Annotated in this window: 49 protein-coding genes, 1 tRNA gene and 1 riboswitch (1 of these 51 running past the window's edge); of the genes, 42 read left to right on the top strand and 8 right to left on the bottom strand. The window is 30.6% G+C overall.

Features of this window, described 5'->3' with window-relative positions:
* On the bottom strand, window positions 1–281 hold the 5' portion of the coding sequence (locus RSD37_RS00250; protein WP_346944685.1) for a CYTH domain-containing protein. Its footprint begins 268 nt before the window's first position; the window shows 281 of its 549 coding nt (coding positions 1–281); its start codon is at window positions 279–281; the stop codon falls past the left edge of the window.
* Between the two features lie 163 nt (window positions 282–444).
* Between RSD37_RS00250 and RSD37_RS00245 the strand changes: the two genes are divergently transcribed.
* A complete protein-coding gene (locus tag RSD37_RS00245; protein WP_346944684.1) occupies window positions 445–1,485 on the top strand; it encodes a nucleoid-associated protein in 1,041 nt (346 codons plus the stop codon).
* Window positions 1,486–1,563: 78 nt separating this feature from the next.
* Here RSD37_RS00245 and fba read toward each other — a convergent pair whose 3' ends face one another.
* From fba to RSD37_RS00230, 3 genes are all read right to left on the bottom strand, one after another.
* Window positions 1,564–2,511, bottom strand: a complete 948-nt coding sequence (fba, locus tag RSD37_RS00240) for a class II fructose-1,6-bisphosphate aldolase (RefSeq protein ID WP_346944683.1) — start codon at window positions 2,509–2,511, stop codon at window positions 1,564–1,566.
* A gap of 229 nt (window positions 2,512–2,740) precedes the next feature.
* Complete coding sequence (locus RSD37_RS00235) at window positions 2,741–3,121, bottom strand: DUF4363 family protein (protein ID WP_346944682.1); 381 nt, start codon at window positions 3,119–3,121, stop codon at window positions 2,741–2,743.
* A gap of 6 nt (window positions 3,122–3,127) precedes the next feature.
* Entirely contained in the window at window positions 3,128–3,841 is a 714-nt protein-coding gene (locus tag RSD37_RS00230; protein ID WP_346944681.1) for a DUF421 domain-containing protein, read from the bottom strand.
* Window positions 3,842–4,096: 255 nt separating this feature from the next.
* Between RSD37_RS00230 and RSD37_RS00225 the strand changes: the two genes are divergently transcribed.
* From RSD37_RS00225 to cax, 4 genes are all read left to right on the top strand, one after another.
* Window positions 4,097–5,752 (top strand): nucleoside kinase, encoded by a 1,656-nt coding sequence (locus tag RSD37_RS00225; protein ID WP_346944680.1) that lies wholly within the window; start codon window positions 4,097–4,099, stop codon window positions 5,750–5,752.
* Between the two features lie 328 nt (window positions 5,753–6,080).
* Window positions 6,081–6,761, top strand: a complete 681-nt coding sequence (sdaAB, locus tag RSD37_RS00220; protein ID WP_346944679.1) for an L-serine ammonia-lyase, iron-sulfur-dependent subunit beta — start codon at window positions 6,081–6,083, stop codon at window positions 6,759–6,761.
* A 6-nt stretch (window positions 6,762–6,767) separates the two neighbouring features.
* Window positions 6,768–7,649, top strand: coding sequence for an L-serine ammonia-lyase, iron-sulfur-dependent, subunit alpha (gene sdaAA, locus RSD37_RS00215; RefSeq protein WP_346944678.1), 882 nt, complete (start codon window positions 6,768–6,770; stop codon window positions 7,647–7,649).
* Between the two features lie 237 nt (window positions 7,650–7,886).
* Complete coding sequence (gene cax / locus RSD37_RS00210) at window positions 7,887–8,990, top strand: calcium/proton exchanger (protein WP_346944677.1); 1,104 nt, start codon at window positions 7,887–7,889, stop codon at window positions 8,988–8,990.
* 56 nt (window positions 8,991–9,046) lie between these two features.
* Here cax and pssA read toward each other — a convergent pair whose 3' ends face one another.
* A complete protein-coding gene (gene pssA / locus RSD37_RS00205) occupies window positions 9,047–9,559 on the bottom strand; it encodes a CDP-diacylglycerol--serine O-phosphatidyltransferase (RefSeq protein WP_346944676.1) in 513 nt (170 codons plus the stop codon).
* A gap of 264 nt (window positions 9,560–9,823) precedes the next feature.
* Here pssA and RSD37_RS00200 point away from each other — a divergent pair, with 264 nt between their 5' ends.
* From RSD37_RS00200 to RSD37_RS00190, 3 genes are all read left to right on the top strand, one after another.
* Complete coding sequence (locus tag RSD37_RS00200; protein ID WP_346944675.1) at window positions 9,824–10,711, top strand: YegS/Rv2252/BmrU family lipid kinase; 888 nt, start codon at window positions 9,824–9,826, stop codon at window positions 10,709–10,711.
* A 64-nt stretch (window positions 10,712–10,775) separates the two neighbouring features.
* Window positions 10,776–11,438 (top strand): hypothetical protein, encoded by a 663-nt coding sequence (locus RSD37_RS00195; protein ID WP_346944674.1) that lies wholly within the window; start codon window positions 10,776–10,778, stop codon window positions 11,436–11,438.
* A gap of 27 nt (window positions 11,439–11,465) precedes the next feature.
* Window positions 11,466–11,594, top strand: a complete 129-nt coding sequence (locus tag RSD37_RS00190) for a hypothetical protein (RefSeq protein ID WP_346944673.1) — start codon at window positions 11,466–11,468, stop codon at window positions 11,592–11,594.
* A 71-nt stretch (window positions 11,595–11,665) separates the two neighbouring features.
* Here RSD37_RS00190 and RSD37_RS00185 read toward each other — a convergent pair whose 3' ends face one another.
* A complete protein-coding gene (locus tag RSD37_RS00185) occupies window positions 11,666–13,666 on the bottom strand; it encodes a YgiQ family radical SAM protein (protein ID WP_346944672.1) in 2,001 nt (666 codons plus the stop codon).
* Between the two features lie 478 nt (window positions 13,667–14,144).
* Here RSD37_RS00185 and RSD37_RS00180 point away from each other — a divergent pair, with 478 nt between their 5' ends.
* The 31 genes from RSD37_RS00180 (at window position 14,145) to ligA (ending at window position 52,667) form a co-directional block, all read left to right on the top strand.
* Entirely contained in the window at window positions 14,145–15,407 is a 1,263-nt protein-coding gene (locus tag RSD37_RS00180; protein WP_346944671.1) for a CBS domain-containing protein, read from the top strand.
* A 220-nt stretch (window positions 15,408–15,627) separates the two neighbouring features.
* Window positions 15,628–16,977 carry a VanW family protein gene (locus RSD37_RS00175; protein WP_346944670.1) on the top strand — a complete coding sequence of 450 codons (1,350 nt, stop codon included), beginning with the start codon at window positions 15,628–15,630 and terminating at the stop codon, window positions 16,975–16,977.
* A 142-nt stretch (window positions 16,978–17,119) separates the two neighbouring features.
* A complete protein-coding gene (locus tag RSD37_RS00170; protein WP_346944669.1) occupies window positions 17,120–18,070 on the top strand; it encodes a MoxR family ATPase in 951 nt (316 codons plus the stop codon).
* The gene (locus RSD37_RS00165; RefSeq protein ID WP_346944668.1) at window positions 18,063–19,229 is read left to right on the top strand and encodes a DUF58 domain-containing protein; all 1,167 of its coding nucleotides are present in this window, start codon (window positions 18,063–18,065) and stop codon (window positions 19,227–19,229) included. The genes RSD37_RS00170 and RSD37_RS00165 overlap by 8 nt, the downstream gene beginning before the upstream one ends.
* Before the next feature lie 4 nt (window positions 19,230–19,233).
* On the top strand, window positions 19,234–21,639 hold the full coding sequence (locus RSD37_RS00160) for a transglutaminase-like domain-containing protein (RefSeq protein ID WP_346944667.1): 2,406 nt from the start codon (window positions 19,234–19,236) through the stop codon (window positions 21,637–21,639).
* Window positions 21,639–22,463, top strand: a complete 825-nt coding sequence (locus RSD37_RS00155) for a Cof-type HAD-IIB family hydrolase (RefSeq protein ID WP_346944666.1) — start codon at window positions 21,639–21,641, stop codon at window positions 22,461–22,463. The genes RSD37_RS00160 and RSD37_RS00155 overlap by 1 nt, the downstream gene beginning before the upstream one ends.
* 230 nt (window positions 22,464–22,693) lie before the next feature.
* Window positions 22,694–23,161, top strand: coding sequence for a tRNA (cytidine(34)-2'-O)-methyltransferase (locus RSD37_RS00150; RefSeq protein WP_346944665.1), 468 nt, complete (start codon window positions 22,694–22,696; stop codon window positions 23,159–23,161).
* Between the two features lie 13 nt (window positions 23,162–23,174).
* Window positions 23,175–24,026, top strand: a complete 852-nt coding sequence (locus RSD37_RS00145) for a DegV family protein (protein WP_346944664.1) — start codon at window positions 23,175–23,177, stop codon at window positions 24,024–24,026.
* A gap of 374 nt (window positions 24,027–24,400) precedes the next feature.
* A riboswitch (glycine riboswitch) is annotated at window positions 24,401–24,506 on the top strand.
* 126 nt (window positions 24,507–24,632) lie between these two features.
* On the top strand, window positions 24,633–25,010 hold the full coding sequence (locus tag RSD37_RS00140; RefSeq protein WP_346944663.1) for a GrdX family protein: 378 nt from the start codon (window positions 24,633–24,635) through the stop codon (window positions 25,008–25,010).
* A 15-nt stretch (window positions 25,011–25,025) separates the two neighbouring features.
* Window positions 25,026–25,949: a thioredoxin-disulfide reductase gene (trxB, locus tag RSD37_RS00135; protein ID WP_346944662.1), complete on the top strand. Its 924-nt coding sequence runs from the start codon at window positions 25,026–25,028 to the stop codon at window positions 25,947–25,949.
* 100 nt (window positions 25,950–26,049) lie between these two features.
* Window positions 26,050–26,379, top strand: coding sequence for a thioredoxin family protein (locus tag RSD37_RS00130; RefSeq protein WP_346944661.1), 330 nt, complete (start codon window positions 26,050–26,052; stop codon window positions 26,377–26,379).
* A 93-nt stretch (window positions 26,380–26,472) separates the two neighbouring features.
* Complete coding sequence (locus RSD37_RS00125; protein WP_346944660.1) at window positions 26,473–27,759, top strand: glycine/sarcosine/betaine reductase component B subunit; 1,287 nt, start codon at window positions 26,473–26,475, stop codon at window positions 27,757–27,759.
* Between the two features lie 64 nt (window positions 27,760–27,823).
* Window positions 27,824–28,291, top strand: coding sequence for a glycine/sarcosine/betaine reductase complex selenoprotein A (gene grdA / locus RSD37_RS00120; protein WP_346944659.1), 468 nt, complete (start codon window positions 27,824–27,826; stop codon window positions 28,289–28,291).
* Window positions 28,292–28,439: 148 nt separating this feature from the next.
* Window positions 28,440–29,744: a glycine reductase complex selenoprotein B gene (gene grdB, locus RSD37_RS00115; RefSeq protein ID WP_346944658.1), complete on the top strand. Its 1,305-nt coding sequence runs from the start codon at window positions 28,440–28,442 to the stop codon at window positions 29,742–29,744.
* Window positions 29,745–29,909: 165 nt separating this feature from the next.
* The gene (gene grdC / locus RSD37_RS00110) at window positions 29,910–31,448 is read left to right on the top strand and encodes a glycine/sarcosine/betaine reductase complex component C subunit beta (protein ID WP_346944657.1); all 1,539 of its coding nucleotides are present in this window, start codon (window positions 29,910–29,912) and stop codon (window positions 31,446–31,448) included.
* A gap of 81 nt (window positions 31,449–31,529) precedes the next feature.
* Window positions 31,530–32,690: a glycine/sarcosine/betaine reductase complex component C subunit alpha gene (grdD, locus tag RSD37_RS00105; RefSeq protein ID WP_346944656.1), complete on the top strand. Its 1,161-nt coding sequence runs from the start codon at window positions 31,530–31,532 to the stop codon at window positions 32,688–32,690.
* A gap of 224 nt (window positions 32,691–32,914) precedes the next feature.
* The gene (locus RSD37_RS00100; protein WP_346944655.1) at window positions 32,915–34,006 is read left to right on the top strand and encodes a BMP family ABC transporter substrate-binding protein; all 1,092 of its coding nucleotides are present in this window, start codon (window positions 32,915–32,917) and stop codon (window positions 34,004–34,006) included.
* Between the two features lie 245 nt (window positions 34,007–34,251).
* Window positions 34,252–35,781: an ABC transporter ATP-binding protein gene (locus RSD37_RS00095; protein ID WP_346944654.1), complete on the top strand. Its 1,530-nt coding sequence runs from the start codon at window positions 34,252–34,254 to the stop codon at window positions 35,779–35,781.
* A 1-nt stretch (window position 35,782) separates the two neighbouring features.
* On the top strand, window positions 35,783–36,859 hold the full coding sequence (locus tag RSD37_RS00090) for an ABC transporter permease (RefSeq protein ID WP_346944653.1): 1,077 nt from the start codon (window positions 35,783–35,785) through the stop codon (window positions 36,857–36,859).
* Window positions 36,852–37,793 (top strand): ABC transporter permease, encoded by a 942-nt coding sequence (locus RSD37_RS00085; protein WP_346944652.1) that lies wholly within the window; start codon window positions 36,852–36,854, stop codon window positions 37,791–37,793. The genes RSD37_RS00090 and RSD37_RS00085 overlap by 8 nt, the downstream gene beginning before the upstream one ends.
* A gap of 236 nt (window positions 37,794–38,029) precedes the next feature.
* Entirely contained in the window at window positions 38,030–39,415 is a 1,386-nt protein-coding gene (rpoN, locus tag RSD37_RS00080; RefSeq protein ID WP_346944651.1) for an RNA polymerase factor sigma-54, read from the top strand.
* A gap of 231 nt (window positions 39,416–39,646) precedes the next feature.
* Window positions 39,647–40,687 (top strand): sugar-binding domain-containing protein, encoded by a 1,041-nt coding sequence (locus tag RSD37_RS00075; RefSeq protein ID WP_346944650.1) that lies wholly within the window; start codon window positions 39,647–39,649, stop codon window positions 40,685–40,687.
* A 63-nt stretch (window positions 40,688–40,750) separates the two neighbouring features.
* Window positions 40,751–41,758, top strand: a complete 1,008-nt coding sequence (gene gap, locus RSD37_RS00070) for a type I glyceraldehyde-3-phosphate dehydrogenase (RefSeq protein WP_346944649.1) — start codon at window positions 40,751–40,753, stop codon at window positions 41,756–41,758.
* Window positions 41,759–41,871: 113 nt separating this feature from the next.
* The gene (locus RSD37_RS00065) at window positions 41,872–43,068 is read left to right on the top strand and encodes a phosphoglycerate kinase (RefSeq protein WP_346944648.1); all 1,197 of its coding nucleotides are present in this window, start codon (window positions 41,872–41,874) and stop codon (window positions 43,066–43,068) included.
* A 299-nt stretch (window positions 43,069–43,367) separates the two neighbouring features.
* A complete protein-coding gene (gene tpiA / locus RSD37_RS00060; RefSeq protein ID WP_346944647.1) occupies window positions 43,368–44,114 on the top strand; it encodes a triose-phosphate isomerase in 747 nt (248 codons plus the stop codon).
* Window positions 44,115–44,141: 27 nt separating this feature from the next.
* Window positions 44,142–45,668 (top strand): 2,3-bisphosphoglycerate-independent phosphoglycerate mutase, encoded by a 1,527-nt coding sequence (gpmI, locus tag RSD37_RS00055; protein ID WP_346944646.1) that lies wholly within the window; start codon window positions 44,142–44,144, stop codon window positions 45,666–45,668.
* Between the two features lie 110 nt (window positions 45,669–45,778).
* A complete protein-coding gene (eno, locus tag RSD37_RS00050; RefSeq protein ID WP_346944645.1) occupies window positions 45,779–47,074 on the top strand; it encodes a phosphopyruvate hydratase in 1,296 nt (431 codons plus the stop codon).
* Window positions 47,075–47,250: 176 nt separating this feature from the next.
* Entirely contained in the window at window positions 47,251–47,481 is a 231-nt protein-coding gene (secG, locus tag RSD37_RS00045) for a preprotein translocase subunit SecG (RefSeq protein ID WP_346944644.1), read from the top strand.
* Between the two features lie 161 nt (window positions 47,482–47,642).
* Window positions 47,643–47,960, top strand: coding sequence for a YerC/YecD family TrpR-related protein (locus RSD37_RS00040; protein ID WP_346944643.1), 318 nt, complete (start codon window positions 47,643–47,645; stop codon window positions 47,958–47,960).
* A gap of 358 nt (window positions 47,961–48,318) precedes the next feature.
* The gene (gene pcrA, locus RSD37_RS00035; RefSeq protein ID WP_346944642.1) at window positions 48,319–50,577 is read left to right on the top strand and encodes a DNA helicase PcrA; all 2,259 of its coding nucleotides are present in this window, start codon (window positions 48,319–48,321) and stop codon (window positions 50,575–50,577) included.
* Between the two features lie 92 nt (window positions 50,578–50,669).
* Window positions 50,670–52,667 carry an NAD-dependent DNA ligase LigA gene (gene ligA, locus RSD37_RS00030; protein ID WP_346944641.1) on the top strand — a complete coding sequence of 666 codons (1,998 nt, stop codon included), beginning with the start codon at window positions 50,670–50,672 and terminating at the stop codon, window positions 52,665–52,667.
* Between the two features lie 69 nt (window positions 52,668–52,736).
* Here the strand turns inward: ligA and RSD37_RS00025 are convergent, their stop codons facing one another.
* Window positions 52,737–53,057, bottom strand: coding sequence for a hypothetical protein (locus tag RSD37_RS00025; protein WP_346944640.1), 321 nt, complete (start codon window positions 53,055–53,057; stop codon window positions 52,737–52,739).
* A 145-nt stretch (window positions 53,058–53,202) separates the two neighbouring features.
* On the opposite strand from RSD37_RS00025, the gene RSD37_RS00020 reads away from it, so the two are divergent.
* A complete protein-coding gene (locus tag RSD37_RS00020) occupies window positions 53,203–54,783 on the top strand; it encodes an ABC transporter substrate-binding protein (RefSeq protein ID WP_346944639.1) in 1,581 nt (526 codons plus the stop codon).
* A gap of 19 nt (window positions 54,784–54,802) precedes the next feature.
* Here the strand turns inward: RSD37_RS00020 and RSD37_RS00015 are convergent, their stop codons facing one another.
* Window positions 54,803–56,206, bottom strand: coding sequence for a hypothetical protein (locus RSD37_RS00015; RefSeq protein ID WP_346944638.1), 1,404 nt, complete (start codon window positions 56,204–56,206; stop codon window positions 54,803–54,805).
* Between the two features lie 386 nt (window positions 56,207–56,592).
* Between RSD37_RS00015 and rdgB the strand changes: the two genes are divergently transcribed.
* Entirely contained in the window at window positions 56,593–57,189 is a 597-nt protein-coding gene (gene rdgB / locus RSD37_RS00010; protein WP_346944637.1) for an RdgB/HAM1 family non-canonical purine NTP pyrophosphatase, read from the top strand.
* Between the two features lie 339 nt (window positions 57,190–57,528).
* Window positions 57,529–57,604, top strand: a tRNA-Pro gene (locus RSD37_RS00005).
* Window positions 57,605–57,671: the final 67 nt, after the last annotated feature.

The following is a 57,671-nucleotide window of genomic DNA, read 5'->3' as shown; positions in this document are numbered from 1 at the left end:
ATGCTATTATCTATTATGACTTCATTTTCTTCCATGATTTTATATTTATCTTGGCTTAGAAGTTTCTTTGTAGTCATATAATTTACTATTATGTTTTTCAAGTTATCTTCTACAACTCTAATTCTGGCATAACCTTTTTTACTTAGAAGTCTTCTATCTGGAAAATCGTAAAGGTTGTTAACTTGATTTTCATCTTTAACCTTTTCACAACCAAGATTGATTAATTTGTTTTTTATTTCTTCAACATTTATTCTTAAGATTCTAGTTTCTATTTCCTTCAAGGATAACACTCCTTTTTATTTATTGATGTAATTATATCCTATGTTAAAGATTATAACAAATTTTATTGATATTGTTAAAAGAAAATATATAATTATTTGTATATGGATAGAAATCGAAATAGAATATATAATATATATTGGGGAATTTAAGGAGGAAATAATAATGGAGTATATAAATGAAATTAATATAAATCAAGCAATAATTCATATTCTGGATAATAATGCAGATGAACCACTTTTAAATGAATATCCGTTAGAGTTAACGGAAGAGGTTTATACCTTCGTTTTTAAACATATACAAAGATGTTTAAAGGATGAGGAACTTAAGTATGCTGTTTTTAATAAAGAAAGAAATATTGTAAAGGAAGTATCACAAGAGTATTTAAGTGGGGAGAACAATTTAATAGATATATCAAAGGAACTTGCAAGTCAAATGTTTATATTAATGAGGTCAAAGGGAAGCATTCCTTCTTGTGATTTACTTACAGTAGCATTTACAACAGAGTGTGGTGCGTTTTTAGGTATATTTAAGATGGACTATATTAAAAATTATATGCATAATGTAGAGTTCGTAGAGGGGAAAATTGGAATAGATATAATTCCTCAGTTTACAGGACTTCCTTCTAGTAGCTCAAGAATACAAAAATGTGCATTTATTAAAAATATAGCTAGTGACAATGAGTATGATCTATTGGTTATAGATAAACAAAGCAAAAACAATAAAGATAATAATGACTATGGTGCAAATTATTTTATAGATAATTATTTGGGATGTACTGTTATAGAAAATGAAAGAGATAAAACAAAGCAATTTTTAAAGGTAGCTGAAAAGTGGACTCAAACTGCTCTAAATGAAAATGCTGAAGGGCAAGAGATAGTTCGTAGAGAGGTTAAAAGAAGACTTAGAGAAGAAGATAGTATTGATTTAAATACCTTTACTGAAGAAGTATTTCAAAATGATAAAGAGATGAAAGAAAATTTTAAAACCTTTGCTAAAGAAAGCGGAGTAAGTGAAAAAATAGATTTAGATAAACAATGGGTGGAAAAGAAACTTAAAAGAGTACGTTTGAAAATTGATAAGGACATAGATATTTATATTTCTGAAGAAGCCTACAATGATATAAATAGATTTGAAATTGAGAGAGTTGGAGATGGAAGTATAAATATGTTAATTAAACATATTACTAATTACACAGAAAAATAGAAGTGTAAAAAAATCCTGAAAATTGAATGTATAATAAAAAAACATGGAAATTAATTTCCATGTTTTTTTATTAAGATATTATTTCATAGAGTCAGTTGATCCTAGAAGAGTTGTGATTTTTCCTTCAACCAATGCTTGAAGATTACTTCTTCCAACACCAAGATATTTTCTTGGGTCAAACTCGCTTGGTTTGTCAGCAAATACTTTTCTGCAAGAACCAGTCATACAAAGTCTGATATCAGTATCCATGTTAATTTTACAAACTGCCATATCAGAAGCTTTTCTTAACATTTCAACAGGAACACCTTTAGCTCCTTTAATCTCTCCACCGTTTTCATTACACATTTCAACGTATACTGGATCTACAGAAGAAGCTCCGTGAAGAACGATTGGATATTTTTCAAATCCAGCTTCTTCTAATTTTCTTGTAATAGTTTCAAGTCTAGCAAAGTCAAGCTTAGCTTCACCTTTAAATTTATATGCACCGTGGCTAGTTCCAATAGCGATTGCTAATGAATCAACTCCAGTTCTTTTAACAAAGTCAACAGCTTGATCTGGGTCAGTGTAAGTTGCATCTTTAGTATCAACCTTTACATCATCTTCAACGCCAGCAAGTTTACCAAGCTCAGCTTCAACTACTACTCCCTTAGAGTGAGCATAGTCAACAATTTCTTTAGTAAGTCTTACGTTTTCTTCATAGTCATAGTGAGAACCATCGAACATAACAGATGTAAATCCATTTTCTATACAAAGTTTGCAAGTTTCAAAAGAATCACCGTGATCAAGATGTAATGCTATATCAAGTCCACTTTCTTCTACTGCTGCAAGTACCATGTGTCTTAAATATTCAGGTCTCATATACTTAAGAGCGCCTGCAGAACATTGTAGGATTACTGCAGAGTTTTGAGCTTTTGCTCCGTCTACAATTCCTTGAATAATCTCCATATTATTAATGTTGAATGCTCCGATAGCATATTTGCCTTCAAAAGCTTTCTTAAACATTTCTTTAGTAGTTACTAATGCCATAATGTTATTCCACCCTTCATATTTTATGATTAAGTTTACAGTTCTATTATAATTGAAACTGTAAGTAAATGCTATATTGAAATCCACTTTTTGAAAGTTTAAACAAGTTAGTGGTAATTTTCAGATAAATCGTTAAATGTTAATGTAACAATAGTAATATTTGAATATTTAATGTGTGAATTTTCTGCAAATAATTCTTACATTAATTCAAGTATATGTATTTATGCTTTTAAAATACATTACCTATATTTACAGATTCCATTTCTTTAACCCGATTTATTAAGGTTTTTACTACATGAATTGTTGCTAAAGCTTCAGCTTTGTTTTCACATTTGGTATATTGACTAAGTTTTATAACCTCACTATATATATTATCAAAATCACTATGATTTAAAAAAAGAGTAAGATTTGTTACGTGACCTTCGTATATGTTCAGTAATTCAAAGGATAGCATGTAACCATCATCCCAATTATCATCCACTATATTCTCTTCAATTTTTGAAGAAACATCAAGAAGTTTATCACAGGTTAATACAATATATTTACTGGCAAAGAATAGAAAGAATACCATGAGAAAAAACATAATGTAAGTTGTAATCATACTTTTCATTGAAAATTACGACTCCTTTTTATATTTATTATTAGTATGAGTTTTAGTATCTTTTAGTTGATAATAGAATTTAAACTCATTTGAATAGACAATAGCTATAAACACATCCTTTGGATTTTTAATATTATTGTGTATTAGCTCTTTTTCAAGCCAATATTTATCTTTTTCAAGTGATTTTAAGTTTTCAAAATTTATAATTCCATCTAAAATTACCGGCATTGGAAGAGGTTCATTATCAACTTCCACATTTAAGTCATTTCGTGTAGGTGGTTCGTAAGGTTTGTATGGAAGAACTGATATATCACCATCGGTCTCAAGAATGGCAAAATGTATTTCATTTAAGTTGAAATATCCCTTTAGTCGAAGCTCTGAAAGTAAATCATCAAGGTTATACCTAAGATGTTTCAACTCCTGAATGTTTACTACACCATCTTTAATTATTATGCTAGGCTTACCACTTAAAAGAGATCTAAATCTTTCACTTTTCAACTCTAAAAATGAGGTGACCATTTGCAAAAATACTAATGTAGTTATAGGAACTAAAGCATATATTAAGGGGATTCGGTTATCACCCATAGGAAGAGCAGCAAGCTCAGAAATCATTAGTGCTACGACTAAGTCTACAGGTTCAAGTTCTCCAATTTGGCGTTTGCCCATAAGTCTCATGATAAAAACTAAATAAATGTATAAAATTATTGTTCTGATAATTAAAATAAACATAAATATCACCTATATTTCTAAACATAATAATGATAAGTATATTATGTGCAAAATAAATTAAATTATTTGTTTTTTTCTAGTTTCATATTTACAATTATGTAATATAATAAATAATACCACTATGTAATTAGTTATCATAAGTATGAAAGTTGAAGTCATTGAAAGGTATATAGCTTTAACTTTATTACATATACATATAATAAAAAGTAGATAATTGGGGTATGTGGTAAAAAGAAAGATGATAGAGGTGAAATTATGGGTAAAATTAATGTTAGAATTAATGATAATATCATTGAAGTAAAAAGAGGTATAAGTTGTTATAATTTAATAAAAGAATATGGCTATAATACTGAGGTGCCTATAGTTTTAGTAAAGATAGATGGAAAATTGCATGAATTATCAAGTTCTATTGAAAGAGAGTGTACATTGGAGTTTATTGATATAACTAATAAATTAGGCATGATGTGTTATATAAGAAGTCTTCAATTTGTATTAATAAAGGCAATAAAAGATTTGTTTCCTAATGCTAGAATTACTATTGAACATTCTTTAAGTAAAGGACTTTTTGGTGAGATTTATAAGGATTCACCTTTAAATATAGACGATGTTTATGCAATAAAGAACAGGATGAAGGAGATAATAGAAGAAGATCTTTTTATCCATAAAAATAAGTATAACAAGAATGATGCTATAGAGCTATTTAGAAAAGAAGGTATGGAGGACAAGGTTAGTTTACTAAGCTCGGTAAATCAAAATAGTTTGACTATATATAGATTAGAAGATGAGATTGAGTACTTTTACGGACCTATGATTTCCTCTACATCTTTATTAAAATATTTTGATTTAATATACTATGATCCAGGATTTATTTTGAGATTTCCTACTATTGAAAATCCAAAGTCAATTCCAAGATTTGTGACCCATAAGAAGCTTGCAAAGATATTTTATGAGGCAGAAAGATGGGGAGACATTTTGAATGTTTCTAATGTGGGAGCTTTAAATAACGAAATTGAACATGGTGATGTAGTAACCTTAGTGAGAGTTGCAGAAGCATTACATGAAAAGAAAATAGCTAATATTTCTGATAAGATTAATAAAAATAGAAGTATAAAACTTATATCAATAGCTGGCCCTTCATCTTCAGGTAAGACTACATTTTGTAAAAGGTTAGGCATACAGTTAAGAGTAAATGGGCTAATACCTGTTCCTATATCCTTGGATGACTACTTTATAAATAGGGAGGATACACCAAGGGATGAGTCTGGTGAATATAATTTTGAAACTATACATGCTTTAGATTTAGGACTTTTTAATGAACACTTAGAAATGTTGCTATCTGGTGAAGAGATTGAAGTTCCATCCTACAATTTTAAACTGGGGAAAAGAGAATGGGTTGGAAATAGAGTAAAATTGCCTGAGGATGGAATAATTGTAATTGAGGGAATTCATGGTTTAAATGAGATACTTACAGCGTCTATTCCACAAGAAAATAAATTTAAAATATATATTAGTCCATTAACTCAGATAAATATGGATGATCATAATAGAATTGCGACTACGGATGTAAGAATGATAAGAAGAATAGTTAGAGACTATTTATCAAGGGGATATGATGTTGAATACACTTTGAGAATGTGGACATCTATTAGACGTGGAGAGGATCAGTACATTTTCCCTTATCAAGAAGAGGCTGATGTTATGTTTAATTCGGCATTGATTTATGAACTTGCAGTGCTTAAGAAATATGCACTTGCAGAACTTTATAAAGTTAAACCAGATAGTGTAGTATATGATGAGGCTAGAAGACTTATAGAATTCTTACATTTTTTCAAGGAAGTTGATAAGGATATGGTACCAACTAATTCATTAATGAGAGAATTTATTGGTGGAAGTTGCTTTTATCAATATTAGAATTACATTAAAAAATAAAAGTCATGCTTTTAAACTTTAATTATAAGGATAGCTAGATAAATTTTGAGTGTCATTTAAAGTTGTAAAATAATAAAAAACAGAAAAATTTTAGTTAGATTAAATATTTTTGGGATTATGTGTTAAGTACATAAATTTTAATTTATGTACTTAATTTTTTTTTCAATATAAATATTTTTAATCTTTAAATAATGATATTATATATATGGGTATACTAAGTTATAATTAAGACTTAGTATATACATGATAATCGAATTTTTTACATATTAAGAAGTATGTTTCTAAAAGAATGGTATTTTAGGAGGAATTTATGAAGAGTTACAGCGCGTTTGATATTTTGGGACCCATAATGATTGGACCATCAAGTTCACATACAGCAGGTGCAGCAAGACTTGCTAAAATAGCGGCGAAAATTGCTGAGGATAATGTTAAAGAAGTGAGGTTTTTACTTCATGGGTCTTTTTCAAAAACATATAGAGGACATGGTACAGATAGAGCTCTTGTAGCTGGTATTTTAGGAATGGACCCTTGGGATTATAAACTAAAAGATTCTTTCGAAATAGCAAAAACTACAGGGTTAAAGTTTAGCTTTGAAGAAGCAGATTTAGGTGATGTACATCCGAATACAGTTAAATTTATAATGGAGGATCCTAGTGGGGTTGAAACTACGGTTACAGGATCTTCCATAGGCGGCGGAAATATTGTTATTTTTGAATTGGATGGACAAAGTATCCAATTTACAGGAGAATATCCTACTTTAATAATTACTCATTTAGATGTTCCAGGTATGATATATAAAGTTAGTAATCTTTTATTTAATGAAAATATAAATATAGCTTCAATGAATGTATATAGAAAGTCAAAAGGATCAGAAGCATCAACAGTAGTAGAAACTGATGGTGTGGTTAATCATTATATCATAGAAAAAATTAGAGAAATTGACAATGTTAAAAATGTAGAGGAAATTCTTCCACCAACAAAAGGAGAGTAGATTATAATGTTCTTATCGAAGGCAAGTGAAATAATAGAAGTATGTAATAAAGAAAGCATAACCATTGCTGAGTATACAATGAGAGAAGAATCTCAGATGTCAGAGGTATCAAGAGCAGTTTTAATAGAAAAAATGAGACAAAACTTAGAAGTAATGAAGTCATCTTCTCAGGAAGCTATGGATAAGGAAGTTATATCCATAAGTGGGCTTATAGGTGGAGATGCAATAAGAATTAGAAAATATTTCGAGGAAAAGGAGACCCTGTGTGGAGATTTTATAGTAAAAGCAATGGCTAGAGCCCTATCTTGCTCAGAGGTGAATGCTGCCATGGGAAGAATAGTAGCAGCACCTACAGCTGGTAGTTGTGGTATTATACCAGCAGCCATTATAACAGCAGGAGAAAAGCTTAATAAGAGTGATGATGAAATGATAACAGCATTATTTACAGCTTCGGGAGTTGGAATATTAATTGCGAAAAATGCTACTTTAGCAGGAGCAGAAGGTGGTTGTCAAGCTGAATGCGGAAGTGCTGCAGCAATGGCAGCGGCAGCAGTGGTAGAAATGATGGGAGGTACTCCTAAAATGGCTTTCGATGCAGGGGCAATGGTAATAAAGAATGTTGAAGGACTAGTTTGTGATCCAATTGCTGGTCTTGTTGAGATACCATGTGCTAAAAGAAATGTAGCTGGTGTTGTAAGCGCACTTACCATGGCAGACGTAGCAATGGCTGGAGTCGAAAGTAAAATTCCATTTGATGACACTATAATATCTATGTATAAAATAGGCAAAGGACTTCCTAGTGAATTAAGAGAAACAGCTCAAGGTGGTCTTGCAGTAACACCTTGTGGATTAAGACTAAAGGAAAAAGCTTTATCAGGAGATAAGTAAAAATTATTTAATTACATACAATCAAGGATATCTTACGAAAGTTTATTGAGTAAGATATCCTTTTTATATTAGTTTTGTTTATTAAAGTTCTATTCTTTAAAATTAATAAAAAATATGGTGTTATTGATAGTAAAGGAAATATTAAATTATAGGCTTATCTAAGTTTTAACATATAGGCGGAACTGTTTTCTTATAACATGAATAAAGTAATATATAACTAATGTTATGGAGGAAAACATGAAAGACTTAAGGGTGAAAGAAAAAAATAATTCAAAAGACAATATGCAGGTGGAAGAAATAGCTACTTTAAGTATACTTTTAATATCTATGGGATTACTATTTATAAAAACAAACTCAAACATAGTAAATGCTGTAATATATTCTTTAGCAATGATTCCTTTAGCTATATTATTAGGAAGAAGTACTTCTAAAATATCTGACTACATTGGAGAAAAAAGGGGAGGATTAATCTCCGCTACAGCAGGAAATATTCCAGAGCTTATGATGGGGCTTTGGTCTATAAAGTATGGGATGGTATCAATGGCAAAGGCTGGATTATTAGGGGCAGTAGTAACAAATATGTTACTTGGTCTTGGAATTGCCGTGTTTTGTGGTGGAATAAAATTTAGAGAACAAAAATTTAATAAGATAATTGCAAGAACAAATTTGAATATGTTATTTCTTGTAATGTTTACCATAATAATAATTTCTGCATTAAATAAATATTCCTTCGTTGATAATGGTAAGTTTCAGCATTTAAGTATAATAATATCAGGGGTATTATTATGTGTGTATGTACTTGGATTGATATTTTCATTATATACTCATAGTAATTTATTTATATTAGGTGATAAAAGGATTTACACACAGCAGGATAGTAAAAAAGAAACTAGGAAGATTTTTATAATTATAGTAATTATAACTGTATTGTTATATTTTATAAGTGAAAGACTTGTGGAGAATATAAGTAGTATTGTAGAGCAATACAATATATCTCAAGAGTTCCTAGGAATAATTTTAATTCCTTTGTTAGGATCATTTGGAGAAAATGCTTCAAGCATAGTTTGTGCTATGGAGAATAAAATAGATGCAAGTTTAGAAACGGCTATTGGGTCAAGTATTCAAATTACCATGTTTGTCCTTCCTATTCTCATTATTTGTTCTTCATTTATGGGGATTTCAATTAATTTATTATTTTCTAGCTTTCAAATTATAATAATGTCCATTGCAATGGGAATGTCTTATTTTGTATTCCAAGATGGTAAAACATATTGGTTTGAAGGTGCATTATTAGTATCGGTATATGTGGTGGTAACCCTATCTTATTATTATATAGCATAAATATTAAAGCCAACTACGATTTTGTAGTTGGCTTTAATGTTTTTAAAATAATTTTTTTATTTTTTCTTAATTTGAAAACGGCTAACCATAAGATATGAAAGTAATATTATAAGTACCATAGGTATTATTGATGGAATTGGTCTCACTGTGGAGAATATTTCAAGTACAGCCAAGAGACTTCCTGCAACTGTAATTGGAATACCGGTAAAAACATTATTAAATTCAGTACAGTTGTATCTGGCTAATCTATACGCACCTGCTACTGGAAAAAGAATTAAAATTACATATCCTAAGATTCCTAAATTACTAAAGTTATATAATGAAAAAGCAAGTAGTGATGGTGCCACACCAAAAGAAACTAAGTCGGCTAAAGAATCAAGCTCTTTACCTAGGTCACTATGAGTGTTCAAAAATCTCGCTACAGTACCATCGTATCTATCAAGAATTCCTCCAAGAAGAATTAAAATTCCAGCTGTAGTAAAATCATTATTTATCGTAAGTTGTATAGATAAAACTCCACAGATTAAATTACCCAAAGTCATAGCGTTTGGAATGAAAGACTTATTCACATTATCACCTCTATTCTATTATATACATTATAATGCCCATTGTAAAACCTATATAATAGAAAATACTAGATATTTTAATATACCTAAATATGTACAAAATTAAAATAATTGAAAAAAAATTTTTTAAATGGTAATATGAGTAGTACTAGAATATATACAATGAAATAAGAGCAAATTATATAAACAAGAAAAATATCAAACGACTTAACTATGTAAGTAAGCATAAATTGGATACACATATTACTAATGTATATGGAGGAAATTATGAAAAGAGTTAAATTTATCTACAATCCCTATTCAGGAGAAAATTCAATAATAAATGATATAGATAAAGTTATAAAACTTCATCAACAGTATGGCTATACAATAGAACCATTTAGGATTAGCAATGATGCGGATATAAAAGATGCTTTTACTGGTATGGATGAAAATTATAAATATATATTAATTGCTGGAGGGGATGGAACTATTGATTCAGTAATTAATAAAATGAAGCAAAATAGTATAGATTTACCAGTGGCATTTTTACCAGTAGGAACTGCTAATGATTTTGCAAAATATTTAGGGGTGCCTAATGATATTACCACAGCTTGCAAACAAATTTTAGATGGAAAAGTAAAACGATTCGACTTAGGAAAAATAAATAATAAGTATTTTGTTAACGTAGCAAGTACAGGGATATTTACAGATATATCACAAAAAACTGATAGCAATTTAAAAAATACTGTGGGTAAATTAGCTTACTATATTAAGGCTATAGAAGAATTTACAAATTTAAAGAAAATAAATGTTAAAATTACATCCCCAGTAATGAATTTTGAAGGAAAAATATATACACTTCTTGTATTTAATGGTCAAACAGCAGGTAATATTAAGTTTACAGATTTATCAGAAGCTGATGATGGATTATTAGATGTAGTAGTAATAAAAAAAGAAGTTTTAAAGAGTGCTCTTAACAATATGCTAATTATGATGAGAAAAGGTCAAGTAGCAGATATGGATGGTGTATTGTGCTTTAAGTGTAAGAATCTAACAGTAGAGTGTGATGATGATGTTGTAACGGATATAGACGGAGAAAAAGGTCCGGATTTTCCACTTGAAATTAGTTGTGATAGAAGATCAATTAAAATAATTGGGTATAAAGAGGAATAATACTTTCATAAAGTCTTAAAAAAATAATATATATAAATATAATTACTTTTATGGAGTGTGAATATTGAATATTTATATATACTTGTTTTTAATATTAGCTATGATATTTTTATCTTATGAATCTATAACCCTAAGTATAAAGTACTGTCCTATCAAAATAAAAGAAATACTTACAATTTCTTTTATTTTAGTTGTATTTAGAATTGTTGCTCTATTAATACTTTTGTTACTTGACGATATGAAGTATGTTTATCTTATGAAAAATTTAATTTTCTTAAATATTATATACATACCAATAATAATATTTACTTGTTTGTATATTTTTTATAGGAATACAGATCTTGATATAAAATGGTTTTATGGAATTTTTATTGTTGACATAGTAATTTACTTAATATGTATATTCAAAATTCCTATGGAGTATTATATTTCTTTATCTTATGGATACAATGTTGTATTAAAGAATACAATACCATATAAAATTTTGTTGTGCACTAATGGACTAGGGTTTTTTATGGGAATAAAGAGTTTTAGATATAAGCATAGTATAAAATGGGGTACATTGCTAGTTGTAATTGCTTCATTAGTGTTTATAGGAACTACTGCCATGGGATTAAGAAGTACTGAAAATATAGGATACCTGTTATTAGGTGATTTAGGCTGGATGGTAGCTTTATATGGAGCTATAGTATCATTCAAGAAGAAATTAGCAAAACACAGTAAATGAAAATAATGGATACTTAAGAGAGGTAATATGGATAAATTTATTAATTTGATGCTTATATATCTTGTAGCGGTAATGCCATTTCTATATCTTTTATACTTTGTAATAAAGAAAGCAGTAAAAGATGGAATGAACGAGCATGAAAAAGAACATAGATAATAGCAATAGGTGAAAGCTAATAAAAGTATAATTAAAGGCTCTAGGTGAGAATACCTAGAGCCTTTAAATTACTATTGACGCTGTCTTTTAGGACGACTTTTTAGTTTGTGCTTGCTACCAGATTTTTCATTTGCTGGTTTACTGTATGAAGATTTTTTGTTTTTATCCTTTAAGGATGTAGTGTCACCAGCTTCAGTTTTTTTAGATGAGTCCTTTTGCACCAGCGGTTTAGACTGTGATCCAGTAGACTTCTTTTTTTTCTTTCCGTGATAAGGTGTTGGCCCTATTAAGCATTTCTTGCCAGTTCCCATTAAATCTTCCCTCTCACAACTAATTAAAGCTGATTTTACTAGGGCATGATTATCTGGATTTCCAAACTGTAATAGAGCTCTTTGCATATTTTTTTCCTTTTGAGTTTTTGCAACATAGACCTTCTTTTTAGTCATAGGATTAATTCCAGTATAGTATATTGTGGTTGACAAGCTTCCAGGGGTTGGATAAAAATCTTGAACCTGTTCAGGCATATGCCCCATAGATTTTATATATTCACCTAATTCAATAGCTGTAGTTAAGTCACTACCAGGGTGACTTGACATAAGATAAGGAACTACAAATTGATTTTTACCCAGCTTTTCGTTTATAGCATTATATTTATTTGTAAACCTCTCATAAACCTCTTTGGAAGGTTTACCCATTTCACAAAGAACCTTATCGCTGATATGTTCAGGAGCTACCTTTAATTGACCACTTATATGATGTTCACATAGTTCATTTAAAAATTTTGGATTTTTATCATAAATTAAATAATCATATCTAATACCTGAACGTATAAAAACCTTCTTTACCTTTGGAAGAGTTCTAACCTTCTTTAAAAGGCTTAAATATTCCGTGTGGTCTACAATTAGATTCTTACATGGTGTTGGAAACATACATTGTCTATCCTTACAAACTCCATGTTCTACTTGCTTTTTACAAGCTCTTTGCCTAAAGTTTGCTGTAGGACCACCTACATCGTGTATATATCCTTTGAAGTCTTTATCTTCAGTTAGTAATACTGCTTCTGATACTATTGAGTCTTGACTTCTATTTTGAATAACTCTTCCTTGATGATAGGTTAGTGCACAGAAGGAGCAACTTCCAAAGCAGCCTCTATGACTTGTTATTGAAAATTTAACTTCATTAAGGGCAGGAATTCCACCAGCCGCTTCATAGAGAGGGTGATAGGTTCTAGTGTAAGGAAGATTGTATACTCTATCCATTTCCTTTGTGGATAGTGGATGCTGTGGTGGATTCTGCACCACAAACTTATCTCCATAAGGTTCTATAATGGTTTTACCCCATACAGAGTCTTGCTCTCTAGAAGCTAAATAATAGCTTTTAGCGTAAGCCTCTTTACTTGAATTTATTTCTTCAAAGGAAGGGAGAGTGATATGTTCTTTTACTTTATCAATATCCTTTGTAACATAACAAGTGCCACGTACAGAGGTAATGTTATTAATTGGTTTTCCATAGCTTAAGATTTTTGCTATTTCGATAATAGGTTTTTCACCCATACCGTATATTAGTAGATCAGCTGTTGAATCAATAAGTATACTTTTTCTAATTTTATCTTCCCAATAGTCGTAGTGTGCAAATCTTCTTAGACTAGCCTCGATGCCTCCTATTATAATGGGAACATTTTTATAGGCTTCTCTAGCCCTATTTGAATATACAATTACAGCTCTATTTGGTCTAAAGCCATTTTTCCCACCAGGAGAATAAAAATCATCATGTCTCTTCTTTTTAGCAACTGTATAGTGATTTACCATAGAGTCTATATTTCCAGAGTTGATAAGAAATCCATATTTAGGTTCTCCAAGTTTTTTAAAGTCCTCACAGGAATCCCATTTTGGTTGGGCAATAATTCCAACAGTATAGCCTTCGCTTTGAAGAAGTCGTCCAATTATTGCAGTACCAAAGGATGGATGATCGATATAAGCATCACCTGTTATTATTATAAAATCAAGCTGAGAAATACCTTCAGCCTTCATATCTTCTCTACAAATAGGTAAAAATTTAGTATTATTTTTCATAAGTTTTCTTATTAATAATTCTTACTTTGATTAATTAAATTCGGAAGGAGAATACTAATTAAATAAGTAAGTTAATAATAAGATACCTCCTTTCTTTTGAGGAATCTGTGCTATTAAACTATATTAACATAATAACCAATAAATATGAATAGCAACTATTATGGTAAAACATGAGATTGCAAATTTGAATTACATAGCATGGCAAAGATAACTGGAATAATAATGAGAAAAGTCATGTTATTTAATTCATATCAATAAATTTAACCATATTCGAATAAAATAGTTACAAATTAGGAACTGTATACTATAATAAATATAGGAGTAAAAAAATTTAATTAGGTGGTGAAGATTTAATGGACAGTGGGCCTTTGTGTAAGGACTATGTAGATAATAATATATTAGGTGTAACTAGAGGAGTACTGTTTATTAAGTTATAGAGTACTTATATACAGTTTCCTCTAGGTTAGGAGGAAATAACATGGAAAAATTATCAGAATTTTATTTGAGTAGTATCTTGAATAAATATGTTTATGATGAACTAAATTATTGTATAGGAAGACTAGAGGACATTTATGTAACAACAAATTATGGATATCCAAGAGCTATTGGATATAAGATAAAGAATGGGCGAGAAATCGAAAATTTTGAGTTTAGAACTATTGATGTTTATAGAGAAAATGGAAGATGTATTATCAAGGTAGTACAAGTAAAGGACATTATTCCAAGAAAATATTCATATCTTTTATCTAAAAATTTATTAGATAAGGATATAGTAGATGTAGATGGAAAGAAAATCGTAAGGGTTAGAGATTTAAAAATGATAAAAACTAATGGATATTTAACAGTGGTGGGAGTAGAGTCAGGAACCCTTGCAATTGCAAGAAAGATGGGTATGGAGAATACCATAAAAAAAGCATATAATATATTAAATAAAAATCCTAAAAAAAATACACTTAGTTGGGAAAGTGTTCAGTCTCTAGAAATGGTAGATTCGTCATTACAGCTTACTACCCCATATAATAAATTAAGTAAGCTTCATCCAGCTGACATTGCAAAAATCATGGAGGATTTATCTCCAGAGGATAGAGTGAAGATTATAGAGGGACTTAACATTGATTTAGCATCAGATACCTTAGAAGAACTAGAGCATGATGTAACTCAAGAAATTTTAAGAAGTCTTAGCGAAGATAAGGCTAAAAAGATTTTAGATATTATGCCAAATGATGAGATAGCAAACATGTTAGATGATTTAGATGAAGAAACAACTAATAGGGTATTTGTGAATCTTGATGATGATGATGAAACTGAAATAAGAGATCTTATGAAGTATGAAGATGAGGTTGTTGGGAATATAATGAATAAGGATTTTATATCCTTTAATATTGATATAACCATAAGTGAAACTATAAATATTTTAAAGGAGCTTAAACCAGAAGAAGAGGTATGTCATTATATTTATATTATTGATAGTAATGAGAAGCTTCAAGGTACAGTATCCCTTAGAGATTTAATATTATCAGATCCGGAATGTAAATTAAAATCTGTAATGAATACTAAAGTATTTAAGGTTTCAGATAAAGATGAAATAGAGGTGGCTATAGCTATAGCAGTAAAATACGATTTATATTCGGTTCCAGTGGTAAATGAAGACGAAAAACTGTGCGGAATTGCAGTTATGACTGATATTATAGATGAAATTCTATCCCCAAGTTGGAAGAGAAGAATAAAAAAGATTACTTAGGAAAAAAGATATTCGTATATAGAATGTTTAGTAATCAACACCCTTTAGATTGGAACTTTAAAATACTTTCATTATATATAAATATATAATGAAAGTATTTTTTGTATAATGAATACCACCAGTTTTACGGGGGGCCTGATTATTTATATAATCAAAGATAGATAATATATTATAATATATTACCTTACTTCATATATTTTATATATGGAGGTGGGATAATTTGAAAAGTAAATTTACTGTTTTCATGTCATCTTTAGTAGTGATACTAATTGCAATAATAATATCTATAGTTGTGAAGATGTATTTGGTTGTTGAAGAACATGAAAATAGTATATATAAAGGAATTAGCATTAATGGAATAGACGTTTCCCTTTTAACTAGGGATGAAGCTATAGAGAAAGTCAGTGTAGATATAAGTATTCATAATGAAGAAAGAAAAATAGAGGTTAAAGCAGATGAAAAGAGTTATGAGACTACTTTTATTGAATTAGAGGTAAGAGAGAATATAGAAGCAATAGTAGAACTTGCGTTAAAATACGGTAAAGGAGATAAATTTATAGATAGATATAAACATGTTCGCAAAGGGTTAGATAGAGATTTTAGAACGTCTACAACTTTGAATGAAGAGAAGTTTCAAGGATTTTTAAAAAAAATAGAAAAAGAACAGAATAAAGCTCCTATAAATGCATTAATAGATCATGATTGGAATGGATTTAGTATAACCCCACATGAAATTGGAAAAAGTGTCAATAGATACGAGGTTAAAAAGAAAATAAAAAGTTCTATAGACAATAGTCTAGGTGATGAAGATATTATTGTAGATGTAATATTTTCAAAAGACTATCCTAATATTATGGATGTAGATCTTAAAAGTATAAATTCTTTAATATCTTCATATACCACTGGCTTTCCAAATTCTACATTTGCTAGAAGTAAAAATATAGAAATAGCAGCTAAATATATAAATAATACAGTACTTATGCCAGGTGAAGAATTTAGCTTCAATAAAGTTGTAGGAATGACTACAAGTGGTAAAGGATATGAGTATGCAAAAGTAATTAAAAATGGAACTTTTGTAGATGAAATTGGAGGAGGGGTTTGTCAAGTATCTTCAACTTTATATAATGCAGTATTAAAAAGTAGTTTATTTGTAAGTGAGAGAAGAAATCACAGTAAGGTAATTTCCTATGTGCCAAGGGCACAAGATGCCATGATATCTTATGGGGGTTCAGATTTTAAGTTTATAAATACCTTTAATTATCCTATTTTTCTTGAAGCTAAAGTTGCAAATAAGGAAATAACTTTTAACATCTATTCGAATAAGGATGAGAAAGGACCAAATTATCAAATTATAAATGAAATAGTAAAAGAGATTAAGCCTAGAAAAGAAATAATTTATGATTATGGATTAAGTGAAGGTATTGTAGTTATACAACAGCAAGGGCAAAATGGATATGTTATAAATACATATAGGGTACTTTATAAAGATGGAAAGATAGTTGAAAAAATATTTGTTAGTGAGAGTATATATGCAATGAAGAATACAATTATTAGAAAGGGAAAAGATTAATATAGTTTTGCCCAGTTGTAGATATATTATATCTATAACTGGGCAAAATATTGAAAAAAATGTAATAAATAAAAGGTTTTTTAAGATGTGTTAACGAAATAATAAGTAAATAAGTTTATTTATTTTATAGGAGGAATTAAATATGATTACAAATGTTGACATAATAGAAAAAATAGTAAGCAACATAGAAAGAGTTATAATTGGTAAAAGGAATGAAATTTATAATATTATTAAAGGAATGATTTCAGGAGGTCATATATTAATAGAGGATGTTCCGGGAGTTGGCAAAACAACTTTAATAAAAGCTATAAAAGAGAGTTTAAATCTTACCTACAGCAGAATTCAGTTCACACCGGATTTACTTCCTTCAGATATTACAGGTATTTCAATATATAATTCTAATACAGGGGAATTTAAGTTTAATAAGGGTCCTGTATTCTCAAACATAGTATTAGCTGATGAAATTAATAGAACATCACCAAAAACTCAATCTGCCCTTCTCGAAGTTATGGAAGAGATGCAAATTTCAGAGGGTGGAGTAACCTATGAATTAGAGAATCCATTTTTTATAATGGCAACAGAAAATCCAATTGAGTATGAGGGAACATTTTCTTTACCAGAAGCTCAGTTAGATAGATTTATGATAAAGGTTCATCTTGGATATCCAAGTAAAATGGATGAGGTTCATATTTTAAATATATATAGGGAAGAAAATCCTTTAAGAGAGTTAAGAGCTGTAGCTAGTAAGGAAGACATTGTAAACATACAAAGAGCAGTTAGAGGTATTAAAGTAAATGATGATATTAATAAATATATTGTTAATATTATAGATGCTACAAGAAATCATAAAGAAATAGTTTTAGGAGGCAGTACAAGAGCGTCACTTGGATTGCTTAGAATTTCACAGGCCACAGCATTGATAAAAGGGCGAGACTATGTAATTCCTGAGGATGTAAAGGAAAGCGTAAAGCTAGTTCTATCTCATAGAATTATATTAACAAGTAGTTCTATTGCAAGGGGAATTAAGGCTGAAGATATATTAGATGAAATTCTAAAGGTTGTGTTGGTTCCTAAGGTAAGAATCCATGATTAAAATCAATAAGTCATATGGGTTATTAATTATAGGCTCATTGATATTTGCAATATTTTCTGGTGGGAATCTACCATATTCTATATTTTATTGTGTTAGCATAGTATTTATAATTTCCGGTGTTTATACCCATTTTACAAGAAGAAGCTTGTATATAGAAATTGAAAGCGAAAAGGGCATATTAATGGCGGGTGATGATAATAAGGTTACTATAAGAGTTTATAATGATACAGTATTTCCTATACCTTATATTGAAATTCAAAATTCTTTGCTAAAAAAGGTTTCGAATAGATATAGAGGAGATATGGTATCAATTAATATTAATTCAAATAAATTTTTAAAAAAGCAGATTAACATTTTAACTAGAGGAGAGTACAAACTTGGTGAGAGTAGTTGCTTGGTTAGTGATATCTTTGGTATTTTCACATGGAAAAGTATTTATAAGCATGAGGGAGTTATTAAGGTATACCCAAGGGTTTATCCATTATCAAATGTTAGAATAAATGGAGCTAATTTAAAAGAGTATAATATTAAAACAGTAAAGGAATTGCATAGAGGACCAGAAAGTTTAGAAACCATTAAGAATATAAGGGAATATAGAGTGGGCGATAGTTATAGAAGGGTTAATTGGAAGGTTACAGCAAAGCATGGGAAATTATTTATAAAGGAATACGAAAGTAGTGAAAGTCCACGTATACATGTGTTTTTAGATTTACGAAAGGAACCTTTTAACTTTGACAAAACTGGTGAAAATGAAGAGGCTCTTGTGGAGTTCTTTTTATCCTTAGTAATGTATATTGAGGAAAGAAACACAAATTTACAGGCTGTAGTAATTGGTGAGAATACTAAGTCTTTTAATATAAATAACAAGAGTCAATTCGAAATGTTAAGGGAATGTATGGTAACTAGATACAGTAATGGAAAAGGTAGCTTATCCATGTACATGAAAAATTCTATTTATGAAATTAATAAAAGGAGTGCAGTAGTTGTAGTTAGCTATGAAATACAGAAGGAAACCATGGAATATCTTATGAGTTTAGCAAATGAAGGCTATGAAATTACTTTGTTTTATTTAGATAGAATACCAGGAATAAATGAGCAGAACATTTTAGAGGTCGAAGGCCGTGGTATAAGTTGTTATAATATAGAAGGATTTAGGTGATGGCATGGAAGTGTGGAAAGAAAAACTCGTAAAGATATGTTTAGTTATAATTAACCTAACATTAGTTATAAAGCTTTTATTAGAATGTTTTAAAATAGAGGAATTTAACTATACATTTGTAGGTTTATTAATTGTCCTCGGGATAATTATATATCTGTTTTTTTCTCTTATTCTTAACGGTATAAAGAAAAGAGTAGTTTTTCTGATTTTACTTTGTGCAATAGGTGGAATTATAATATATAAAACATCTGGAGTGTTAGTTTCTGAAGAAATAAAAATTATTTCTTTAAATTTAAAAAATATAAATCAAGCAGCCCTTCATGAAAAGAATATTAATTTTGAAGAATTTGTACACATTTTTTCTTTGATTATTCCATTAATTACACCTTTACTTATAGGGATTACACAAAAGTGGAATGTTACACCTTTAATTTTTACAAGTAGTATTTTTATATTATTTTGGTACCAAATTTTTTATAAGGCAGTAATCGGCAATATTCCATACTTTATAACAGTACTTATTTTTACTTTAGGAATAAATGAATATATTAAAAAGAATAAAGAGTACAGAGGAAGAGAGGTTAAAGTAAGTCTTAAATCTATTGAGGTTGTGTTAGTAATAGTAATAATTGCCGCTATAGTACCACGAATAATATTAGTATTTCCTCAGGAGTATAAAGGGAAAACTATAAATGGTATGAGAGAGTATTTTAGAAATGAATTTGCAGAGGGAAAAGGTGATAGTAAAAACCCCATTGCAGATGCAATTCAAGGAAGCTATGGGCTAAAGCAAAGTGGATATAGTGATTCCAGAAGTATATTGGGTGGAAGAATAAGTATAAATCATAATGAAGTTTTTAAAGTAACCTCTGATATGCCTTATTATCTTAGGGGAAGAGTAAGTGACTGTTATACAGGAAAGTCATGGCTGAAGTATGATGATTCTCTAGGGGAAATAAATGGTGATAATGTAGAGGGTGGATTGAAAAAACTTCAACAGACTATAGGAGATGAGGAATTTTCAAGTGTAGAAAAGCTAATTAGTGTATTTCCTAGTAAAAATTTTAAAAGCACTTCTTTTTTTACTCCTAATGGTAGCAAAAATATAAACGGTGCTAATAATGAAAGAATTTTTGTGGATAAGGTTCCTACATTTATGTCTAATGAAGAAATAGAAGACTATTACCAGGTAACATATTTATCCTATGGAGATTATGATAATTATTTGCAAGGTATACAGTATTCACAATATAAGAAAATACCTTATGATGAGGAATATACTTTGCCAATAAAAGAGTTTGGACAAAGTGATGAGGAGTACCTTTTTAATTTATATTCACTAGTGAATAATTATAAAGGTGAAGAATCTATTAACTTAGTAAGTTCCAGATTTAATAGTTTTAAGATGAATTATGAGGAGTATATTAAAACAGATTCTCCAATAAACAATGAGGTTTACACAATAGTAAACAATATATTAAATGATGAAGCAGAAAAAAAAGAAGTTAAAGTAGAAGAGCTTACAAATTATGAAAAAGCATTATCTATTAGAAACTATCTGATGGATAATTATGGATATGTTACCAATGTTAAAAGCAATAATCAATACAATGATTTTGTCAGCAACTTTTTACTTGAAGAAAAACAAGGTTACTGTACTTATTTTGCTACAGCAACTGTGATGATGTGTAGAATAGCAGGGGTTCCAGCTAGGTACGTAGAAGGCTTTAAAATGAGCGATAGTAAAGATGAAGATGGAAATTATAGGGTTACAAATGCAGATGCCCATGCTTGGGCCGAGATTCTTGTTAATTCATATAGAGATCATTGGGCTGTAGTAGATTCTGCGCCTACACCTAGAGAATACGAGGAATCAATAATTAAAAAACAGGTTAATACAGAAGAATCTTCAGAGGAGACAACGAATAATGATATGGAGATTAATAAGTTAGATAAGAATACATCTGGCTATGAGGAAGATGATTTTGGTGGAGACAGACCAAGGATATCAAGTAAACTTTTAAGTCTTTATATAGTTATAGGAATATTAATGATTGCAATATTATCTTTTATAATTATGTTCTGGATTAATAGAAGAAAGATAGTTAAGAGCAAAAGCATAATACCATTATATAATTATTACTTAGAAAGGCTTAAGACTTTAGGTATAATTAAAAAAACTAGTGAAGGGGATTTAGAATTTGTGCATACCATTAAATGTAAAGAATTAAAAAATTGGCTATATATTATAGTAGAGCAGTCTTATGATGAATTTTATGGTGGCACGGTATTAGAAGGTATTGATAAAAAACAATATTTGAAGTATATTGAAAAATATATAAGAGATAAAGATAAATGGTACAGATATATTGTGAAGAAATATTTTCTGCTTAGATGGGGAGGATACTAATGAAGTATAAATTAATTTGTGTTGATATGGACGGTACATTATTAAATGGTGAGAAAGAGATAACACATAGAAACTTAGAAGCAATTAAGAAGGCTCATGAACTTGGAGTTAAAGTGGTGATTGCTACAGGGAGAATTTTCATTTCAGCAAATTACTTTGGAGATTTAATAGGAGTTCAGGCTCCTGTTATAGCTTCAAATGGTGCATATGTAAGAGAAAAAGACAAAGATGAAGCTGTATATGAGGAGTATTTAGGAAAAGATAATTATAAGCTAGTATTGTCTATACTTGAAAAATACAATATAACTCCTCAATTTTATGGCATTGATACATTATATGTAGAAGAAATGAAATTTTCAGCATTAACATATCAAGCTGCAAATAAAGTAATGCCTTCAAATAGACAAGTAAAAATAAGAATAATAGAAGATTGGAACAAGTTGTTTGAAGAAAGAGATATTAATTTAATTAAAGTTATGGCAACGGATATAGATGGTGAAAAAATAAAATTAGCTAAAAAGGAGTTTGCGAAGTTAGGAAAGTTTGAGGTTGTTAGTTCTTTAGATAATAGTTTTGAAGTTATGTCAAAGGGAACATCAAAAGGTAATGCATTAAAAAAAGTATGTGATTATTATGGTATAGATAGAAGTGAGGTTATATGTATAGGGGATAATGAGAATGATATTTCTATGATTAAATTTGCAGGTCTTGGAGTAGCTATGGGTAACGGTGAAGAAATAGTTAAAAAACAAGCTGATTATATAGCACTTACTAATGAAGAAGATGGAGTAGCGAAGGTCATAGAGAAATTTATCTTAACCTAGGGTTTGATAATTTAATATTTTTATGTATAATATATAATCTGATAACATTAAATAATATTTTAGTTAAATTATATACTGTACAATTCTTATTATGTGACTTAGTTATATAGTAATAAGTAAGTCATATATGATATAAAAATAAATCTACTGGACTTTACATAGAAATAGAATTAGAGTATTATATTTTTATAAAGCCTTTAATAGGTTTATTTTGCTAGGAGGATATATAAGTGAATTTAAATATAGTATTATTTCAACCAGAAATTCCTCAGAATACAGGGAATATAGGAAGAACTTGTGTGCTTACTGATTGTAAGTTACATTTAATAAAACCTTTAGGATTTAGTTTAGATGATAAATCAGTGAAAAGAGCGGGGCTTGATTATTGGCCACAATTACAGATAGAAATACATGAGAGTTATGAAGATCTTAGAGAAAAGTATAAGGATGGAACCTTTTATTTTTGTACTACTAAAGGAAGTAAATATTATCATGAAGCTAGTTTTGAAGAAGGTGACTTTTTAGTTTTTGGAAGAGAATCTAAGGGATTACCTGAATATATAAGAGAAGCAAATAGTGATACTCTTATTAAAGTGCCAATGGTTGATACAACTACTAGGTCACTTAACCTTTCAAATACTGTTGCTGTAATAGCATATGAGGGATTAAAACAAATAGGATTTAAAAACATGAAATAGGAGTTGGACTTATTTGAGTAAAATAAAAATAATAACAGATAGCACATGTGATTTACCAAAAGCTTTAATAGAAGCAATTGATGCTCACGTAATACCATTACAAGTAACCATAAATAATAATACTTACTTGGATGGGGTAGATATAGATATAAATAGGTTTTTTGAAGAAATGGACAAGACCAGTGAAGCTCCAAAAACAAGTCAAATACCGCCTTCCAAATTTGAAACTATCTATAAGGAATATATAGAACAGGGATATGAAATAGTTTCTATTCACCTATCATCTAAAATGAGTGGAACATATCAATCAGCTGTGATAGCTAAAGATATGCTAGAGAGCAATAAGATTCATGTAGTAGATTCACAAAATGTAACTTGTGGATTAGGCGTACTGGTACTTAAAGCATGTAAGCTCAGAGATGAAGGTAAAAGTGCTAGTGAAATACAAGAAGCAATCTGCAATACTATTCCATATGTTAAGAGCACTTTAAATTTTCAATCTTTAGATAATCTAGTTAAAGGTGGAAGATTAAGTAAGACCACAGGTTTTGTTGGAGGATTGCTAGGAATTAAGCTAAATCTTGCAGTAGAAAATGGCGAAATGGTTGTTAGAGATAAAGTAAGAGGTAGTAAAAAAGCTCTAAGATATCTACTAGATTACCTAGATAACTGCGGAATTTCTGAAGAGGTTACGCCTATTGTATTAAATGCAGCAGCAGATGAAGAAAATAGGGGAGTTTTAAATGGCATAATACAATACTTAGATGAAAAAAATATTAAGTATGTACAATCAGAGGTAGGATGTGTAGTTGGAACTCACTCAGGAAAAAATGCTTGTGGGATCTTTTTTATAGAGAAAAATTAAAAAAAGTGTAATTATTTTAAGCAGAGTTGCTTCAAATAATTACACTTTTTTAATGGAGTTTAAAATTTATTAACATTTTATATTATGTTGTTATTGGTGGTTTTTGTAATATGTAAATATAAGTATAGATATATTGAAATTTAGCCAAGATTTTGCAGTAGGAATAGAATTATGATTTAGAAAATTCAACTGAAATTGTAGAATAAAAGATGATTATAAGAAATAAAGTAAATTTATTGAATATTTGTATTTGAAAAACTTTAATGATGCTATAGGAAAATTAAATAGTAAAAATTCAAAATTGTGTAGAAATTCAAAAGAATTTGTTATATACTAATATCAACAAGAAGAATTAAAAAAATAATTGGAATTGGATGATGTTTTCGGGAGATAATCTATTAAATTAGATAGCCGAAGAAGCAAGTATTTATTTTGCCAAATAAATACGAAACTCTCAGGCAAAAGGACCTAAAATGGACAATACTCTGGAAAGCGTATATGCACCGAAGGAGCAAAACTCTCAGGTTAAAATACAGAGGCGTAAGGCGGAAATATTTATAATATTTTTGTCTTACGCCTATTTGTGTATATTCAGGAGGTGTTCTAATGATAGAACCATTGTTTATTGTAACAAATAATCCCATGTCTAGAGAGAAATTTATGGAGAAATATCAAGTTGAGTTTATAAAAGGTCCTCAGTTGGATATACTAAAAAGGGTTAGGGATTATATACATAAAGGTAATCGATTACTTACTCATCCACTGATGGGTAGTGTAAAACCTAATGAAACTCCATATAGGACAGTCTGCGTTTCTCTAGAGACTATGGATAAAGTGGATTTTCAATCACTTGAAATTATAGAGAACTCTATAGCAACTACTGAGAAATTTTTAAATGATTTCAACACTCCAAATTGGAGTGAGAAAATATTAGCAGATTTCCAACTAATAGATTCAGACTTAATAGATCATGCTATTAACTAAGGGAGGTATATTAATATGTCACAAATTTTCGATACTATAATAATAGGTGGAGGCCCTGCAGGATTATCAGCAGGATTATACGCTTCTAGATCAAGAATGAAAACGTTAATCATTGAGAGAGCGAAATATGGCGGGCAAGCTACAACAACTGATGAATTAGAAAACTATCCAGGTTCAATTGAAGATTGTACAGGAACAAGTTTAAGTCAAAGAATGAGAAAACAAGCAGAAGAATTTGGTACAGAGTTTGTTAAAGATGAAGTTGTTGAGACAGTTTTAGAAGGTGATATTAAAACTATTAAATGTAGAAAAGGTGAATATCAAGCTAAAACTATTATAATAGCAACTGGAGCTACTCCAAGGCTTGGTGGATTCAAAAATGAAATAGAACTAAGAGGAAAAGGAGTTTCATATTGTGCTACATGTGATGCAGACTTCTTTACAGATTTAGATATCGCAGTAATGGGTGGTGGAGATTCAGCAATAACTGAAGCTATATATCTTGCTAAGTTTGGTGAAAGTGTTACTGTTATTCATAGAAGAGATGAGTTGAGAGCTGCAAAGTCATTACAAGAAAAAGCTTTTGCTAATCCTAAAATCAAATTTATCTGGGATTCAACTATAGATGAAGCAAATGGCGATGAAATACTTGAAAGTTTAACAGTTAGAAATCTTAAAACTGGAGAAGTAAGCAACTTAGAAGTTAATGGATGTTTTGTATTCGTTGGATACTTACCAATATCTGAATTATTTAGAGGTAAGATAACTATGACTGAGAGAGGCGACATTCAAACTGATGAAGATATGAAAACTAATATCCCTGGGGTATTTGCAGCAGGAGATGTTAGAGAAAAAACTTTAAGACAAGTTATTACAGCAGCAGCAGATGGAGCTATAGCAGCTACCAATGCAGAACATTATATAGAAAACGCACACTAAGATTAAATTTTACTCAATATTAGTGATTATTGCTAAGAAAGATGTAAATAATAATAATTGATAATTTGAAAATTTTAATTTGGAAGGTAGGGAATTTAAAATGATAGAATTAAACAAAGAAAACTTTGAAGCAGAAGTTATAAACAGTGAGTGTCCAGTATTTGTAGATTTTTGGGGAGATAAATGTGAAATCTGTATCGAATTAATGCCAGGAGTTCATGAATTAGAGCCAAAATATGGAGATAAAATAAAATTCGCTAGTTTAAATATTGGTGGATCAAGAAGAGTAGCTATATCACAAAAAGTTTTAGGACTTCCAACTATGAAAATATACAATGGTGGGGCATGTGTTGCTACAATAACTCCAGATAAAATTGCTACACTAGATGATATTGAAACATTCATAAAAGAATATTACGCAACATTATAGTCAAAAAGTTAATGTCTTATTAGATGAGGAGGACGTACCTCCCATCTTTTAATAAATAAAAATTAACCTATATATTTTTAGGAGGTGAAGGTTTTGCGTCTAGAGATTGGAAAAATATTTATTAAAGATCTTCAATTTGGAGCAGAAACAAAAGTTGAGAATGGAGTTCTTTATGTAAACAAAGAGGAATTATTAAGTGAAATATCTGGGGATGAAAGAGTTGCAAGTATCGATTTTGATATAGCGAGACCAGGTGAGGAAGTTAGAATAATACCTGTAAAAGACGTAGTTGAACCAAGAGTTAAAGTTGAAGGAAATGGTGGGATATTCCCAGGTTTTATTAGTAAGGTAGATACAGTAGGTTCTGGTAGAACACATGTTTTAAAAGGAGCTGCAGTAGTAACTACAGGTAAAATTGTTGGTTTCCAAGAAGGTATAGTTGATATGTGTGGAGAGGGTGCTAAATACACACCATTCTCAAAAACAAACAATCTAGTAATTATTTGTGAACCAAAAGAGGGAATCTTACAGCATGACCATGAGGAAGCAGTAAGAACTATAGGATTTAAAGCTGCTACATACCTTGGAAAAGCTGGAAAGAACATAGAACCAGATGAAGTAAAGGCTTTCGAAACATTACCACTTTTACAACAAGCTGCACAATACCCTGAATTACCTAAAGTTATATATGTATACATGCTTCAAACTCAAGGTTTATTACATGATACTTATGTATATGGAGTAGATGCTAAGAAGATAATTCCTACATTTATGTATCCAACAGAAGTATTTGATGGAGCAGTTGTGAGTGGAAACTGTGTATCAGCTTGTGATAAAAACCCATCATATGTTCATATGAATCATCCAATAATAGAAGATTTATATGAAAGACATGGTAAAGATTTTAACTTCTTAGGTTGTGTTATTACAAACGAAAACGTATACCTAGCTGATAAAGAAAGATCATCAAATATGGTTGCTAAATTAGTGGAATTCTTAGGAGCAGATGCTGCTATAATTTCTGAAGAAGGATTTGGAAATCCTGATGCAGACCTTGTTATGAACTGTAATAAAGTTACAGCAAAAGGTATTAAAACTGTTTTAGTAACAGATGAGTATGCTGGTCAAGATGGAATGTCACAATCATTAGCAGATTCAACTCCACACGGAGATGCTGTAGTAACAGGTGGAAATGCTAACGAAGTAATTATTTTACCAGCTATGAAAAGAGTTATTGGTCATGTAGATGCTGCTGATATTATAGCAGGTGGACACATGGGAAGCTTAAGAGAAGATGGATCAATAGAAGCTGAAATCCAAGTTATTACTGGAGCTACAAGTGAAGTTGGATTCAACTACTTAACAGCTAAAGCATATTAATTAAAAATTTCAACTAAGAGTTTAGTTTAATGATTATAAATGAAGTGAAAAGGAGATAGATATTATGTTACAAGGGAAAAAAGCCATATGTATAGGCGATAGAGACGGAATACCAGGACCAGCTATTGAAGCTTGTCTACAATCAGCAGGAGCAGAGGTTGTATTTGCATCAACTGAGTGCTTTGTCTGAACAGCTGCAGGTGCAATGGATCTGGAGATCCAACAAAGAGTTAAAGATTTAACAGAAAAATATGGCGCAGAGAACATGGTTGTAGTAATTGGAGGAGCTGAAGCTGAAGCATCAGGATTATCAGCTGAAACTGTTGCTGCTGGAGACCCTACATTTGCAGGACCTTTAGCAGGAGTTGAACTTGGATTATCTGTATTCCACGTTGTAGAGCCAGAAATAAAAGATGAATGTGATGCAACTATTTATGATGACCAATGCGGAATGATGGAAATGGTTCTTGACGTTGATTCAATCATAGCAGAAGTTAAAACAGTTAGAGATCAATTCTGTAAATACCTTTAGAAGGTAACTCCACTTTATATAAATTCAGTGGAGTAAGTTGGATATAACTAAATTACAGATTTGAAGTCTCACTTAAAAATAAATGAATTAATTGATCTTAAGAAAGCGTGCTTACTAAAGATCAAGTCCCATGAAAGGGGGAAAACTCATGTTAAAAGTTGTACATTATATAAACCAATTCTACGCTGGAATAGGCGGAGAAGAAAAAGCAGGTATTACACCAGAAGTTAGAGAAGGGTTTATAGGACCTGGACTTGGATTAAACGGATTATTAAATAAAGAAGACGTTGAAATAGTAGCTACTGTTATTTGTGGAGATTCTTACTTTGCTGAGAATACAAAAGAAGCAAAAGTAGAAATTCTTGAAATGGTTAAAAAATATAGCCCAGATTTATTTATAGCTGGACCTGCATTTAATGCTGGAAGATACGGTGTTGCTTGCGGTGAAATCTGTAAAACAGTTCAAGAAGAGCTTAATATACCTGTATTATCAGGTATGTATATTGAAAATCCAGGTGCTGATATGTATAAAAAATATTTATATATAGTTTCTACAAGAAACAGTGCAGTTGGTATGAGAGATGCATTACCTAAAATGGCTAAATTAGCTATTAAATTAGCTAAAAATGAAACATTAGGTACACCTGTAGAAGAAAATTATATCGAAAGAGGTATAAGAAAAAATTACTTTGCTACTGAAAGAGGATCTAAGAGAGCAGTTGATATGCTTGTTAAGAAGCTAAATGGAGAAGAATTTGTAACAGAATTCAAAATGCCTGACTTCGATAGAGTTGATCCAATGCCGGCAGTAAAAGATATGGCTCATGCTACTATAGCAATAGTTACATCAGGTGGTATTGTACCAAAAGGAAATCCAGATCACATTGAATCATCTTCAGCTTCTAAAATCGGTAAATATGATATAGAAGGAATAAATGATTTAACAAGTGAGAACTTTGAAACAGCACACGGTGGACACGATCCAGTATATGCTAATGAAGATCCAGATAGAGTTATCCCTGTAGATGTACTTAGAGAATTTGAAAAAATAGGTAGAATAGGTAAACTACACAGATACTACTATTCAACAACTGGTAATGGTACAGCAGTTGCTTCTTCTAAGAAATTTGGTGAAGATACAGCTAAAGAATTAATAGCTGATGGAGTAGATGCAGTTATATTGACTTCTACATGAGGAACTTGTACACGTTGCGGTGCAACGCTTGTTAAAGAAATAGAAAGAGCTGGACTTCCAGTAGTACACATGTGTACTATTACTCCAGTATCTGTAACTGTTGGTGCTAACAGAATATTACCAACAATTGCGATTCCTCATCCACTTGGAAACCCAAGTTTAACTAAAGAAGACGAATACTCTTTAAGAAAGAAACTTGTTGAAGGTGCTCTAGTAGCTCTTGAGACAGAGGTTGATGGACAAAAGGTATTTGAATAATATTAACTAAAAATTAAATAATTAGGGGAGATTTTCCCCTGATTATTTAATATATGATATTTGCACAATGTACAATGAATAGCTTTATTCTATTTATTCTAGATTGTGCAAATTATAAATATAAAAATAAATTGAAAGCACATTATTAAGGGAGGTTGAATTTAAATGAATTTTCCAGTTATTAAGAAAGCATCTTATATTTTAGTAAATACTCCAGATATGGTGATACATAATGGAACTACTCAAACTTTAGAAAGACAAACACATCCAGATTCAGAATATTTAACTGCCATAAAAGGCAACTTAAGATCTTTTGAAGACGTGGTAGCTTATGCACCTAACCAAACTTATATAGGAAATATAACTCCAGAAAATTTAGGTGAACTACCAAGACCTTGGGTTGGTAAGAACATAGAAAGTGCTGATAGATTTGGTAAATTCGGAGAAATAATGCCACAAGATGAATTCTATGGATTAATGAAAATATCAGATGTATTTGATTTAGTTATATTAGAGGAATCTTTTGCAGAAGCTATAAAAGAAAAGCTAGCTAAGCATCCATTATTAAAAGAAAAATCAGAGAAAATAACAGGGGATGAAATAGCTAAAATTGAAAATTTAGTTATTAATGCTGGAGCAGAAGGATTATATGAAGATGGTAAATTAGTTGGATGTGTAAGAAGAGCACATGAGTTTGATCCAAACTTATCATCTCACTATATGCTTGAAAACTTAGCAGTTAAATCTTCAGGAGTACTTGCAGGAATGCATCTTGTAGATAATTTAGATATACCAGTTAATGAAATTGAATATATAATAGAGTGCTCAGAAGAAGCAATAGGAGATATGAATCAAAGAGGTGGCGGAAATATAGCTAAGTCTATTGGTGAAGTAGTAGGACTTTCAGGAGCAACAGGAACTGATATGAGAGGATTCTGTGCAGGACCAACTCATGCATTAATAAATGCTGCATCTCTTGTTAAGAGTGGAATATTTAAGAATGTATTAGTAATTGCAGGTGGAGCAACAGCTAAACTTGGAATGAATGGTAAAGATCATATTAAAAAATCATTACCAGTACTTGAAGATTGTCTTGGCGGATTTGCAATTCTTGTATCTCAAAACGATGGAGTAAGTCCAATACTAAGAACTGATATCATTGGAAAACATACAATTGGACATGGGGCATCACCACAAGCGGTGCTTGAAGCTTTAGTACTTGATCCACTAACTTCAGCTGGATTAAAGGTTACTGATGTAGATAAGTATGCTCCAGAAATGCAAACACCAGATATTACAGAACCAGCAGGAGCTGGAGATGTACCAACTCAAAACTACAAAATGATAGGTGCATTAGCTGTTAAAAAAGGTCAATTAGATAGAAAAGAATTACCTGAATTTATTAAAAAACATGGATATCAAGGATATGCCCCAACACAAGGGCATATACCATCAGGAGTACCTATAGTAGGTCATGGAATAGAACATATTAAAAATGGCGTTCTAAATAACTTCATGATAGTAGGAAAAGGAAGCTTATTCTTAGGAAGAATGACTAACTTATTTGACGGAGTTTCTATACTAGTTGAAAAGAATACAGGAAAATTAGAAAATGAATCTGGCGTAAGCAAAGAGGAAGTTAAATCAATGGTTGCAGATGCTATGAAAGATTTTGCAAATTTCTTAGTAAACGCTGATAAATAGTAATTTAAGAAGCTTTATATAATTAATAATATCTCCCCTTTAATTTAAAGGGGAGGATTATTAAAGAAAAGGGGTGTAGAAATGAGTCAAGATGCTACTAAGGCAATGATTGCTGAGGTATTTAATGATATTGCAACAGGAATAAAAAGCGGACAATTTAAGAAAAAAGTTAGAATAGGTTTAACTATACTAGGTTCTGAACATGGAATAGAAGAAATGATAAGAGCAGCAGAACTGGCAAAAGTTAAATATGGCGATTTTGATATAGTTTTAATAGGAACTAAGGTTGATACTGACTTTGAAGTAGTAGAAGTAGCAACAGCAGAAGAAGGACATAAAAAAATGACAGCTATGCTTGAGTCTGGAGAATTAGATGGTTGTGTAACTCAACACTTTGATTTTCCGATAGGAGTATCAACTGTAGGTAAAGTCATGACTCCAGGAATGGGAAGAGAAATGATAATAGCTACAACTACTGGAACAACTTCTACAAATAGAGTTGAAGGTATGGTAATGAATGCTATATCAGGAATTTCAGTAGCAAAAGCTAATGGGATAAAAAATCCAAGAGTTGGAGTTTTAAATCTCGATGGAGCAAGACAAGTTGAAAGAATATTAAAAGAAGTTCAAGAGGGAGGATATGATTTATCCTTCACTGAATCTTTAAGAGCAGATGGCGGAGCTGTAATGAGAGGAAACGACCTTTTAGCAGGAACACCAGATGTTATGGTTTGTGATTCTTTAACCGGAAACTTGTTAATAAAAATATTCTCATCCTTCACAACTGGTGGAAGCTATGAAACTGTAGGAGCAGGATACGGTCCTGGAATTGGAGAAAACTATGATAAGCTTGTTAACATAGTTTCAAGAGCATCGGGAGCACCACTAATATCAGAAGCACTAAGATTCTGTGCAACTTGTGCAGAAAATAAGGTTTTAGATATAGCTAGAAGTGAATTTGAGAAAGCTAATAAAGCTGGATTAAAGGAACTAATAGAGAAAACTACAAAGAAAGCTAATAAACCACAAGTAGAAGAAGTTAAGATGCCACCTAAGACCGTTGTTACTTTCTCAATAGCTGGTATAGATATACTTGAACTTGAAGATGCTTGTAAAGCATTATGGAAAGAAAATATATATGCTGAAAGTGGAATGGGCTGTACAGGTCCAATAATACTAGTGGCGGATGAAAATGAAGAAAAGGCAAAAAAAGTGCTTATAAAAGCTGAATTTATGGCTTAGGATAGCAAATAAAAATTGACTAGATTAACTAGTCAATTTTTATTTGATTTTTGGAAATACTTGTGGTATATTCAGCATATAAATATATGAGGTTTAATAGTGTAGCAAAATAGAAAAAATGTTAAATAACTTATTAAATAATAAATATAGAGCATAATATATATTGTTATGTAATAAATTTTATATATTTAAAACTAACTATATTAATTTCAGGAGGGTTTGAAATGAAAATGAAAAGAATAGTTGCTCTTATGGCAACGGTTGCAATGACTGCTTCATTATTAGTAGGTTGTGGGGCGAAAGATGATGGGGCAACTACTGGTGGAGATGATTCTACTAAAAAAGAATTCGCAATTGGTCTTTCAACTGATGAAGGTGGATTAAATGATAAGTCATTTAACCAATCTGCTAACGAAGGTGTAGAAAAAGCTGTTGAAGAATTTGGAGTTAAATATACTCCAATTGAAGCACAGAAGAAAGAAGATTATGAACCAAATCTACAATCTTTAATAGATGCTGGTTCTGACTTAACTTTAGCTATAGGATTCCAATTAGCTGATGCAGTTACTAATATAGCTAAAAACAACCCAAATTCAAAACTTGCTATTATAGATTCAGTAGTTGATTCTGAAAATGTTATGTCAATAACTTTTAAAGAAGAAGAAGGTTCTTTCCTAATGGGAGTTATAGCTGGTTTAACAACTAAAACTAACAAAATAGGATTTATTGGTGGAAAAGATTTAGAAACAATACAAAAATTTGAATCAGGATTTGTAGCTGGTGTTAAAGCTGTTAATCCAGAAGCTGCTAAAGGATTATTAAGTGCAGATGGAAAAACTCCAGGTGCAAATGCTATATATGCTGATTCTTTTGCAGATACTAATAAAGGTTATGAGATTGGTAAAAAATTATACGAAGGTGGTTGTGATGTAGTATATCACTCTGCTGGTGGAGTAGGTATTGGATTATTTACTGCTGCTAAAGAAATGAAAGATGCTGGCAAAGATGTTTGGGCTATCGGAGTAGATATGGACCAAGCGGTTACAGTTCCAGAATATAAAGATGTAATTCTTTCTTCAATGATTAAAAAAGTTGACAAAGCTACTTATGATGCAACTAAAGCAGTTGTAGAGGGAACTTTCAAAGGTGGTCATATAGAACTTGGAATTAAAGAAGGTGGAATTGGTATGGCAGATACAACTGCTGACAATACTGCTGCTGATGTAGTTACAAAAGCTAAAGAATACGAAGCAAAAATAAAATCTGGTGAACTGAAAGTTCCAGCAACAAGACAGGGAGCTATTGATTTTAAATAAATTTCCTTAAATTTACTTAAATTTAAATAGTTATAAAGAATGGCTAGATGTTTCATCTAGCCTTTTTTTATAGTAGTAGATTAAAGTTGTAAGAAAAATAAAAAAAATATTGAATGGAATTGAGTTGTGATATAATATATTATGTATAACGTACAAAATGCAGTATTGGTTTAATAAATATTAAAGTATTTTAAAAAGGTTTAATGTTAATGTAAACGTAGGTAATATTATAAGGAGGAAGGGAAATGAACAAAGTAATTGAGATGAAAGGTATAACCAAAGTTTTCCCTGGTACTATTGCAAATGATAATGTAGATTTTGATCTTTTACAAGGTGAAACTCACGTATTATTAGGTGAAAATGGAGCCGGGAAAACTACCTTAATGAATATACTTTATGGTCTTTATCAGCAAGAAAAGGGCGATATATATGTTAATGGAAGCTTAGCTAAAATTACAAACCCTAATGAGGCAATAAAACTTGGAATAGGAATGGTACACCAACATTTTATGCTTGTAAATAACTTTACAGTAGCTGAAAATATTGTGCTCGGATGTGAACCAAGTAAAGGTTTAAGTATGGACAGGAAAAAGGCATATGAAGATGTTAAGAAAATTTCTGACAAATATGGTTTTTCTATAGACCCAAATGCTGTTATAGAGGATATATCAGTTGGGCAGCAACAAAAAGTAGAAATTCTTAAAGCTCTTCATAGAGGTGCGAAGATTTTAATTCTTGATGAACCTACAGCGGTTTTAACTCCACAAGAGATAGAAGAGTTGCGGAAAATACTAGATAACCTTAAAAAAGAAGGTAAATCGGTTATACTAATAACTCATAAATTAAAAGAAGTTATGAGTATGAGTGATAGAGTTACTATTATTAGAAGAGGAAAAGTTACTGGTATAGTTAATACTTCTGAAACTAACATAGATGAGTTGGCAGAGCTTATGGTTGGTAGAAAGGTAAATTTAGTAGTAGATAAAAATCAAGCTAAATTAACTGGTGAAGTACTTAAAGTAGAAAATCTTTCAGCAAATGATCAAAGAGGTATCCTTGCAGTACAAGATGTTTCTTTTACAGTAAATGGTGGAGAAATATTTGGTATAGCTGGAGTAGATGGAAATGGTCAAACAGAACTTTTGGAAGTACTTACTGGTCTTAGAAAAGGTCATAATGGGAAAATAACTCTTAGTGGTAAAGATTTATATGGTAAATCACCTAGAGAAATAATAGATTCAGGAGTTGGACATATTCCTGAAGATAGGCATAAAAGAGGACTTATATTAAAATATTCATTATTTGAAAATTCAATCCTTGGAATTCATAAAAATAAACCTTTTACTAATAAGTTTGTTATGAACTACAAAGAAATTAAAAAGCATTGTGATAAGCTTATTGAAGAATTTGATGTAAGAACACCTAATAGTGAAGTTCATGCGTCTGCTTTATCAGGTGGTAACCAACAAAAGCTTATTGCGGCGAGAGAAATTTCTAAAGATCCAACCCTACTTATTGCAGCTCAGCCTACAAGAGGAATAGATGTTGGAGCCATTGAGTACATTCATGGAAGACTTGTACAAGAAAGAGATAAGGGGAAAGCAGTTCTTCTGGTATCTCTTGAGCTTGATGAAGTACTAGCACTTTCAGATAGAATTGCTGTAATGTATGACGGTAAAATTGTAGATATTTTAGATAGAAAAGATGCAAATGAGCAAAAGCTTGGTATTTTAATGGCAGGTGGAAACTTGGCTAAGAAAGGGGAAGAAAAGTAATATGAAAAGTAAAATGAAGGATATGGCAAAAGTTATCCTCTTTCCTATTGTAGCAGTTGTACTTTCGTTATTTATATCAGTATTTTTTGTTATGTGGGCAAAGGGTTACTCAATTACTCAATATTTTACAGCTCTAAAAGATTTAGTTTCAACAATATGGACTGGTAGCTTTGGAAATCAGCGAAATACAATGGCTACATTAGCCGAAGTAACACCACTAATATTTACAGGTGTTGCTAATGCTATAGCATTTAGATGTGGGTTATTTAACATTGGTGTAGCTGGTCAGTTCGTTCTTGGTATGGTTGCGGCAGCATTGGTAGGTACTATTCCTGGACTTAGCCCAATTGTACATATACCATTGATAATGATAAGTGGTATAGTTGCAGGAGGTATTTGGGGTGGAATACCTGGATTCCTTAAGGCTAAATTTGGAACTAGTGAAGTTATAAACACAATAATGATGAACTATATTTCTATTGCATTTGCAAATTATATTATACTTAGAACTGCCTTTGGAGTTCCAGGAAAAGCTGCAACTCCAATAATACAAGAAAGCGCTATGCTTACAAGATTTGTTGAGGGCAGTTCCGCTAATACAAGTCTATTTATTGGAATTATAGCTGCTATACTTATGGCATTTATATTATGGAAAACTACTGTTGGTTATGAGATAAGAGCCGTTGGAATAAACCCTCATGGAGCAGAGTATGGTGGAGTAAATGTAGCCCAAAGAGCAGTTCTTGCTATGGTTTTATCAGGAGCTATTGCAGGACTTGGTGGAGCTACTCACGTAGCGGGTGTAAAGCATTTAATACAAGACTTTATGGTAGTGCCAACCTATGGCTTTGATGGTATAGCTGTTGCCCTTCTAGCGAAGAAAAATCCAATAGCATGTATTGGATCCGCAGTGCTGTTTGGAGCGTTAAACAGTAGTTCAAGAGCACTTCAAATAAGTGGAATACCAAAGGAAATAGTATTTTTAATTCAATCAGTAATTATCATATTCGTAGCTACAGATTATATTATAACTTACTTTGAAAATAAGAAAAAGAAAGGGGAGATAATGAATGGATAGCATAATTCTTGTTAGTATAATTTCCTTAATAACAGCTACACTCAGAATAGCTACACCGCTTATCTTCACAGCACTTGGAGGAGTATTTTCAGAACGTTCAGGTGTAGTAAATATAGGACTTGAAGGTATGATGACTATAGGTGCCTTCTTCGCAGTATGGGGAACTTATATAACTAAAAGTCCAGCTTTGGGAATGGTTTTTGCTATGATAGCAGGTGGAGTTCTTGCGTTAGTTCATGCATTCCTATCTATTAGTTTAAAATCAGATCAAGTTATTTCTGGTACAGCTATAAATCTATTTGCAACAGCTTTAGCTAGTTTTCTAATCTTTATACTATTTGAAGGAAAAGGTGGTCAGACAGATATTGTAACTACACTTCCTTACAACCTTCCAGAATTTATAAAGAATATTCCGATTATTGGAGATATATTATCTGGATTAAACTGGTTTGTTATTATAGCTATAATACTTGTATTTGTATGTCACTATGTGTTATATAAAACTTCAATTGGTCTTAGAATAAGAGCAGTTGGGGAACATCCAAAGGCTGCAGATACATTAGGTATCAACGTTTACTTAGTTAGATATTCATGTGTTATAATATCAGGAGTGCTTGCAGGCCTTGGTGGAGCTGCACTATCAATTGGTATAACACCAGTTTATAGAGAAGGAATGATAGCGGGACGTGGATTTATAGCTCTTGCAGCTATGATATTTGGTAACTGGACACCGATTGGTTCTCTTGGAGCATGTTTATTATTTGCATTAGGAGAGTCGTTCCAAATATTTGCAAGAGGACTTGGGTGGTCATTACCATCGGAAGTATTTACTGTTATTCCGTATCTACTAACTATGCTTGCTCTTGCAGGTTTTGTAGGAAAGACAAGTGCACCAGCGGCATCTGGCGAAGCCTATGAAAAAAATGGTAGATAGCAAAGTATTTAATTATTAATAAATAATTTGAAAAATACTAAAATTATATAATGCAAAGTTTTATTAAAGTGTTATATATTAAAGAATAGTATTGAATTAAAAGGGGGTTAGATATAAACTAACCCTCTTTTCTTTGTAGAAATATTTTCAGGGAAATAAATTATCAGTAGTTGTTAAATAGAAAAAAATAAAATTTTGTGATATGATTAGAAAAGAATAAATGAGGGGGGAAATTCATGAATTTAGGTTTTGACTTAAAGCTATCACAAGAACAAAAATTGGTAATGACAATGGAAATGCAGCAATCTATAAAACTTTTACAAATGTCATCTTATGAACTTTTGCAGCATATCGATAAAGAGTTACAAGAAAATGTAGTTCTAGAGGCTGAAAATGCTATAGCGGATTCTAAAGAGTATTCAGTTGACAATGAGCTAAAGGAATATAGAGAAGTTATAAAATACTTAGAGTTTGATAATTACAATAGCAGAGTATATTCTCAAGATGATGAAAATGAAAATATATCACCCTTCAATTTTATAAGTGATAAACCTACATTAAAGGATTATTTGAAGGATCAACTTATGTATAGTGGATTAGACAAGAACGATGAAAGTATATGTATATATATAGTTGATAATATAGATCATAAAGGATATTTAGATTTAACTATTATAGAAGAGTTGATGATGGAATTAAACATTAATGAGGAGAAGGCAAATTATTGTTTGGGGATTATTCAGAATCTTGAACCAATAGGAATTGGTGCTAGATCTCTTAGTGAATGCTTAATAATTCAGTTACATAAAAAAAATATAATAAATAATGTTTTAGAGGAAATAATAAATAAGTATCTAAATGAATTATCAAAGGGAAAGTATCAACTAATAGGTAAAGCTGTTGGAATTACAGCGAAGTCTGTACAGGAATATGAGGATATAATAAAAGAATTGGAACCTAAGCCTACTAGAGGTTTTTTTACAGGTGAAGAGATTGGTTATGTAGTTCCTGATGTTTATATTAAAAAATTAGATGATAATTATATAACTATTATGAATGATAGTATATTACCTAAGCTTATAATAAATAATACATATAAAGATGTAATTAATAATAGTAAAGATAAAGATGCAATTGAATATGTAAAGGATAAGATAGGTAGTGCTATGTTTCTTATTAAAAGTATACAAAGTAGAAAAAATACTTTGTGCCGAGTTGTAGAGGAAATAGTAAAGATTCAAAAGGAATATCTTGATTATGGAGATAAGTTTATAAAACCGATGACTATAAAGTCTATAGCATATAATCTCGATATGCATGAATCTACAGTAAGTAGAGCTATTAGGGATAAATACATTGCATTAAGTAATGGAGAAATTAAACGAATAAAAGGCTTATTTACTACCTATGTAAATAATTCTAATGAGGATTTATCTTCTGTAAATGTAAAGGATATGATAAAGAATATAGTAAATGAAGAGAAGAAAACTAAACCATTATCAGATTCAATAATATGCAATATGCTAAATGAGAAGGGCATAGATATATCAAGGCGTACCGTTGCTAAATATAGAGAAGAAATGGGTATTAAGTCATCATCTCAGAGGAAAAGATTGATTTAAGTGTATATTATTGTATTGCAAGGTAGTATGCAGGGAAATCAATTTTGTTAAGTAACCTATTTAAACATGCTGATGCTATAAATATTTTTGGAGAAAATAAGAAGTTTTAACAAAATGCAAAAAAAATACTTCACAAATGTTAATAATTGTCGTACAATTTACATGAGGATAAAAATTACCACAGGGACATTAATTGTCCATAGGGACATTAATTGTCAACAGAGGTGTAAAATGGACCATTTATTAAAATTACAGCAACAAATAGTACCGGATTTATTAGAGATTTTAGATGTAAGATATACTCTTTTAAGAAATATAAAATACAGAGAGCCTATCGGTAGACGATTACTATCTTCCATAGTAAATTTGAGCGAGAGAGTTGTTAGAAGTGAAACAAATTTTTTGAAGGACCGAGGATTAATCCATATAAGTTCTTCAGGTATGTGTATAACTGAAGAGGGAGAAACGGTTTTTAGAGGTCTAAAGGTTATGATGAGAGAAATAAACGGGTTAAATTTTATAGAAGAAGAAATTAAAAAGCTTCTTAGAGTACGAGATGTAATTATAATTAATGGGAATATAGATGAAGATAGTACCTTATATACTGAACTAGGTAAAGCTGCAGCTAATTATCTTAAGCAAGTTATTAAGGATGATAATATAATATCTCTTACAGGAGGTCGTACTGTAAAGGAAGTTGTATATAATTTCCCTACAAATACAAAGTTTAAGAATTTGAAAGTTTTGCCAGGTAGGGGTGGCATGGGGAAAGAAACTGAGATTCAGTCAAATACCTTAGTAGAAATTATTGCAAATAAATTAGACGCAACCTATGAATTGCTTCATATTCCAGACAATCTTAGTAATAATTCCTTTAGTGCTCTTTTAGAAGAAGTAGAAATTAAAGAGGTTTATAAGCAAATTGAAAGGTCTGATATATTACTTCATGGAATTGGATTAGCTAAGGATATGTGTGATAAGCGGAGCTTAACTGAGGAAATGAAGCATGAAATAATGGGATGTGGTGCAATTGGAGAAGCTTATGGACATTACTTTAATAGTAGTGGAGATATAGTGTACTCTATGCCCTCAATAGGAATACATAAAAATGATATTGAGAATATTCCTAGTATAATTGCTGTGGCAGCTGGGGTAGATAAGGCAGAAGCTATTATAGCAATAGAGAAAAATAGAATTAATTCTACATTAATTACTGATGAGGCTACTGGAAAAGAAATTTTAAAAATGTTGTCAAAGTTTATAAATGCTTAGTAGGTTTACCCATTAAGCTTAAAATATATATTAGTATAATTAAATTTTGGGAGGTATTTTATAATGGTTAAAGTTGGAATTAATGGTTTTGGAAGAATTGGAAGAAATGTATTTAAAGGTATAATTGAAAGATACGGCAATGAGCTTGAGGTTGTGGGAATAAATGACTTAACAAGCCCTAAAACATTAGCTCACCTTTTAAAGTATGATACACTTTATGGAAAGTTCAATGGGACAGTTGAAGCTACTGAAAATTCAATTATAGTTAATGGAAAAGAAATTAGAATTTTTGCTGAGAGAGATCCTAAAAACATACCTTGGGGACTTCAAGGAGCAGATATAGTAATAGAGTCTACAGGGTTGTTCACTGATGCAAATAAAGCGAAAGCTCATATAGAAGCGGGAGCTAAAAAAGTATTAATATCTGCACCAGCTAAAAATGAAGATATTACAATAGTACTTGGAGTGAATGAGGAAAAGTATAATGCTAAAAATCATAACATCATTTCAAATGCATCATGTACTACAAATTGTTTAGCGCCATTTGCTAAAGTTCTTGATGAAAAATTCGGAATTGTAAAAGGTCTTATGACAACAATTCACTCTTATACAAATGACCAAAAAATATTAGATGCACCACATGGCGATTTAAGAAGAGCTAGAGCAGCAGCAGAAGCAATGATTCCAACAACTACAGGAGCAGCAGCAGCAGTAGCATTAGTTTTACCACAACTTAAAGGTAGATTAAATGGAATGGCAGTAAGAGTTCCAACTCCAACAGTTTCAATGACTGATTTAGTATGTGAACTTGGGAAATCAGTAACAGCTGAGGAAGTTAATGCAGCCTTTAAAGAAGCTTCAGAAGGTAGTCTTAAAGGTATCCTTGGATTCTCAGATGAACCATTAGTATCTATGGATTATAAAGGTGATGACAGATCTTCAATAGTTGATGGATTATCAACTATGGTGATGGGTGACAACCTAGTTAAAGTGGTTTCTTGGTATGATAATGAGTGGGGATATTCAAATAGATTAGCAGATTTAACAAAATATGTTGCTGAAAGATTGTAATCTTTAAAATTTATTGTTAAAGTAAGAAATGTAATAAAAAATCTAGTTCAGCAGAGCAATCTAAGAACTAGATTTTTTTTGATAAAAGTAGTGTAATATGGAGGAGATTTTGTATGTCATTTAACAAGAAGTCAGTAGAGGATATTGACGTAAGAGGTAAAAAAGTATTAGTAAGATGTGATTTTAACGTGCCAATAGTAGAAGGTGTAATCACAGATGAGAATAGATTGAAAGGTGCAATGCCTACTATTCAATACTTAGTAAGCAATGGAGCAAAGGTTATATTATGCTCACACTTAGGAAAACCAAAAGGAGAACCTAAGCCAGAACTTTCACTGAAGCCTGTGGCAGTAAGATTAAGTGAACTTTTAAACCAAGAAATAATTTTCGCTAATGACGATAATGTAGTTGGAGAAAAAGCGAAGAATTCAATTGATTTAATGAAGGATGGAGATATAGTTCTACTTCAAAATACAAGATTTAGAAAAGAAGAAACAAAAAATGAGGAAAATTACTCTAAAGAGTTAGCGTCACTTTGTGATTTGTTCGTAAATGATGCTTTTGGTACAGCACATAGAGCACACTGCTCAACTGTAGGTGTGACAGAGTTTGTAGATGAAGCTGTTTGTGGATATTTAATACAAAAAGAGCTTAAGTTCTTAGGAGAAGCTATAGATAATGCACAGAAACCATTTACTGCAATTCTTGGAGGATCAAAGGTTTCAGATAAGATTAATGTTATAAACAGTCTTCTTGAAAAGGTAGATAATTTAGTAATAGGTGGAGCTATGGCTTACACTTTCCTTAAAGCACAAGGATATGAAATCGGAATATCTAGAGTGGAAGAAGATAAGATAGATTATGCAATAGAGATGATGAATAAAGCGAAAGAAAAGAATGTTAAGCTTTATCTTCCAGTAGACCACGTAGTTGCTAGTGAGTTCTCTAAAACTGCAACTCCTATAGTAACTGACAATGAAAACATTGAAGCTGGATATATGGCTTTAGATATAGGTCCTAAAACTAGTGAGATATATGGAAAGGTTATAAGTAACTCTAAAACAGTTATATGGAATGGACCAATGGGTGTTTTCGAATTTGAAAACTTCAGTAAAGGTACAATAGCTGTTGGGGAAGCTATGGCAAGCTGTGAAGGAATAACAATAATTGGCGGTGGAGATAGTGCTGCTGCAGTTAACATATTTGGGCTTGGAGATAAAATGACTCATATATCTACAGGTGGAGGAGCGTCATTAGAATTTTTAGAGGGAACACCGCTTCCAGGAATTGTTGCACTGAAAAATAGATAAGGGATATTATCAATTTAATATTTGATTAATGAAGATTAGGACTATTAATGTGTATGAGTAGGAGTTTGATTTTAACAACCCAACACTGGTAAATTAACATAAAATAATCAAGGTAAAGATACAAGTAAGGTTATTAACTTTGATTACTATATTTTATTTTACCAAATAATATTTAGAAATTATCATTAATCAATAGATTTCAAATCTATCAGTATAAATAAAAGTTTAAAAATTATTTTAAAATAAAGATAATATATATAAATAAAGTATTTTAAAAAAGAAAAACTAGGAGGGGAATCATGAGAAAAGCAATAATCGCAGGAAACTGGAAAATGAATAATACTATAGAAGAAGCATTAAATTTAGTTAAAGAATTAAAACCAATGGTTAAGGGGGCTACATGTGATGTAGTAGTTTGCCCAACATTATTAAGCTTACCAGCAGTAGTTGAAGAATGTAGGGGAACTAACTTAATGGTAGGAGCCCAAAACATGCACTTTGAAGAATCAGGTGCTTTTACTGGGGAAGTTTCTCCAGTGATGCTTAAGGAGTTAGGAGTAAAATTTGTTGTAATTGGACATAGTGAAAGAAGACAGTATTTTAATGAAACTGATGAAACAGTAAACAAAAAGGTGAAGGCTGCGTTTGCTCATGGAATTACACCAATACTATGTGTAGGTGAAAGTCTAGAAGAAAGAGAACTTGGAATAACTGAAGAAGTTCTTGCTTCACAAGTAAAACAAGATTTAACAGGAATTTCTAAGGAGAATGTGGAAGAGATAGTTATAGCTTATGAGCCAATATGGGCTATAGGAACTGGAAAAACTGCAACTGCTGAAGATGCTAATGATACTATAGGATTTATCAGAGGTGTTGTAGAAAAATTATATGGATATGAAGTTGCAGATAAGGTAAGAATACAATATGGCGGATCTGTTAAACCATCAAGCATAAAAGAGCAAATGGCAAAAGAACATATTGATGGTGGATTAATAGGTGGAGCAAGTCTTAAGGCTTCAGATTTTGCAGCTATTGTGAACTACTAGAAGATAAAAAAGGGTGGAGTTATATATATGAATAAGAAACCAGTAATGCTTATGATATTAGATGGTTTTGGTATTAGTGATAATGTAGAAGGAAATGCAGTAAGGGAAGCTAAAAAGCCTAATTATGATGCATTAAAAGCTAAGTACCCTCATACAACACTATCGGCTTGCGGACTAGATGTAGGACTACCAGAAGGTCAAATGGGAAATTCTGAGGTGGGTCATTTAAATATAGGAGCAGGAAGAATAATATATCAAGAACTGACTAGAATATCTAAAGAAGTAAGAGAAGAGAAATTTTTTAAAAATAAAGCTTTCAATTTTGCTATTGATAAAGCCCTAGAAAATAAATCGGGTGTTCACTTAATGGGACTTCTATCTGATGGTGGAGTACATTCTCATATTTCTCACTTAAAAGCACTTATAACTCTTTGTAAGAGAAGAGGAGTAAAAAATGTATTTGTTCATTGCTTTTTAGATGGAAGAGATGTATCACCAAGTTCTGCTAAGTTATATATCAAAGAGTTACAAGAGCATATGGATAGTGAAGGAGTAGGAGCTATTGCAACTGTTTCTGGTAGGTACTATGCCATGGATAGAGACAATAGATGGGAAAGAGTAGAACTTGCATATAATGCTATAGCTAAAGGAGAAGGAAATACTAATACTTCACCACTAGCGGTTATTGATGATGCTTATCATGATAATAAAACTGACGAATTTGTAATACCAACTGTTATTGTTAAAGATGGAAAACCAGTAGGTACAATAAAGAATAAAGATTCAGTAATATTCTTTAATTTTAGACCAGATAGAGCTAGAGAAATAACTAGAGCTTTAAATGATAAGGAATTCTCAGGATTTAAAAGAGAAAGCCTGGATATTACTTATATTTGCATGACACAATATGATAAAACTATTGAAAATGTAAAGGTGGCATACACTCCACAGAGTTATACAAATACCCTAGGAGAGTTTATAAGTAGTAAAGGATTGAATCAACTTAGAATTGCTGAAACAGAAAAATATGCTCATGTAACTTTCTTCTTTAATGGTGGAGTTGAGGAAGAAAACAAGGGAGAAGATAGAATATTAATTCCATCTCCAAAGGTTGCTACTTATGATTTGAAGCCTGAAATGAGTGCTTACGAAGTTACTGATTCAGTAGTGAAGCAATTAGAAAACGATAAATATGATTTAATAATATTAAACTTTGCAAATCCAGATATGGTTGGACATACTGGTGTTGTAGAAGCAGCTGTTAAAGCTATTGAAGTTGTTGATGAATGTCTAGGTAAAGTTGTAAATAAAATGTTAGAGCATGAGGGAACTGTATTTATTACAGCAGATCACGGAAATGCTGAATGTATGATTGACTATTCAACAGGAAAGGCAATGACAGCACACACTACGAACTTAGTTCCATTTGTATATGTATCTAAGGAAACTAATAAATTAAGAGAAGGTGGGATTTTAGCCGATATATCACCAACAATCTTAACAAAAATGGGACTTGAAGTACCAAATGAAATGGATGGTAAATCTTTAATTTAGGAAATAGCAACAATAAATTACAAGTTACATAATTTATGTTATAATCCTATAAAAGAAATATATTTAGCATGCTAAATTTATTATAAACACAATATAGAGGAGGAACAAAAATGAAACAATATGTTGAAATTATCGATGTTTATGCAAGACAAATACTAGATTCAAGAGCATTCCCAACTGTGGAGGTTGAGGTTGTATTAGAAGATGGTACAGTAGGAATAGCGGCAGTGCCATCTGGAGCATCTACAGGACAATTTGAGGCTGTAGAGTTAAGAGATGGAGATAAGGACCTATATGGTGGAAAAGGTGTTTTAAAAGCTGTTGACAATGTAAATAATATAATAGCAGAAGAATTAGTAGGAATGAATATCTTCGATCAAGTGGCTATTGATAAAATTATGATAGAACTTGATGGAACTCATAATAAAGAAAAATTAGGTGCTAATGCTATTTTAGGAGTTTCTCTTGCTTGTGCAAAAGCTGCCTCTGAATACTTAGGACTTGGATTATATCAATATATTGGTGGAGTTAATGCTAAAGTTTTACCTGTACCAATGATGAACATCTTAAATGGTGGATCTCACGCTGATAACAACGTAGATTTACAAGAGTTCATGGTTATGCCTGCTGGAGCGGAGTCTTTTAGTGAAGCTTTAAGAATGGGTTCAGAAGTTTATCATGCTTTAAAATCAATATTAAAGGCTAAAGGACTTAGCACTGGTGTTGGTGATGAAGGTGGATTTGCTCCTGACTTAGCTTCAAACGAAGATGCAATAAAAGTTATTATTGAAGCTATAGAAAAAGCTGGGTTTGTACCAGGAAAAGATATATTCATAGCTCTTGACCCAGCTTCATCAGAATTCTTTGAAGATGGAAAATATAACTTAGCTGGAGAAGGTAGAATATTAACTCCAGAACAAATGGCAGACTACTACGTAGAACTTACAGAAAAGTATCCAATAATCTCAATTGAAGACGGTATGGCTGAAGAAGATTGGGCTGGTTGGAAATACTTAACTGATAAAATTGGTAAAAAAGTTCAATTAGTAGGGGACGATTTATTTGTAACTAACACTACAAGACTTGAAAGAGGTATTGAAAGTGAAACTGCAAACTCAATCCTAATTAAATTAAATCAAATTGGAACTTTAACTGAAACTATAAATGCTATAGAAATGGCTTCAAGAGCTGGTTATACAGCTGTAGTTTCTCACAGATCAGGAGAGACAGAAGATACTACAATAGCAGATTTAGTAGTTGCTATGAATGCAGGACAAATTAAAACAGGAGCACCTGCTAGAAGTGAAAGAGTTGCTAAGTACAATCGATTATTAAGAATAGAAGAAGAACTTGGAGATATGGCTGAATTTAGAGGATTAAAATCTTTCTATAATATTAAAAGATAGTTATAACAATTTTTGTAGAATGAAGTATCGGACAGGTAAAAAATCTGTCCGATGTTTTATTTTTTAAATAGTATGGTTTATTTACATTTATTGCTTTTTTTAATTGTAAAAATATTTTCTCTATGATAAAATGTATTACATATATGAAGGATAAAATCAATAGGGGGGGTATAATAATGATAACAGCATTAAAAGTTGTATTAGTTATTTCCGCATTAATAGTTATATTATCAATAGCGCTTCAAGAAAGTAAATCATCAGGACTTGGTGGTTTAGTTGCAGGATCTTCAGAAACTTTTTATAGTAAGAATAAAACAAAGACTAAGGATTCATTCTTAACAAAGATTACAATAACATCAGCTATTGTCTTTGTGGCATCTACTATATTAATAAACGTATTATTATAATAAGAAAGCTATCTATTATGATAGCTTTTTTGTATTTAAGTCAGAATTATATATATTCATAAAAAATTAAAATTATTATTACAATATATATTTACACTTTAATACGATAATTCTATAATGTTAATTAGAAACGTATTTTTAATTTAATAGGGGGAAAGAAAATGGGTGTATATAGTTCAAAACTTGAAACTGTAGAAATGGATTATTTGGTTGAAGCTATGAGATCTCTTAAAACAAGAGAGGAAGTATATAGATTTCTTGAAGATGTTTGCACAATAAATGAAATGAAGGCAATGGAGCAAAGACTTCAAGTAGCAAGGATGCTAAAGGATAAGAGAACATACCTTGATATTGCTAGTAGCACTGGTGCTAGTACTGCTACAATAAGTAGAGTTAATCGTTCCTTGAATTACGGGAATAATGGGTATAATGTAGTTTTTGAGAGAATAAGTTGGAAAGACTATGAAGAAAAAGAATAGTGTACATATAAAATTATTATCATAACCATGTAAATACCTCACTAATATTTTAGTGAGGTATTTTTAATGAGGTGGTGAAGTATTTTAATATTATATTTAGATTTTAAAATTCAAATTATAGTTATAAGGTAAAAAGAAATAATTTTATGTTTCATTATAGTAATTAATTCATATTTCGTTTATAAATAATAACTATATGGTATAATAAAAGATAGAGTAAAATTTTCTAATACATAGAGGTATTAAATGTATTACTAAATGCAGTGTTAATACTTTCATAGAATTAATTATGTAACCATTAAAACATGAGATGGATGAAAATAGATACGTAAGAAAATATAGATTTAGGAGTGATTAAATGGATTTAAAAAGTCTATTAAATAAGGAACAATATGAGGCAGCGGTAACTGTTGAAGGTCCATTACTAATTTTGGCTGGTGCAGGGTCAGGAAAAACAAGGGTTTTAACATATAGAATAGCTCATATGATAAATGATTTAAATATATACCCTTCTCAAATTTTAGCATTGACTTTTACAAATAAGGCAGCTGGAGAAATGAAGGATAGAGTTAAGTCATTAGTTGGAGATGCTGTTGATAATATGTGGGTTTCTACCTTCCACTCTAGTTGTGTAAGAATTTTAAGAAGAGAAATTGAAAAACTAGGATATAATAAAAACTTTACAATATATGATAGCTATGATGCTAAAGCTTTGGTAAGACAGTGCATGAAGGAACTTAACATAAATGACAAGGATATTACAGAAGGAGAAATTATTGGAAAGATTTCTGATGCGAAAAATAAATTAATATCTGCTAAGAAATTCAAGAAAGAAAATGAAAGTAATTTTAGAACTAATAAAATTGCAGATGTCTATTTAACCTATGAGAAAAAATTAAAGACTAGTAACTCCTTAGATTTTGATGATTTAATTTACTTAACAGTTAAATTATTTAAGGAAAATGAAGAAGTAAGAGAATTCTATAGAAGAAAGTTTAAGTATATATTAGTAGATGAGTATCAAGATACTAATAAGTGTCAGTATGAATTTGTAAAGCTTCTTGTAAATGAAAATGAGAATATTTGTGTTGTAGGTGATGATGACCAGTGTATTTACGCTTGGAGAGGCGCAGATATAAATAATATATTGGACTTTGAGAAGGATTTTCCAAAGACAAAAGTGGTTAAACTTGAACAAAACTACAGATCTAAATCAAATATACTTGAAGCTGCAAATACGGTAATAAAAAATAATGCTACAAGAAAAAATAAGGTGTTAAGAACTGAAAGTGATTCAGGAGAGACTTTAAAGGTATATAGAGCATATAGTGATATTGATGAGGGAAACTTTGTTGCAACTCAGATTAGAAGAATGATGAGAGAGGAGAATAGAAGCTTAAAAGACTTTGCTATTCTTTATAGAATGAACTCACAGTCACGTATTTTTGAGGAAGCTTTTAGAAGAAATGAGATCACATATAAAATAGTTGGTGGACTTAGATTCTATGAAAGAAAAGAAATTAAAGATATTATGGCTTATTTAAAGCTTATAAATAATCCCCTTGACGATATAAGTTTAAAGAGAATTATAAATGAACCTAAGAGAAGTATTGGAGATGCAACTATTGCAAAGGTTCAAGAATTTGCATCAGAAAATGATATTTGTATGTATGATGCGCTTTTAGATGCAGAGTTTATACCAAACCTTTCTGCAAGAACAATAACTTGTATAAATAAGTTTGTAAGTCTTATGAATACCCTTATTACAGATGCTGAAAAAACAAGTGTATCTGAGCTTATTGAAGAGATTTTAGATAGAAGTGGATATATGAAGATGTTAAAATGTTCAAGTAGTGCGGAGGATGAAAGTAGAATAGAAAATTTAAAAGAACTTGTATCTGATGCGGTTGATTTTAAAAATTCTTCTGAAGATAAATCTTTAAGTGCATTTTTAGAAAAAGTAACTTTAGTATCTGATATCGATAATCTTGATGAGGAAAATAATGCAACAGTAATGATGACAGTTCATAGTGCAAAAGGACTTGAGTTCCCAGTAGTATTTTTAGTAGGGATGGAAAATGGTATATTTCCAGGTCAATCTTCATTAAATAATGCCAATGAGATGGAGGAGTCTAGAAGATTATGTTATGTTGCTATAACAAGAGCTAAGGAATTATTATATATATCTTCAGCAGAGCAGAGAATGGTATTTGGTAGAACAGTTGGACATTCGGTATCTGACTTCCTAAGTGAAATACCTAAAGAACTTAAAACAAGTCTAAATGATGTGGTAAGGGTTCATCCAAAACCAGGGGTGAGTAATACGGCTACTCAAAGAGCAAATGATAATCCACATTCTTTTAGAAATAGTTTCTATAATACTACTAGTAGCATTAAGCCATCTCCAGTTAAAGTTAGTGAAGATAATGAAGAAGAATCTAGAGAAGCTACTAAAGCAGAACTTACTATTGGGAGAAAGGTTAGACATGGTAAATTTGGAATAGGAACAGTAGTATCACTTTCTACAGATAATGGAGGAACTATAGTTACCATAGCTTTTAACAACATGGGAATAAAAAAACTTATGTTTAGTAAAGCTGGTCTGGAAATCTTATAGGATCTATATACAAGCAATCTAAGTTGATTTTGTATTTGATTTTCAGTGTCAGAAATACTTAGGTTGAGAACTGGTTAGGAGGGAAAATTTCTATGGGCCATGATAAGCGTAAAAGAATGGTAGAGCTAGTAAAAGAATTAAATAGATATTCCTATGAATACTATTCATTAGATAACTCTACAATTTCAGATAAAGAATATGATGAAAAATATGATGAACTTAAAGTTTTAGAAGCAGAACTTGGGGAGATACTAACCTATTCTCCAACTTTAAGAGTAGGTGATATAGTACTTAATGAGTTTAAGAAATATAAACATAAAGCACCTCTTTGGAGTTTAGACAAAGCTCAATCTATGGGAGAAGTTACACAATGGCATAATAGAAATATTAAAGCTGTAAAAGATTATAATAGTACTCATGAAGATAAGTTGCCAGATCTTAAATATATAGTAACAAAGAAATTTGACGGTCTTTCTATAAATTTAACATATAATGAAGAGGGGATATTAACAGTAGCTGCATCGCGTGGTACTGGGGAAATTGGTGAGGATATAACAAGTCAGGTAAAAACGATAAAATCCGTTCCACTTATTATAGATAATCATGATGTACTAGAAATGCATGGCGAAGCTATTATGACAAAAGAGGCCTTTGAAGAATATAATAAAACTGCAGATATACCCCTTAAAAACTTAAGAAATGGAGCTGCAGGAGCTCTTAGAAACTTAAATGTAAAAGAGACCGCAAAAAGAAATTTATCTGCATTCTTTTATGATGTTGGATATAATGATGGAAAAAAATTTAAAAGCTATAGTGATATGATGAAATTTATAAAAGACATGGGACTTCCTGTAGATGATTATATGAAGAGTTGTAGTACCATAGAAGAAATAGAAAATGAAGTGTCCTATATTGATGGTATAAGAAGTAGCTTAAATTATGATATAGACGGTGTAGTAATTGCCATTGATGATATAAGGACTAGAGAAATTTTAGGATACACAGTTAAGTTTCCTAAATGGTCTATAGCGTTTAAATTTGAAGCAGAAGAAACTACTACAGAGCTTTTAGAAGTTGAGTGGAACGTAGGCAGAAGTGGTAGAGTTACACCTACAGCAATTCTTAAACCTGTAGAACTTGCAGGAGTAACAGTAAAAAGAGCAACCTTAAATAATATAGATGATATACAAAGAAAAGGTGTAAAGCTTGGAGCCACTGTATTCATTCGTAGGTCAAATGATGTAATACCAGAAATTATGGGAGTAGTAGGACAATCGGTAGAAGGAAAAGAGCCTATAGAGGAACCTAAGGTATGTCCTAGTTGTGGAGCTAATCTATTTAGGGATGGAGTACATTTATTCTGTGAAAACACTTTATCTTGCAAGCCACAGATGGTAAAGACAATTGTTCATTATGCTAGTAGAGAAGCAATGAATATATCGGGATTTAGTGAGAAAACTGCTGGACAATTATTTGAAAAGCTTGGAATAAAGTCAATTGCAGACTTATATAGAATAAAGAAAGAAGAACTTTTAAACCTAGAGAAGTTCGGTGATAAAAAGGTCGAAAATCTTTTAGCTGCCCTTGAAAAAAGCAAAGATTGTGAGCTTTCCTCTTTTGTTTATGGACTTGGTATTACAAATGTTGGTAAAAAGACGGCAAAGGATTTAGCTAAGAAGTTTAAAACCTTAGCAAAAATAGAAGAAGCATCCTTGGAAGATTTAGTTAGTGTTCAGGATATAGGAGATATAGTTGCTAAAAGCATAGTAGACTTCTTCTCTCTTGAAAAGTCTAAGGAAACTATAAATGAACTTTTAGAACTTGGAATAAATCCAAAGGAAGCTCAGGTTCAAGAAGTTAGTATAAATCCATTTAATGAAAAAACTGTAGTAGTTACAGGCAGCTTAAAAGAGTTTTCAAGAAGTGGAATAAAAGAAAAATTAGAATCCCTTGGAGCGAAAGTATCAGGATCTGTAAGTAAGAAAACTGACTTTGTAATAGTAGGGGAAGATGCTGGATCAAAACATGATAAAGCAGTTGAACTTGGCATCAAGATACTTTCAGAGGATGAATTTAAAAGTATGATTTAGTTATGGAATTCACAAAAAAATTAAAACCACTTAGTAGTTAACTAAAACTGCTAAGTGGTTTTAATTTTGCTAAGAAATGTTATTCTTAGTAGTAGTTTCATCTACAATAGCTTCGTCTAAATTAGTGTTATCCATTATATTAATATCTGAGGAATCAGAAGTTGAACTTTGAGTAATATTTACATTGCATTTAGATTGTTCTTTATTCTTCACCTGCATATCAATACATGAAATATTAAGAATATGTGAGATTTTTTCAAGTATATAGTTACTATATCTTAGTTGACTATATATAGAATTAAAAACAACAAATCCCCAAATAATTATTATCATAAAAGTTAATAGGGAAAGAATTCCTAAAACCTTTAATATAATATCTAAATAAATCATAACTTACCTCCAAAATATTTCCACATTATAATAAATATTATATCATATGTTTTCGATTGTAAAAGAAGAATTTTATATGAATTCAGTAATAATTGTTTATTTTGATGGGAATTAGTAAATAATTTTTAAATAGGAGGTGTTACAAATGAAGAAAATCATATTCATAGTGCTGTGCATAATGATTATTTTTTTAGGTATATCTGTAGAGAAAGAAAAAGTTAATACTATCAATGATAAATCATCATTAAATTTTATAACCTATAATATGAATGTTAATCCGAATAACTTAAAGATTACTTCTAGTGATAATAGAAGAGAAAAAGACCTACTAGTAACACTTTTTGAAGGCTTAGTAAAGGAAAATGAACAAGGGGAGATTATACCAGCGCTTGCTAAGGAATTTAAGGTTTCAGATGACGGATTAGAGTACACATTTAAGTTAAGAGATGGTATATGCTATAGTACTGGTGAAAAAATAACTGTAGAGGATTTTAAGGTGTTTTTTAAAGCTTTTATAAGTGATAAGGAGAATATATATGCAAAGGAGTTAGATTGTATATTTGGAGCTAAAAGCTTTAGGGAAGGTAATGGAGACTTTTCAAATGTAGCAATATCAGGTACAGAGGATAATGTTTTATCAATTAGACTAAATTATAGGTGTCCCTATTTTATTAACATGCTAACAAATCCAGTATATGTTCTTAGAGACTATAATCAACTGAATAGCTATAAAGAGGTTTATAAATCAATTCGATTTACAGGTCCTTTTGCTATAAAAGCAGCTGCTAAGGAGGAGTTATATTTAGAAAAAAATGATAAATACTATGGAAAATCTTCTATAACTTCAGATAATATAAAAATTACTTTTGTTGAAGGTGTAGAAAATTCATTAGCCATCTTTGAAAATTTTAATGAAAAAAATCTAGGTAATATTGATATAATGATGGATGCTCCTATAAATGAATTATCAAGGCTGTCGGAAAATTTATTAGTTCAAAGTTTTATTGGATCATCGGGGTACTATTTAAATTTTAATAATGCTGATAACGCTTTAGGTAGCGACTTAAATTTTAGAAAGGCTATTAATTCTGTTTTATCTAAGGAGTACTATTCTCAGTTAATATCTAAGGAACTGCTTACTCCAGCTACGACATACGTTCAAAATGTTGGAGATTTACAAAAAGTTTTTTCTGCCTATGGAGATACAGAATTAGCGCTAAGGTATTTAAAGGAGTCATCACTAAAAGAAGATTCTATTATAACAATAATATATGAGAATATTAATTTAAATAAACGTGTCGTGGAAGATTTGAGTTATGATATGAAAAATGATATGAAGGTAAATGTAGTAGCTAAGGGATATACAAAAGAAGAACTTGATGATGTTATAGAGAAAAAAGAGTATGATATTCTGCTACAAAAGTTTACCTTTGAATTTAGAGATCCTGGAGAGTATTATGAAGGCTTTAGAAAATCATCAGATCTTAATAAAACAGGATATTACAATGAGGAATATGAAAATTTACTTCAAGAGGCTAGGTATGAAGTAAATGAGGAGAAAAGAAATTCAATATATAATAAATGTAATGAAATTTTAATTAGTGGATTAAACTCAATACCTTTGTATAATATTAATAATCCAATATGTATTAAGAGTGATATTAAAGGGATTTATGTGACCAGGGATGGAAATATACGACTAGATAAAGTGAAAAGAGTACCTTAGCTTAAAGGTACTCCTTTTATTAAAAATCAAGGTTATTATTTAAATAGATAATCATAAAAAAGTTGAACATGTTTTTACAGGAATCAAAGCTGTGTTTGTAATGTTTATAGCTTTCTTTTTTTCGATTAAGAGAGATATTCTTTACAAATATAGGTGCTAAATCATTTGATTCGCCATTAATAGAAGACGAGAATTTAAAATAGTTATCATCAAGTAAATCTTCAGACTTACAAGAAAAGTTTCTATACCTTTCTGCATCATCCAAGGTTGGAGATTCAGGCCATCTAAGGATGATACCTGAATTTATAACTTGCTTCTTATAAAGGTTATGAATTTTAGATGCAAGGTCAGTTTTATCATTATCATTAAGAAAAGACTCTTGAATCATGAATACATATAGATATAAGATTATTTCATCGGAAGAAAATTTGTTTTCTTTTTCAGACATATCTTTAATAAAAATGCCCGTGTCATTATCATAAAGTTTTTCAAGATTATCATAAAGTTTAAAGGCGGCATCTCTAAATTGTATAAGATTAGTATTTTTGTAAGTTAACATCGAATTAATATAGCATAGACAAGAAATATCTAAGTTATCTCTTATAACAGAAGGAGGCATATGATTGATATTTTCAATCATAAGCTCAGAAAAATCTATGAGAAGCTCTTTTACTTCATCCAATTTAGAACATTCATAAAGAATATTAAAAGCTAGACAAATTTTAACTAACTCATCATGAGATGTATTATAGACTTCACTTTTGAGGGTTTGAAATAATTTTAAGATATCAAGAGCAAAGGATTTAAAGTCATCATTATCTTCACCATTTTTATTAGAAATAAGAAAGCATTTATAGTAAGCAGCCATGAGTAAAGCTTGAGTTGAAAACTTAAACTTCATGTCTTTGTCGGTAAGGGAATATTCTTTCTGAAGAGGGTCAGTAGAATCATACTTATCTACAAAAACCCCTTCAGCATTACGACAATAGATAGCAAAGAATTCTAGTTGTTCAGTAGCTAAATCAGAATAATATTTACTTAATTTGTACTTATCATCATCAATGGCATTAAACTTTCTATAATGGTCAGTTAAATATAGTAAACCAAGGCTCATATAACCGTTAGAACATATGTTTATTTCTTTCTTGAATTTGCGATGATTCCAAAGAAGTTTATTTTTTTCTCTTAGAAGTTTTCCATCTGCTTTTCTATATACACATAATAGTGGAGAAATAACACTATTTGTGGTATCATCATCATTAGATAAAGGCTTAATTTTTAGGTCTGAATTTCTACATATAATTCCACATCCAGAGTGTAGAACTATATGTCTTAGGGACTCTTTAGAAAAATGAAACAATTGACTTTTAATGTTGTCATTGTTTAATATGTTAATTCTTAAAAAAGGTCCTATATATCTCAAAATAACACCACCAGAATATTAATCATATTTAATAATATGATTGTTAAAGTGAAAATGTGCTAAAAATACAATAGTTTTTTATAATATGAGAACATATTGAGATAAAAAAGGATTTAAATAAAACCGTAGTAGCTTGTACAGTAAGTGGTAAGGGTATCTACATTGATGAAATAAGAACATAAGAAGCTAAATAAGGATATTCAATAATAGTTATTTAAAATTTATATTTAAAGGAATTTCAATATTAGTTAATGATTATCAACAGATATGTAAGAAAGTATTATAAAATAAAGAGATTAAATAAGCTAAGGAATATGTAAATAATATAAGTGTTGTTACAGAAGGTAAGTTAGATTTAAAAATTATACGTATAAGGAGAATAAAGCATGAGAAGATTAATAGTAGCAAGCAATAATGCTCATAAGATTTTAGAAATTAAGGAAATTTTAAAAACATTTGAATTAGAGGTTTTATCATTAAAAGAAGCTGGCATAAATGTAGATGTAGAGGAAACTGGAACCACCTTTATGGAAAATGCAGAAATAAAGGCTAGAGCAATTTATGATATGGGTGGAAATGACTTAGTTCTATCAGATGACTCAGGACTGTCTGTAGATGTATTAAAAGGTGAACCAGGTATATATTCAGCGAGATATAGTGGTGAACATGGTAATTCAGTAGAAAACAATAAGAAGTTAATAAAAGAATTAGATGGAGTGCCTTTTGAGAAGAGAACTGCTAAATTTATTTGTGCTATGGTTTTAATTGTTAATAATGACAACATAGTTAAGGTTCAAGGAGAAGTATCGGGTTTAATATTAGAAGATTATGTAGTAAGTGAAGGATTTGGATATGATCCATTATTTTACGTACCAGAATTAAAGTCAACATTTAATGATGTGCCATCAGAAGTTAAAAATTCTATTAGCCATAGAGGAAATGCATTAGCTAAACTTATAAAGGAAATGAAAAATTGCTTATAAATTTAAGTTAATAATAAAATAGAGAACAAATAAATATATGATAAACATACTTGCTTTAAAATAGTCTTATAAATTTAAGACTATTTTCATATTAAAACTTAAATTGGTATAAATTATCCATAAAAAAGGAAGGAAAATGGAATTTTTCTATTGAAAATATAGGTGAAAAATCAAGAAAAATCAAGGGTTACAGAGAATGTTGAATAAAAAACAATAATAAAAATGAAAAAAGTTTAGAAAAAAGTGTTGACTATTTTGTTTGAAGTCTGTATAATAAATTTTGTCGTTAAGGTTAATAAATAAACGGCGGTCGATGAGGTCACCGGGTTTTATGTTTGACGGGGTGTAGCGCAGATGGGAGCGCGCGTGGTTTGGGACCATGAGGTCGCAGGTTCAATCCCTGTCACCCCGACCACTTTAACAAAAAAATATGCGGGTATAACTCAGTGGTAGAGTGCTAGCCTTCCAAGCTAGTTATGAGG

It is taken from the genome of Clostridium sp. (assembly GCF_036646415.1).
Classification (GTDB): domain Bacteria; phylum Bacillota; class Clostridia; order Clostridiales; family Clostridiaceae; genus Clostridium_J.
Note: the sequence above shows the minus strand (reverse complement) of the source record. Positions and strands in the feature narration are given on the sequence as shown.

Bases quoted from the DNA above. Each gene is read 5' to 3' on its own strand.
- RSD37_RS00245 (WP_346944684.1), top strand. From the start codon at position 445: ATGGAGTATATAAATGAAATTAATATAAATCAAGCAATAATTCATATT.
- fba (WP_346944683.1), bottom strand. From the start codon at position 2,511: ATGGCATTAGTAACTACTAAAGAAATGTTTAAGAAAGCTTTTGAAGGC.
- RSD37_RS00235 (WP_346944682.1), bottom strand. From the start codon at position 3,121: ATGAAAAGTATGATTACAACTTACATTATGTTTTTTCTCATGGTATTC.
- RSD37_RS00230 (WP_346944681.1), bottom strand. From the start codon at position 3,841: ATGTTTATTTTAATTATCAGAACAATAATTTTATACATTTATTTAGTT.
- RSD37_RS00225 (WP_346944680.1), top strand. From the start codon at position 4,097: ATGGGTAAAATTAATGTTAGAATTAATGATAATATCATTGAAGTAAAA.
- sdaAB (WP_346944679.1), top strand. From the start codon at position 6,081: ATGAAGAGTTACAGCGCGTTTGATATTTTGGGACCCATAATGATTGGA.
- sdaAA (WP_346944678.1), top strand. From the start codon at position 6,768: ATGTTCTTATCGAAGGCAAGTGAAATAATAGAAGTATGTAATAAAGAA.
- cax (WP_346944677.1), top strand. From the start codon at position 7,887: ATGAAAGACTTAAGGGTGAAAGAAAAAAATAATTCAAAAGACAATATG.
- RSD37_RS00200 (WP_346944675.1), top strand. From the start codon at position 9,824: ATGAAAAGAGTTAAATTTATCTACAATCCCTATTCAGGAGAAAATTCA.
- RSD37_RS00190 (WP_346944673.1), top strand. From the start codon at position 11,466: ATGGATAAATTTATTAATTTGATGCTTATATATCTTGTAGCGGTAATG.
- RSD37_RS00185 (WP_346944672.1), bottom strand. From the start codon at position 13,666: ATGAAAAATAATACTAAATTTTTACCTATTTGTAGAGAAGATATGAAG.
- RSD37_RS00180 (WP_346944671.1), top strand. From the start codon at position 14,145: ATGGAAAAATTATCAGAATTTTATTTGAGTAGTATCTTGAATAAATAT.
- RSD37_RS00170 (WP_346944669.1), top strand. From the start codon at position 17,120: ATGATTACAAATGTTGACATAATAGAAAAAATAGTAAGCAACATAGAA.
- RSD37_RS00165 (WP_346944668.1), top strand. From the start codon at position 18,063: ATGATTAAAATCAATAAGTCATATGGGTTATTAATTATAGGCTCATTG.
- RSD37_RS00160 (WP_346944667.1), top strand. From the start codon at position 19,234: ATGGAAGTGTGGAAAGAAAAACTCGTAAAGATATGTTTAGTTATAATT.
- RSD37_RS00155 (WP_346944666.1), top strand. From the start codon at position 21,639: ATGAAGTATAAATTAATTTGTGTTGATATGGACGGTACATTATTAAAT.
- RSD37_RS00140 (WP_346944663.1), top strand. From the start codon at position 24,633: ATGATAGAACCATTGTTTATTGTAACAAATAATCCCATGTCTAGAGAG.
- trxB (WP_346944662.1), top strand. From the start codon at position 25,026: ATGTCACAAATTTTCGATACTATAATAATAGGTGGAGGCCCTGCAGGA.
- RSD37_RS00130 (WP_346944661.1), top strand. From the start codon at position 26,050: ATGATAGAATTAAACAAAGAAAACTTTGAAGCAGAAGTTATAAACAGT.
- grdC (WP_346944657.1), top strand. From the start codon at position 29,910: ATGAATTTTCCAGTTATTAAGAAAGCATCTTATATTTTAGTAAATACT.
- grdD (WP_346944656.1), top strand. From the start codon at position 31,530: ATGAGTCAAGATGCTACTAAGGCAATGATTGCTGAGGTATTTAATGAT.
- RSD37_RS00100 (WP_346944655.1), top strand. From the start codon at position 32,915: ATGAAAATGAAAAGAATAGTTGCTCTTATGGCAACGGTTGCAATGACT.
- RSD37_RS00095 (WP_346944654.1), top strand. From the start codon at position 34,252: ATGAACAAAGTAATTGAGATGAAAGGTATAACCAAAGTTTTCCCTGGT.
- RSD37_RS00090 (WP_346944653.1), top strand. From the start codon at position 35,783: ATGAAAAGTAAAATGAAGGATATGGCAAAAGTTATCCTCTTTCCTATT.
- RSD37_RS00085 (WP_346944652.1), top strand. From the start codon at position 36,852: ATGGATAGCATAATTCTTGTTAGTATAATTTCCTTAATAACAGCTACA.
- rpoN (WP_346944651.1), top strand. From the start codon at position 38,030: ATGAATTTAGGTTTTGACTTAAAGCTATCACAAGAACAAAAATTGGTA.
- RSD37_RS00075 (WP_346944650.1), top strand. From the start codon at position 39,647: ATGGACCATTTATTAAAATTACAGCAACAAATAGTACCGGATTTATTA.
- gap (WP_346944649.1), top strand. From the start codon at position 40,751: ATGGTTAAAGTTGGAATTAATGGTTTTGGAAGAATTGGAAGAAATGTA.
- RSD37_RS00065 (WP_346944648.1), top strand. From the start codon at position 41,872: ATGTCATTTAACAAGAAGTCAGTAGAGGATATTGACGTAAGAGGTAAA.
- tpiA (WP_346944647.1), top strand. From the start codon at position 43,368: ATGAGAAAAGCAATAATCGCAGGAAACTGGAAAATGAATAATACTATA.
- gpmI (WP_346944646.1), top strand. From the start codon at position 44,142: ATGAATAAGAAACCAGTAATGCTTATGATATTAGATGGTTTTGGTATT.
- eno (WP_346944645.1), top strand. From the start codon at position 45,779: ATGAAACAATATGTTGAAATTATCGATGTTTATGCAAGACAAATACTA.
- secG (WP_346944644.1), top strand. From the start codon at position 47,251: ATGATAACAGCATTAAAAGTTGTATTAGTTATTTCCGCATTAATAGTT.
- RSD37_RS00040 (WP_346944643.1), top strand. From the start codon at position 47,643: ATGGGTGTATATAGTTCAAAACTTGAAACTGTAGAAATGGATTATTTG.
- pcrA (WP_346944642.1), top strand. From the start codon at position 48,319: ATGGATTTAAAAAGTCTATTAAATAAGGAACAATATGAGGCAGCGGTA.
- ligA (WP_346944641.1), top strand. From the start codon at position 50,670: ATGGGCCATGATAAGCGTAAAAGAATGGTAGAGCTAGTAAAAGAATTA.
- RSD37_RS00025 (WP_346944640.1), bottom strand. From the start codon at position 53,057: ATGATTTATTTAGATATTATATTAAAGGTTTTAGGAATTCTTTCCCTA.
- RSD37_RS00020 (WP_346944639.1), top strand. From the start codon at position 53,203: ATGAAGAAAATCATATTCATAGTGCTGTGCATAATGATTATTTTTTTA.
- rdgB (WP_346944637.1), top strand. From the start codon at position 56,593: ATGAGAAGATTAATAGTAGCAAGCAATAATGCTCATAAGATTTTAGAA.